Raw genomic sequence first — 56,873 nt, 5'->3', positions numbered from 1 at the left:
GAAATGGCCGGTGCCGCCATGTTCCTTGCCTCGCCGCTCGCGTCCTATGTGCAGGGCCACACTCTCATCGCTGATGGCGGTCTCACGCTGTAACGCGCAGCCCATAACAATTTAGGACACCCAAATCATGTTCTTTGATTACACCGAAAAAACACAAAACCTGATCGACAAGCTGCAAGCCTTTGTCGACGCCAATATCCTTCCTGTGGATCGCGAGGTCCATGCATGAAACGCCGATCCGGCCAATCGCAGGAAGCCTTGGCCCGGCTTGGAACCTCTTAAGGAAAAGGCCAACGCGGCTGGCCTATGGAACCTGTTCCTGCCCAAGGAATATGGCGAATACAGCCCCGGCCTGACAAACCTGGAGTATGCGCCGCTGGCAGAGATCATGGGCCGAAATATGTGGTCTGCCGAAGTCTTCAACTGCTCCGCGCCTGACACCGGCAATATGGAAGTCTTTGCCAAGTTCGGCACCGCCGCCCAGAAAAAGGAATGGCTGCTGCCGTTGCTCGCGGGGGAAATTCGGTCTGCATATCTGATGACCGAACCCGATCATGCCTGCTCTAATGCGACGAATGTCCGCACTGAAATCCGCAGTGACGGCAACGACTATGTCATCAACGGCAAGAAATGGTGGATTTCAGGCGTCATGGACCCGCGCTGCAAGGTCCTGCTGATGATGGGCCAGACCAATCCGGAAAACCCGCGCCACACGCAGCAATCAACCGTTATCATTCCGCGTGACGCGCCGGGTGTTAAGGTGATCCGCGCCCAGACAGTATTCGGCGATGTCCATTCGCCCGGCGGGCATTGCGAAGTGCATCTGAAGGATGTGCGCATCCCCAAAGAGAACATCATTCTTGGCGAGGGGCGGGGCTTTGAAATCGCACAGGGCCGCCTTGGGCCTGGCCGCATTCATCACTGCATGCCCTCCATCGGATCGGCGCAGCGTGCCTTGGAACTGATGTGTCAGCGCGTGACAGAGCGCAAGACCTTTGGCCGGATGCTTGCGGATCGTTCCAGCATCCGGATGGAAATCGCAAAGAGCTATTGCGACATCGAACAGGCGCGCCTGCTCACGTTGAAAGCAGCGGATGCGATTGACCGTCACGGGGCCAGGAACGCCAAGGATTTGATCGGCGCGATCAAAGTCGTGGCCCCGCAAATGGCACAAACCGTGGCGGATCGCGCGATTCAGATCTTCGGCGGCATGGGTGTGAGCGATGACGTGCCCTTGGCAGAAATCCTCGCCACACAACGATTTATCCGCCTTGCAGATGGTCCCGACGAAGTGCACGCATCCCAGCTCGGCAAGTTCAAGATCGCTCAATACGCAAAACCCGGTGCCGGTTGGAATAACATCTCTGAAACTTGACTGCTACGATTGTGAGTATGGTATTGCAGCTCTGCCCGTCCGCGCAGGGCGTCGGTCCTGCAAGGCCCTGACCCTAAGGGATTTCGCAGGGACTACCAACCTCCACCACCACCTCCGCCGCCGCCCGATCCGGCAGAACTGTTGCTATCGTCTGCACCGCTATGGAGCGATGCAGCAACAGCTTCTGCGAAACGTGATAGTCCGCTGATTGCGTCGTCATCATCGCCTACAAACCAGCTTGGTGCATAACTGGGTCCTGTGAGTGACTGGCCTGATATTAAATGAGCTCTGAACGCCTCGCGCCAAGGCTTTTCGATACCGAGAGCGATCGCGCTTGGCAGTAGGGTTTCGAAATGCGCTGGCGATAATTCCGGTGCGTCGCGGATGTTCATGCGGTCCATCTCTCCTACCGTGAGATAGAGGTGCAGCCCCGTGATGTGATCCCTTATCTTTGCCCCTGCACGTGTGGTTGATCCGATCAGCACAAGGAAGATCTGGTTGAACGTCACGCCACCCCAGACGACCAACAAAGCCTGAAACGCGATATTCATTCCTGTGTCTTCGTAGAGCATGGCGCAAAACAATAGCGCCCCGAAGACCCACATGCCCGCAAGGATGGCCAATCCCAAAAAATTCAGGAGCCGCTTCATCCAAGAGTACGGATTCCTGCGTGATTTCAGCAGCTTCCAGATGCCTGCATTAAGGAATAGGGGCGCGAGACTGGAAAAGAATACGAGCTTCATGGCCGTCTCATTTAGATCAATAGCCACGAGCCAGGCGAAGGCAGCGGCACCCGATATGATGATGCCCAGATGGAACAGAATTTTGTTCTGACGGTAAAAGCGCCCGTCGTTTTCAGCCTCGACGCCAATTTCGAAGTTGAGCAAAACTGCTTCGATATCATCTTCGTGTAGTGAGGCCAGGGACATCTCACCTTCATGCGCATGAAGCATGTCCAGGATAGCTATATGACCGGCAGGCAGCCCGTCTGATATGGGCAAGTCGGTCCGCCTGATGGTGACCAGATGATCAAGGCCGTCCAGAACAACGTAGCCCTTCACAGCGAGATCCAGAACCGTGGCAGTAAGCGCCGTTTTCCCTTCATCCCGCAAGGTTCCATCAACGATATAGCTCATCAATGCTGGCGAAATCCCCATTGGAAGATCCCACCGAGGGACGATTGTCCCTGCCTTGGGATCGCGCCCGAACCAAAGCCACGTAAACATCATATAAGCAAAAACGGCCGCAAAGCCGTAGATCAAGACGACCCATCCCAGATTGTCCCGCCACCACCAGTCTGACAGTTGCGCGGTGGTTGGAGGTGCAACAGCGCCCTTGGGGAACTGTACCATGATCGTCAGCCCTTCGAATGGATCAAGAGCGTGGGTGGTTTCAAACGTGGCACGGCGCCCGGATACTGTCGCGACCGCATCGGCCAACTTGCTGCCGCGGGAACCGGTAAAGGCTATCGGTTCAAAAGGCTGTGCGCCGCTCGACAGGATGACATGCGCAGATGCACTCAGGATCGGGAAACTCCACTCGTCGCCAGTGACGTTCCAGCGCAATCTGTCGCTCGCGTCTCCGAAGATAATCTGTCGGTCGGTCAAATAGCGGATCTGGTAGATGTGGTTGCCGGTCGAAACGAGCTGAAACTGATCACCGGTGCGAATCTTGGTGCCCAGATCGGTGTCAGTTGCCTCCCATGGTTCATCCTCCCCGCTGCGTGTGACCGAAAGGATCTCGAAGCTTACCTTGTATCGCGTGCCGTCCGGCGTAGTGACATATTGCGGGAAGTCGCGATAAATCCCGTGCTGGATATCTGTTCCATCGGCATTCACTTTGATCGTCTCGGTCACATCAAGCACACCATCCTCCCGCACGAGGATATCGGCGTTGAAAGATCGGATCACGTCGCCAGCTTGCGCCCCGTAGGCCCAGATAGAAAGTAATACAGCGGCAAGGACGCGCGCGATGTGTTTGGTCACAGCGTCAATATCCAACCGTTGGGAGTCTGCGATCCGCGGGCTCTTCGATCTCGAAGAAAGCACTTTGTTCGAAGCCGAAGCTTTTGGCGACCAGATTGGAGGGGAAGCTTTCGACCTTGATATTCAGATCTCGCGCCGCGCCATTGTAGTAGCGTCGGGCCATTTGGATCTCACTCTCGACAGTATCAAGGTTAGCTGCCAGATCGCGGAAGTTATTGCTTGCCTTTAAGTCCGGATAGGCTTCGGCCAAGGCAAACAGCTTTCCGATGGCCTGCCCCACCACGTTTTCGGCGCGTGCACGTTTTTGCACATCAGAAGGGTTCAGGATGGCCGCCGAATTACGGGCTGCAACGATCTCGTCAAAGGTGGCGCGTTCGTGCGCGGCGTATCCTTTTACGGTTTCGATCAGGTTGGGGATCAGATCTGCGCGTCGTTTCAACTGGACATCGATACCGGACCACCCCTCTCGAACGCGCTGACGGGCGCGCACAAGCGCGTTGTACAAAGAAATGAGCAAGACACCAGCAATCGCAACTACGGTAATAATAATCAGAAGCGTATTCAAAGGGTGGTTCCTATTCCAAGTGGAGCATTCAGGGTTGGGGCCAGTGGATCAGAACCGGCAATCGGGCAGGGCAGTCGCGTCAAAATCCCCTTCCACGGGCTCGTCGAAACTGGCGTCAATTCTGATCGGGTCGAAAGGGGCATAGTCTTGGGTGTCGGGGGCAAGCCGGACGACGTAGTGACAACTCGATCTGACGATGGTCGAACCCTCATTGGTTTCCATCTCTACAACGACGGGCACCGCCGAGACCTCTGTACCGACACCAGCGCTGGTGAATCCCAGTTCGAAGCGCAGCTTAATGCTGCGGATATCCTGAAATTTGTTGCGAAACGCATTGTAATCAGCGGCAAGCTGGTTCGCATCTTTTTCGGGAGTGCCTTTAAGGGTGTAACTGAAAGCGCGTGCCAGCTGCCCCGTGCCGATTGCGTTGTAGTAAGACTGGACGAGATCAAGCGCTGTTGATCTATTGTCGTAATACGTTGATGCGGCGGTCAGGTGTAGCGCGGGTTCCTTAGCTTGTGCCTGGGTGTACGGCAGCACCGCGCATAACCCTGCGCAAAGCAGTGGGCGGAACGCTTTTCGGATATGCATGGGAGCACCTTCTGAAGAAAATGTTTTCAGACGAGATGTTTATAAGTTGTTCGTTTGTCCACAATGGGCAAAAATTTTTAGCCCAGATATGAGTTGAGAGCGGCGCGGTCGATGCTGTTGTGCGCCCCTCTGAAAAGCGAAACTAGATAGATCATGATCCAGACTGCCGATACCGCACCTTCTTATGACGCAGCACAGCTTATTGCGCGCCCGATGTTCTGGGAGGCGCTGAAGGGAGAGGCAAGCGATCTGTTGAAGGTCCACGCCGTTGCTCCAGAGGTTGTGCATTACCTCGCCGATATACGGCACTGGATCTTGATCCATATGGCGATTGCCTTGCATTTCGAACGCAAGATTGACCCGGCCGCGCCGCCCTTAACGCCGAAAAAGCTTCTGACCGAACTGGCTGGCACAGGAATCGCCAGTCGCAATACTGTGCAGTCCTTCTTGCGAGAACTTTTGCGAATTAAGCTGACAGAACCGCCAAAAACCGGGACTTTGCGTCAGCATGCGACTGAAGTCTCCGCAAAAAGCGAAAAGCTTATGTTTGTCTACATCGACATCCACCTTCGCGCGCTCGATATGGTTGATGGGGGCGGGCGTAGTGCACTCTTTAACCGGAACCCGACGCTTTTACATAAGCTTCAACCCGCTTTCGCCCGAAAAATTTGTTTGAATCCTGCGTGGTACAATCCGCCGGCAATGGTCAACTGCTTTACCAATAGCGTCTCCGGCAGCAGCATCTTGCATGAAATGGTGCTGTCCACCCAATCCAACGAGCCGGATGGGGATGGCCGGTTCTGGCTCGGCACCGTGTCGACAGCGGGTTTGGCCGCACGCTACCACGTATCCGACGCTCATATTTCGCGCATACTGATAAAGGCACAGCAGGTCGGCGGTATCGGCTGGGAAAACGAAAGGCGACGCGGGGCGTGCTGGCTGTCAACGACACTGCGCGACGCTTATCTTTTGTGGCAGGCCGAAAAACTGGCTGCGTTATCGAGCGCGTTTAATCGGTGCGTCAGCGCAACCGCATAGGGGCAACTTTAAATCGCTCGATGACACTTAGCTGCATTGAGCCAGAAGTATGAGAGCTGGTGGCGTGTTTATATGCAAGGAAAGTTCAAGCCTTCTGCCAAGTTGTTAGGTTATGGGGAGCAACTGCGACTACCAGAGATGAACCCTCTTCGATTCCGAACAGCGGGGAAACCGAAGATACGAAGCCACCTTAGAGATGGGGCGCTACGTACCTCACAGCTGCGCCAGATAATTTCGCCAGTCCCCAAGCTGAGTGATGTCTGTACCATCTCCGACGGCTTCGGCCTCACAAATGAACCCTTTTACCTGCCGCCCGTCGGACAGATCGACAGTGCCGATACCAAGAGGGGCGGGAATGGCTTCCAGAAAGCCGCCGACCTTTTCAAAGGGAAGGGACCACAGTTCTACCGCAATGGAAGCACCTGATCCGGGGGTGCCTTTCACCAAGCCCGGCCTTGCAGGAGGGTCGCCGGCGAGCGCGTAGAAACGATAGCTGTCGGTCGTCGTCGCTGCGCCGTGATAGGTCGCGCCCCGCTGGGTCAATTGATGGTTCAACGGCAGCCCGTCCATATGGGCACCGCACACCGCGAGGATCAGACCGTCGGTCGCCGCAGCTTCAAGCGTGGGCGTGCCGTTGAATGGCCAACCCGTTGCGCCCAGGTTCCGCTTCCCTGCGGCCTCCAGTGCAAGACCTGAGGCGGCGATATCTGCATCTTTGCCCGCGGCTGCCAGCAATGTGACGCTGCCCGGACGGCCATCACTGCGCGCCGGCACGGGCACGGCGATACCGCACATATCCAGCAGGTTGACGAAGTTCGTATAGGTGCCGAAGTTCGAGTTCGGTCCGATGGGGTCAGCTTCTAGCTCGGCGACAGTGTGGAAGGTCGGGATGGTTGGCACGCAGAGCATATCCAAGCCCTCCAACGCGGTTTCAGCAATGCGCGACAGCTCTTTCAGACGGTACATGCCGCGAAACGCATCTGCGGCAGAAAGCGCTTCGGCCTTGCAAATGACCTGGCGCGTGACAGGCAGGATCGCCTCTGGGTCTGTATGCAAAAGATCTTCAATGACCGTATAACGCTCCGCGACCCACGCCCCTTCATAAAGCATATCAGCCACATCATAGAGCGGCGTGAAATCAATCTCGCGTATCTCGGCCCCTTGGCCGCGTAGCAGGTCCACCGCTGCGTTGAACGAAGCCTCTTGGACGGCGTCACCCGAAAAGCGGATGCTGTCACGGCTCGGAATGCCGATCACAGGGGCGGATTTTGGCGCAGCGAGGGGAGGGGCCGAGATGTGTCGTGCATAGGCATCGGCGGCATCATAGGCGCAGGCGACAGTGAAAGCCGTATAGGCGTCGGCGACGGTAAGTGCGAAGATCGAGACCGTCTCGACCGACCGGCACGCGGGCACGACACCAGTTGCAGATAAGGCACCGAGGGTTGGTTTCAGGCCTATAATATTGTTCAGCGCTGCTGGCACCCGCCCGGACCCTGCGGTATCGGTGCCAAGCGAGAAGGCGACAATACCATGGCCTACCGCCACGCCCGAGCCGCCTGAGGACCCACCGGGCACAATTTCAGGATCGATAGAATTGCGCGGCGCGCCATAAGGGGTGCGGACGCCCACAAGCCCTGTCGCAAATTGGTCAAGGTTGGTTTTCCCGATGAAAATTGCCCCCGCCTCGCGCAGTTTGGCGACGACGAAGGCGTCTTGCGTGGGGGTATAGGCATAGGCAGGGCATGCGGCGGTTGTCTCGTACCCCGCGACATCGATGTTGTCTTTCACCGCAAAAGGGACCCCCCACAGCGGTTTGGCAGGGTCGTATGGGCCAAGAGCCGCCGCCGCCGCTTGGGCGTCAGCCTCGCTTGCCATGGATAGAAAGATGCATGGGTCGTCCACTTCACGCAGTCGGGTATAGACTTGGGCGATGATTTGTTCAGGCGACACACCGCGCGCATAGGCCGCGTGAAGGTCTGGGATGGTCATCGCAATATCGGTCATAGGAGGCTCTTTTGTAGTTGCACTGGGGTCATCGTTGCGGGCCGTACCGCTGACGTGTCTCAGTCGTCCTCTGTTGCGCTGCGGAATTCAAATGCTAAGAATTCACAAAAGCGGTGCAAAAAATGCACCATCATGGGTTGGAAGGTCTTTTCTATGAAACATCTGCAAACTTTCCGCTTCATCGAGGCAGTGTCGCGCGCGGGCTCAATCCGGAAAGCGGCGGACGATATGAACATCACGGCCTCTGCCCTGAACCGTCGGATCCAGCGGTTCGAAGAAGAGTTTGGCGTCGAAATTTTTGAACGCCTGCCGCGTGGTGTGCGCTTGAACCCAGCCGGTGAGTTGCTGATGCAGCATTTCCTGATGCAGGAGTCCGACTTGCGGCGGGTGAGAAGCCAAGTGGCTGATCTGTCCGGCGAACGACGGGGCCATGTGACGGTGGCCTGCTCTCAGGCGCTGATCCCGTATTTTATGCCTGCGCACACCGCAGCTTACCGGCGTGACCATCCCGGGGTTTCTTTTTCTGTGCAAGTGCGTGATCGCGAAGACGCAGAGCGCGATCTGGCCGAGTTCAGAAGCGATCTGGCCTTGGTATTCGAGCCTGTCCATATGGTAGACCTCGATGTGCTGATGCGTATCCCTCAGGTCATCCATGCGATTATGCGCCATGATCACCCTTTGGCGTCAAAGCCCGACGTGCGGTTGCGTGATTGTCTGGACCAGCCGCATGTCATCCCGTCCCGCCGGTATGGGGTCCGGGCCATGCTGGATGATGCTGCGGCGCGGGGGTCGCGCCCGCTACGCCCCATTGCCACATCCGACAGTTTCGAGTTCATGCGCCACTATGTGCTGCATGAGGATGCCATCGCATTCCAGATCCCCATCGGTCTGGATATGGAGCATTGCGCCGAACTGACTTCGCGCCCGCTATCGTTACGTGACGTCGCGGCGGGTAGTCTGGTACTGTGTCAGTTACGCGGTCGGACCTTGCCCGTGGCGTCCGCCCGTTTCGGCTTGGCACTTTCCACCGCATTGGAACAGTTTTCCGACGTCTAGCAGGCGACTCTGGGGCGACCACACACCGAGCGATGCATTTTTTGCACCGCTTTGTGGAATAATGAGCAGACGTAATCACCGCTAAGATTTTGTAGTCATTGAATCACATCATATGCGCTCTCTCCTCCCAGGGCGGCGCATCATCATTGGAGATTTGAATGACACATGCACCGTTCCTGAACCGCCGTGGTTTCCTTGGTACTTCCGCCGCTTTGCTGGGCACTGCCGCAATCGGTGGTCTGGCCCGTCCCGCGATGGCGGCTGATCCTTTGACTGTGGGGTTCATCTACGTCGGTCCGAAAGATGATTTCGGCTATAACCAGGCGCATGCCGAAGGGGCAGCGGCGGTCAAGGCGATGTCTGGCGTGGTCGTGCTGGAAGAAGAGAACGTCCCGGAAAGCCAGGACGTGCAGAATTCCATGGAATCGATGATCAATTTTGACGGGGCCAAGCTGATCTTCCCCACGTCCTTCGGTTATTACAAACCCCATGTGCTTGAGACAGCGCCGAAACATCCTGACGTGCGCTTTCAACATTGCGGCGGCCTGTGGTCCAAAAATGACCCGTCGAACGCCGGTTCCTACTTTGGCTATATCGGCATGGGGCAGTATCTGAACGGCGTTGCCGCAGGTCATGCGACCAAGACCAAAAAGATCGGGTTTGTCGCGGCCAAGCCGATCCCTCAGGTGCTCAACAATATCAACTCCTTCCTATTGGGTGCGCGTTCGGTTGATCCCACGATCGTCTGTCAGGTGATCTTTACCGGTGAATGGTCGCTTGCCGTAAAAGAAGCCGAAGCGACCAATGCCTTAGCAGACCAAGGGTGTGATGTAGTCACCTGCCACGTCGATGGGCCGAAGGTGATCTGTGAAACCGCAGTCTCGCGCGACATTTTTGTTTGCGGTTACCACGCCGACCAGACACCGATTGCAGGGGACAAATACCTGACAGGGGCGGAATGGAACTGGGCCAATGTTTATACCGACATGGTGGCCAAGACCTTGGCAGGGGAACCGATCCCGAACTTCGTGCGCGGCGGGCTGGCGGACGGCTTCATCAAGATGAGCCCCCTTGGCCCCGCGGTCAGCGATGCGGCGCGTGCACAGTTTGAAGCCACGAAAGCAGAGATCGAGGCAGGCGGCTTTGCCGCGATCAAAGGGCCGCTGAAGGACAACAAAGGCAATGTGATCGCCGCCGAAGGGGAATCCTTTGTCGAAACCGATGTCGCGATCGAGAGCATGGACTACCTTGTCGAAGGCGTGATCGGGTCCACAAGCTAAGATGACTTTGGTTGCTCAAGCTGAAAAGCCCGCGGCCACTGCGGCGCGGCCCTTTATCGGGATCGCGCCGCGGGCCGAGGCTGTGGTGATCCCGATCTGTGCTTTGCTGGCCGGTTTCGCGTTATTTAGTGTCTTTTTGCTGTTGGTCGGGAAATCCCCGGTCGCGTTTTACCAGCTGGTCTGGAAGGCGGGATTCTCGTCTGCTTTCTCGTGGCAGAACACGCTGTCGCGCGTGGCACCTCTGGTGCTGGCGGCATTGTGCGTCGCACTTCCCGCACGACTGGGGCTTGTTGTTATCGGCGGCGAAGGTGCGATCGTCCTGGGCGGGCTTGCCGCCGCCGTTGCAGGCACCGCCGTTGCCGGGATGCCCGCCGCTTTCGGCATGGTCACAATGGCGATTGCCGCGATGATCTTCGGCGGTGTCTGGATCGGTGCCGTGGGCGCGCTGCGGATCAAACGGGGCGTGAACGAAACAATCGCTTCCCTGCTGATGGCCTATATCGCGATTGCGCTGTTGAACCACTTTGTCGAGGGTCCGTTCCGCGATCCGGCGTCGCTCAACAAACCCTCCACCGTGCCACTGACAGAGAGTTTGCGCGTCGGGGATATGCCGTTTTTGCCGTCGCATTGGGGCATTCTTGCGGGCGTGCTTGCCTGCCTCTTTGCATGGGTCTTGATTGAACGCACGACGCTGGGGTTTGCCGCGCGTATTGCGGGTGACAATGTGCGTGCCGCGCAGGTGCAAGGGTTACCCGTCGGGCGTCTGGTTATCGGTTTTACCGCACTTGGCGGTGCCTTTGCAGGGCTGGCGGGTTATTTCGAAGTGGCGGCGGTGCACGGCTCTGCAAACGCTTCGCTGATCGCGGGCTATGGCTATACCGGCATCCTGATCGCCTTTCTCGCGCGGCATAACCCGTTGGCGATCCTGCCGGTTGCGGTTCTGTTCGGCGGGTTCGAAGCCTCTAGCGGGTTGATCCAGCGGCGTATGGAGCTGCCCGATGCGACGATCCTTGTCTTTGAAGGCATCGTGTTCCTGGTGATCTTGCTGAGTGAGGCGCTGTACGGGCGGGTGCCAATCTTTACCGCTGCATATTGGGAGAAACGCTGATGGAACAGGTAGATGTCGGCCTTTGGGGCGTTCTCATCGCAATACTGGGCGGGGCCATCCGCGTCTCGACACCGTTCATATTTGTTTCGCTGGGGGAGCTGCTGACCGAACGTTCCGGCCGGTTCAACCTTGGCTTGGAAGGGACATTGGTCTTTGGTGCAATGAGCGGCTACGCCGTTGCTTACGAGACCAACAGTGCGTTTGTCGGCGTTTTGGCGGCGGCTGCGGCGGGGGCCTGCTTTGGGTTACTGCACGGGTGGATCTGCAAGTTCAAAGGGGTGAACGACATTGCTGTGGGCATCGCCATGATGCTGCTTGGCATGGGGCTCGCCTTCTTTTTCGGCAAACCTTACATCCAGCCGCAGGCACCTGATCTGCCTGCGATCAGCTTGGGCTGGTGGTCGGATATCCCGCAGCTTCGGGCGGCACTCGAGGTAAATGTGTTGTTCATTGTCGGCGGGCTGCTGGCGCTTGCCATTGCATGGATGCTGCGTACCACCCGCATGGGGCTGCGCTTGCGCGTGGTCGGGGACAGTACCGACGCGGCGCGTGCTATGGGGTTAAGTCCTGATCGCATCCGGCTGCTGGCAACCGGCGCAGGCGGGGCGTTGGCAGGCGTCGGCGGTGCCTATCTGTCGCTTTATTATCCCGGCAGCTGGACGGAAGGCATTTCCTCGGGCCAAGGCCTGATGGCCATTGCGCTGGTGATCTTTGCCCGTTGGAACCCGATCAACTGCTTTTGGGCGGCATTGCTCTTTGGCGGGGCGGGCGCACTTGGCCCGGCCTTGCAATCGGTGGGCATCACCGAAGGCTACTACCTTTTTGGTGCTGCACCCTACGCCCTGACACTGGGCCTTTTGATCCTCACCAGCGCGCCGGATCGCGCGGTACAAGGCGCACCGCTTGCGCTGACACTGACGAAATAAGGATAGAGATTATGAATGGTTTAGGTGGACTGAACAAATCTGACCAAGGTGTTGTGATTGGCATGGTTCAGTTGCAATTGCCGACTGTCGCGACCAAAGCCGAGCTGACAGCACAAACCGCCCGCGTGGTTGATCTGGTGGGCAAGGCGCGCCGCAATATGGCGACGATGGATCTGGTGGTATTCCCTGAATACATGTTGCATGGCCTGTCGATGAACACTGATCCCGAGATCATGTGTACGATGGATGGCCCCGAAGTCGCGGCGCTCAAGCAGGCCTGCGTCGACAATGACATCTGGGGCTGCTTTTCGATTATGGAGCTGAACCCCGGCGGCTACCCTTATAATACGGGCCTGATTATTGACCCGCAGGGCGAGGTGCAGCTGTACTACCGCAAGATGCATCCTTGGGTCCCCGTAGAACCGTGGGAGCCGGGCAATGGCGGCATTCCGGTCTGCACTGGCCCCAAAGGGGCCAAAATCGGGCTGATCATCTGCCACGACGGGATGTTCCCCGAAATGTCCCGTGAAGCGGCGTATAAAGGGGCCGAAATCATGATCCGCACGGCGGGCTATACCGCCCCGATGCGCGAGGCGTGGCGGTTTACCAATCAATCCAACAGCTTCTGCAACCTGATGATCACCGCGAACGTGTGTATGTGCGGCTCTGACGGGACGTTCGACAGCATGGGCGAGGCAATGATCATCGACCACGAAGGCACCGTCATCGCGCATGGCAAAACCGGGCGCGTGGACGAGATCATTACCGCCGAGGTTCGCCCCGATATCGTCCGCGAGGCACGCATTGGCTGGGGCGTGGAAAACAACCCCTATCAGTTCGGGCATCGCGGATATGTTGCCGTGAAAGGGGGCGCGCAGGATTGCCCCTATACGTATATGACCGATCTCGCCAAGGGGGCGTATCGCCTGCCATGGGAGGATGAGGTCAAGGTCACTGACGGCACAAGCTGTGGCTTCCCGCTGCCCAACCGTAGATTCAACGAGCAGGAGCCGCAGACGTGACCACCGTTCAAAGCCACCCCTACGCCTGGCCCTATAGCGGCGATCTGCGCCCAGAGAATACGGCATTGGTCATTATCGATATGCAGACCGATTTCTGCGGGGTCGGCGGGTATGTCGATCACATGGGCTACGATCTGTCCCTGACCCAGGCACCGATCGCTCCAATCAAGTCGCTGCTGGCGGACATGCGGGCCAAAGGCTACCACATCATCCATACCCGCGAAGGGCATCGCCCCGATATGGCGGATCTGCCCGCGAACAAGCGCTGGCGCAGTCAGCAGATTGGTGCCGGGATCGGCGACAGCGGCCCCTGCGGCAAGATCCTGATCCGTGGCGAGGCGGGGTGGGACATCATTCCGGAGCTCGCCCCGCTGGAGGGAGAGACAATCATCGACAAACCCGGCAAGGGCAGCTTCTATGCCACTGATCTGGAGCTGATCCTGCGCACAAGGCAGATCGACAATCTGATCCTCACCGGCATCACAACCGATGTCTGCGTTTCCACCACCATGAGAGAGGCGAATGATCGCGGGTTCGAATGTGTGGTCGTCGAGGATTGCTGCGGCGCAACCGACCCCGCAAACCATGCCGCGGCCATCAAGATGGTCACAATGCAGGGCGGCGTCTTTGGGGCCGTGACGACCAGCGCTGATCTGATTGCGGGGCTGCCGTCATGACAGTGCATGCGCGTACGTCTGGCGATGCCATCAGCGTCGAAGCCATCGGCATGACCATGCGTTTTGGCGACTTCACAGCGCTCGACGATGTCTCGCTCAAAATACCGGCGGGCAGCTTCCATGTGTTGTTGGGCGAAAACGGTGCTGGGAAATCGACGTTGGTGAAATGCCTCATGGGGTTTAACCGCGCAACACATGGCGAGATGATCGTGGACGGGGCGCAGGCCTTCATGACCGATCCGAAGGTCGCGCAATCGCTGGGGCTGGGAATGGTCTATCAGCACTTTACCCTCGTGCCCGCGCTGACCGGTGCAGAAAACCTCGTGATCAGCCGCACCGACACCCCAAGCGTTATCGACTGGGCACAAGAACATCAGTCGCTTCGGTCCTTCATGGCGACGATGCCGTTTAACGTGCCGCTTGACCGACCGGTGAGCCAGCTTGCCGCAGGCGAAAAGCAAAAGCTCGAGATCATCAAACAGCTCTACCTTGGCAATCGATTTCTGATCTTAGACGAGCCGACATCCGTGCTGACCCCTGCCGAGGCAGATGAGGTTCTCGGCCATATCCGTGCGATGACGGACGCGGGCGCGCTGACTGTGCTCATGATCTCGCACAAGTTCCGCGAGGTGACGGCATTTGCCGATCACGTCACGATCTTGCGCCACGGAAAATACGTCGCCGGCGGCGCAGTTTCCGAGATGAGCGTGGAAGACATGAGCGCCGCCATGATGGGCAAAGCGCCTGTACACAATCCGCGTGTTCGCGTTGATACGGCACGCAAGCCTGTGCTGCATCTCAACGGCATTCGGGCACAAGACCGCAGCGGGTTGAACAGCATCCAGATCGACGACGTTACCCTGCATTCCGGCGAGGTTCTGGGCATCGCTGGCATCTCGGGTAACGGCCAGATGGAGCTGATGGAAATCCTGACAGGTCAGCGTCGTCTTCAAGCCGGAGAGATACGGGCAAACGGCACCCTATACACCGCCACACGGGCAGAGGCGCGGCAGCATAAAATCCGCTACCTGCCCGAAGAACCCCTGCGCAATGCCTGCGCCCCCAAGATGAGCGTCGCCGATAATCTTGCGTTCAAGATGTTCGATGTCGGGCGCAACGGCCAGCCTGCCTTCTGGTGCAATCGCAAAGATATGGCGCGCAATGCCGATCGGCTGATTGCCGAGTTCAACGTCAAGACAACCTCTCCCGATGCCCGTATCGCTTCGCTGTCGGGCGGGAACGTGCAGAGAGCTGTTCTGGGCCGCGAGCTGACCGGCGAGGTGAATGCGCTGATCATATCAAACCCCTGTTTCGGGCTGGATTTTGGTGCGGTCTCCGCCATTCGCGATCGCATCATCGAAGCCCGCAACAACGGCACGGCAGTGCTGCTGATCAGCGAGGACCTTGACGAGATCATGGAGCTTTCTGACCGCATATTGGTCATGTCAGAAGGGCGCATTGCCTTTGAAACCACCGCCGCCGCGGCAGATCTGACAGAGATCGGGCAGCATATGGCAGGGCATGCCGCATGACACAGATCCCCGCCCGACCTTTCGATTTTCCGCTCGCCCGTGATCAAGTTGCGCTGATCATTATCGACATGCAGCGCGATTTTGTCGAACCGGGTGGCTTTGGTGCAAGCCTCGGCAACGATGTCCGCCCGCTGCAAGCAATCGTGCCCACGGTTGCGCGGCTGCTTGCAGGCTTTCGCGCCGCTGGCTTGCCGATCTTCCACACCCGCGAAGCGCACCGCCCCGATCTGTCCGATTGCCCACCCGCCAAACGTCTACGCGGTGCGCCTGCGCTGCGCATCGGGGACGCGGGACCCATGGGCCGTGTGTTGATCGCAGGCGCGCCCGGTTGCGAGATCATCCCCGCGCTGACCCCGCTGCCGGACGAGCCCGTAATCGACAAACCCGGCAAAGGTGCCTTCTACGCCACAGACCTCGGCGATCAGCTTGCCGAACGGGGGATCACTCAGCTTGTCTGCGCAGGTGTCACGACCGAGGTTTGCGTACAAACCACGATGCGCGAGGCCAATGATCGCGGGTTTGAATGCCTTTTGGCGACCGATGCCACCGAAAGCTATTTCCCAAGTTTCAAAGCTGCCGCGATAGAAATGATCGTCGCCCAAGGGGGTATCGTCGGCTGGGCAACCGATACGGATACAATTCTAGGAGCGATCAATGGCTGAGGGTCTGCCATCACCAAACGTGTTTCGGGGGCTCGTGCCCGACGGTTGGCAAAACATGACGTTCGAGCCCTTCCGCGACGGGGTCGAGATTTGCCACCTTGGCCGCGGTGGTCCGGACGTCGCCTTGCTGCGCTACGCCCCCGGTGCCTCTGTTCCCCGTCATCGCCATCAAGGGCTGGAGGTGATCATCGTCCTGTCCGGCAGCCAAAGTGATGACCATGGGCGGTATCGCGCCGGGGATGTCGTGCTGAACCCGAAAGGAAGCGAACATGAGGTCTGGTCCGAGGATGGATGTACCGTCCTGATCCAATGGGAACGCCCGGTGACGTTTGTCGACTGAGCGACAAACCTTATCCAGATCGCCATGCTGAGCGCGGAACTGTTGCTTTTGCAAAGTTGTCGGGTCAATTTTCATACGTGTCTTGGATTTAAATTTGGCCGTAAGCCGTGCCGTCGAAAAGCCGAGGGATTAGCGACAAATGCCTCCGGGTTCGTAAGTGGACCCATTCGTTCGGACAGATGTACGCCCAGTTTAACGTGTATCTGTCTAAGCCAGCAGCACCCACACTAAATTGGTCAAAATTAGAGGCCTGAGAATACAACTATCAGCCCGGCCGCGCAGAGCGCGATCGTCTGTATGGGTCGGCGCGCTCCGATCAGACCGGATGAGAGTAACGTCAGCCCCAAGGCCACGCGCGCCGCCGCCAAGAGAGCGGCCAGTGGAGCGTCCGAGAGCCGCAGCATGTCGGGGTTGGCGACCATGCCCAACGGAATGATATAAAGCCCAATGCCAAGTGCCATTGCGGTCAGCGCGACCTTCAACCAGTTCTCGCCGATCATCCCCGCTGCAATGAACACCGCCCCGCAGACGGGGGGCGTAATCGTCCACAAGAGCGCGAACCAGAAGACAAACAGATGTGCCTGAAGCGGCGAGAGACCCAGGCCAATAAGCGCAGGTCCGGCGACCGAGACACAAATCACATAGGCCGCTGTGGTCGGCACCTCCATCCCCAGGATCAGGCAGGCCAGCGCCGTCAGCAGCAGGGATGGCCACAAAAGGCCGCCTGACCCTTCAAGAATGAGCGAAGTGATTTTCACGCCAAGCCCGGTGATCGACAGCACGCCGATGATGATGGACGCGCAAAGGAGGATCGACGCGTCCCGCAGCGCAGGGCGATCGACCGCGGCGGCAAGGCGTTTGGGATAGCCAAGCTTCGTCATCGCGGGCAGGGTGAGCGCGCCGGTGGAGGCGACATTCGCCGAGGCCGACATGGAGCCGAACAGGGCTGACGACAACACCGAAACCTTGGCGGCACCGCCCTTCAGCCGACCCCCCCTTCTTTTAAGGAGACTGCCATGACAGCGCTCGCACAAGATGTCTCGAAACTCACGGATCGGTATCAGACGACCGTGCCGGCCGGTGTGCGCAAACAGCTCAAGCTGGGGAAAGGCGACCAGATTCGCTACTGCACCGAGCCGAGTGGCAGGGTCTATATCGAGCGCGTCCGCAGCGACGAGGACTATCCCGTGCTCGGAGCCTTTCTCGATTATGTCGAGGCCGATATCAAGGCGCATCCGGACCGTATTCGGGCGTTCGATGGGGCCTTGCATGGCCGTCTTGCAGCACTGGTCGGAGACGTTGACGTCAATCTCGATGCGCCGCTATCGCTCGAGGATGAATGACCGGCGATAGCGCGCCCGCCCAAGCGCCCCTTGTCGTAAACGGATGGTCCATTTATGCGCATCCGCTCTTTCTGGACCAGCTCGAAGGGCTGACCCTGGCGGTCGAGGCGCGGAAGTCACGCGATCCAAAGACCTGGCGCAAGAAAAACTCGACGAAACGGCTGGCCGCCATCTTCAAGCTGCTCACCGAGGCCCTACCGGCAGATCCGGGTGCCGCCGCCTTGCGGCAAGGCGGCACACCCGGCGATCCCCGCAAGCACTGGTTCCCGCGAAATACTTCCAGCAGTATCGATTGTTCTACCGCTTCAACAGCGATGCGAAGGTCATCGTGGTGGCTTGGGTGAACGAAGGCAAGACCCTGCGCGCTTATGGTAGCAAGACGGATGCCTATGCGACGTTCAAAGGGATGTTGGAAGATGGCAATCCACCTGACGATTTCGACGTGCTCTTGAAAGAAGCGGGGGCGGACAAGTGGTTCGAAACGTCTCTTGAAGCGGCACCAGATCGGTAAGTGGGGTCGAATGCCGGAGAGGGCAGAATCCCCCGCTAAGGCTGCCAGTAAGGGGGGCGTTCTGCCTTTTAATCTCCCGTCACCCTTGAGCCGAGTGAAATAGGCGACATTGGTGCGTCATTTGGCTGGTACGACGAGATTCTCAGAAGTCCCAGCGTATCCGTACACCTGCCGTTCGCTGCATCGTGTACGAACTGGTAACGTGCGGACCTCACTTTGACCTTTGCCCGTATCCCCATCTGTTTTGCAATCCCACCCAACGATCACGAGAGCGTCCAGTAGCCTTGGACGCTCAAAATGCTCATACAATCACGTGAGGCTTGGAGGGCCGTTAGGGCAGTCGATCAGATAGCCCCAACCGCCGTTTGCCAGCTTTTTGGCGACTTCGGTGGATTGACCTTCGGCCATCACCGTGCCGTCCGGCGCAATCACGCTCCAATTTGCGCGCAGCATGGCGATATCGCCATTAATGACCTCGCTGAACACCTCGCTTTTGACCTGAGGCCGGATGTCCAAGAACCCCTCAAAGGCCTTGCGCGCACCGTCCAACCCCGTCAAGGGCGGCTGGTCGGGTGGAAAGAAGATCTGGCAATCAGGATGGAACATCGAGATGATCCCATACAGATCACCCTCTTGCAGATAGGCGCTGACGCAATCCGCGATTTCGCGGGGCTGGTGGGCGATACGTTGTGTCATGTCATTGCTTTCGGATTAGGGTTGACTAGAAGTCGTAGGAGCCAGCTTCACGTAGATCATCACGAAGCCATGTTTCTTGAATGTGCAGCCAGGTCACCGGATCGGTGATTTTCATCAGTACGCTGGACAGACGCGCGTTGTTCTTTTCGGCTGAATTCGCGGCACCTGTCTGCCACTCGGTATATGTTGCCATCACCAGATCACCGAATTCATGCCGGATGGTGACGTCACGGATTTGGGCGCGGAAGCCCTTGTTTGCGCCATATCCGCGGTCGAATCCGCCTTTGAGCATGTCGCCCGTCATGATGCGTCCTACGGGCGGGATGAAGACCACATTCTCATCCAAACGCGACAGGAACCGTGGCTCCAGTTGGTCGCGCTCTACGGTTCCGTTGAACCACTCGGTAAAGAAGTCGTGCAAATCGACGATTTCCTTTGTGACAATCTGCAGTGTGGTCATCTCGAACTCCTTGGTCTTTCCTGAAATGTAGGAAGGCCGCGCCAGAACAGGCGCGGCAGTAACGGCCTAGGCCGGGCCGTTATTGTCCATGTCGAGGAACATCTTCCACGCGCCGGTTTTGTCGCGCTTATAGCCAAGCACCAAGCGGCCCTCGGGCGTCTTGACCTCGCCTGTGTCGCGCATCTTCATCGTTCCGTAGAAACGGCCCGATACGATGACAGTGTCGCCGTATTCCTGTAGGTCTTCGATATCATAACCAGAGGTGATTTCTGCGGCGGCGATACGCGGGTTGTACTTGTCGCGGATCGCCTGCGTGCCGGTTGTGACAGGCTGGCGTTCGTTCACCGTCATCACATCAGGATGACATGACGCCACCATCCGTTCGATGTCACCATTATCGAGGCCAGTGTTCCACTCAGCGATGGCGGCTTGGATTTCTTCAAGTACTGTCATTGTCTTGCTCCTTGGTCTGTTGATTGAAGGCCCGGTCATCGACCTGATCTTCGCGTTTTCATTTCCATGTTGCTGAGAATGTAGGCGGCTGGTATCGTAAGGATAACCCCACTTCAACCTGACACAGTGATCGGAAAAGCGAACAATGACCCGTAGCAGCTTTGGTGACATTCGTGTTTTTGTCGAAGTCGCGCGCCGCGGCGGCTTCCGTGCAGCTGCCGAGCATCTTCAGCAAGCCCCCGCCTCGGTGAGCGAGGCCATCCAACGGTTCGAGGACCGCCTGGGTGTGCGTCTGTTTGAACGATCATCACGCTCCGTCGTGCTGACACGTGCAGGCGAACAACTCTATCATAAGAGCCTGCCCGCCATTGTGGATCTGGAAGGTGCGCTGGATGACATCCACGCGCAGAAGGACGAGGTCTCAGGCACCTTGAGGCTTTCGGCTCCCTACAGCGCTGGCCCCTTCTTTCTGGATGATCTGGTCGCACGTTTCGCGACTGCATTTCCGACGGTCGATGTTGAAGTTATCTATGATGACAAAAAGGTCGATCTTTTGACGTCAGGCATCGACGCCGCGATCCGTTCAAACACGTTGCTTGGACCAGATACACATGCTGTCTCTGTTGGACCAGAACTGGAAATGACCATCGTCGGTTCGGCCGAGTACCTTGCGGGGAAGGGGACACCTGCGCATCCGCGCGATATCCTGAAGCACGATGCAATCTGCTATGCCTTTGGCTCGGGCGCTCATCTGGCCCCGTGGGGGTTCGACGGGCCGGAGGGCCTGTACACGATACAGCCCAAACCGCGCATGGTGGCGAACGATATGCGGTCGCTTCTGACCTATGCACAGCAAGGGCTTGGTCTTGCGTATCTGTACAGGGAAATAGCCCTGCCTCATCTGGAAAAAGGCGGCCTGACCGAAGTTCTAAGCGGCCATGTGGGGCAGCTTCCGCGCTATTCCTTGAATTACCGCAGCAAGCGGAACATGACGCGCCGGCTCAGAGCCTTCGTCGATATGGCAAAGGCGTAGCGCAAGTCAGGTCTTGGCGCTATCGGAACAAAGCTCCGGATCATCCGCGAGATGGTCAATAAGCGCCCGCACCCGCGTTGTAAGGCGCCTGTTCTGCGGGAAGAGCGCAGCAACGGCATAGGGCGAAACCCGATGCTCGGCGAAAAGCTCCACCAGATCACCGGACCTGAAGGCATCCGCCACCGTGTAGGCGGGGCAACGGGCAATTGCAGCGCCTGTTGCGGCAAGCCGGGCTGCAGCTGCGGGCGCGTTGATGCGGAAACGCCCGCGGACCGGAACAGCCTCTTCCTGGCCATTGATATCAAACCTCCAGATGGTCGGCTCGGTCATGTTCCCGTCAAGAATACACTCATGCGTGGCCAGCGCCCGCGGATGATCCGGCGTTCCAGTGCGCTCCAGATAGACGGGCGACGCACATACGACCAACGGCATCGGGCCCAGTTGCCGTACCTTGAGAGAGCTGTCGCGCATCGGGCCAATCCTGATGGCGAGGTCAAAGCCCTCCTCAATGATCGACACGCGGCGGTCAGAGAATTGCAAATTAAGGTCCACATTGGGGTGTTTCGCCCCGAACTTTGCCAGCGACGGCGTCAGCCGCAAAGCTCCGAATCCGGTGGGGGCCGAAATATGTATCGCCCCCCTGAGCGAGGTCTGATCGTGTCTGACCCTCTCCTCCAACTCGTCAAAGCCATCAAGAAGCGGCTCACATAGCGCAAGATATGTTGCACCAGCGTCCGTCAAAGAGACACTCCGCGTCGTGCGATTAAGCAACTGCACCCCGAGCGCGTTTTCCAAGTCAGCGACATATTTGCTGACCAAGCGCGCAGATCGCCCCATACGCTGCGCGGCAATCGTGAAAGAGGCGTTCTTGGCGACAAGCGCAAAGGCCCGCATCCGGTCGATTTTATCCATCTCATTGCGCCTTATCAGGGCTTAAATATACGCCAATTTAGACAATTATCGCTGGAATGCGCAACTGGTAGGGCTTGCACATATCTTGAAAAATGACTGGAGACATCGATGTCAAACGCCGTTCGCATTCACCATTTCGCAAAATCAGGTCACGCCCACCGAGCCTTGGTGTTTGCGAAACTCGCAGGGATCGCACATGAGGAAGTTCCCGTAGATCTGACAGGTGGTGAACATAAATCGCCTGAATTTCTGGCCATGAACCCGAACGGGCAGGTCCCCGTCTTGCAAGATGGCGATGTAACCGTATCGGACTCCAACGCAATCCTCGTCTACCTCGCACGGACATATGCGCCGGACTGGATGCCAAGCACGCCGATCGATGAGGCCAATGTTCAACGCTGGCTGACACTTGCGGCAGGCGAAGTGGCCTTCGGGTCCTGTGCCGCACGTCTGATCACCGTTTTCGGCGCGCCCTTGGACATAGATTTCGCCGATGCAACAGCGACCAAGGCAATGCAAAAACTGGAACATGGGCTAGAAGGTCGCGATTGGTTGGTTGGCGATCGCCCGACAATCGCCGATGTTGCGAATTATTCCTATACCGCCCATGCGCCCGAGGGGAACGTCTCGCTTGACCCCTACCCGAATGTCCGCGCTTGGCTCGCCCGTTTCGAAGCCCTGCCAGGGTTTCAGGCCATGCCAGCAACCGCTGTTGGCCTTGCGGCTGAATAGGGGGCGGCCATGACATCCGAAGCCCCGCGCCATCCGGGTCTAAGTGATCCGGGACTATAACCCTGACGCCGTAACACCAATAACCGCTGACGCCTTTCAGTCCTAAAGAAAGGCGTCAGCGCAAACACCGCAACAGGACCGCTTTTCAGACGAACGATTGGAACACGAAATGGCCCAGTTTCATAAATCCCATAAAGGCGAGCTGCGGCTTCAAGAGCGGCGCAATACGCCCAAGGAATTGATCTCATCCATTCCCCAGTACATCGCCCCTGACATGCCACAGCAGCACGCGGATTTCTTTGCTGAACTGCCTTATTTGCCGCTCGCGACACTGGATCACGACGGGCGGCCTTGGGTGAGCCTTCTGGTCACACGATCGGAGAGTGACCCGTCGGTAGACATCAAAATTTCCGATCAAAACACAATGGAGGTTGTTGCCGAAAGCAACCCATACGATCCCTTCGCGCGGGCATTAATACAGAATCCAATCTCTGGCCATGCACAGAAACTCTTTGCCGGCGTAGGGGTCGATTTCAGCAATCGCCGGCGCAACAAAATCGCCGGGCAAATTAGTGCGGCATCTGTTGAAAAGAGCGGAAAGATTAGCCTGCACTTGGCGTCTGACCAACATCTGGGAAACTGTCCCAAATATATTACCGTGCGTGAGTTGGCGTATGAAAAACGCAGTGCAGGCCTCGTGTATGACAGCTTTGAAACCCACACCGCCGCTTTGCCGGATGCCGCCAAAGCCGTTGTGGTCCAAGCCAGCACGGTGTTTTTGGCGACAAAGCACAGTGCAGATGAGGCCAGTTCTGGCATCAAGACCGACATGGGCGTCAATCACCGCGGCGGCGCACCGGGTTTTACCCGCATCTACGAAGACGCCAATGGTGACGACATCACGACGTATCTGGTTTTGCCCGACCATTCTGGCAATCGCTTCTACCAGTCTTTGGGAAATATCGAGACGGACCCACAAGTCGGACTCGTTTTCCCAGATTTCACGACAGGCAGTGTCCTTTACATTACGGGGAATGCCGAAAACTTGCTTGATGATGATGCAGAAGCACTTATTCCACGCGTGAGCCTGCTCACGCGTATCAAAGTGACAGGTGCCGTCTTTGTTAAAGACGGTCTAAACCTCAAGTTAACATCTCAAGAGCAGTTCTCGCCGTATAACCCGCCGGTCAAGCTCCTGCGTCGGGAAATGCAAGAAATGGGGCATGTACTGGTTGCTCACGAAACCGAAACCCCCATCACAGCCACACTCGCATCGACAGAAACGCTTTCTGAAAGCATCAAGACTTTCAATTTCGAGCTGTCACAGCCTGTCAGTACGCCATTGCCCGGCGGGTTCGGTATCTTCGACTTCTCAAACCTTTTGGACTCGGGATACAGGCATATGAACGAAGCCAATCCGCAGCTGGTCAACGAAGACTACGTGCGAACTTGGACGATTTCAAATACGCCCGTTTTCGACCCTGGCCGCAACGAGTTTGCTGCCACCAATAAGGTGAGCGTCACCGTCAAAAGGAAACCGGGCGGCTTGATGTCCAATGTTCTTCACGCCAACGCTTACAAACTTATCGAACAAAGGCTGCCGGTTGAGTTCAAAGGTTCTGGTGCAGGCTTTACATGCTTTACGCCGGGTACTCAGACTGCTCCTCCAAGTGTTTCATCCAAGATGCTCTGGATCGCGGGCGGTGTCGGCATTACACCATTTATGGCGATGTGGGACGGTATCCTCCAACTGGCGAACGCTCACCCGCAAACAACGACCGACATCGTCCTCCTGTTTTCTGGTCGTGGTGATGACATCAAAGTTCTGAAGCATTTTGTCCGGCAAGTTGGTCCTGCCCCAGCCAATGTGAAACTGCGCATTGTGGCGTTTCAAAGCATCGGCGATGATACATTGGTCGCAAAATCTGCACGGGAGGATCTGCGTCTGGCGTTTTCTGAGGATGCGCTGCAGATCAAAGAACGGCGCGCGCGGGTTGAAGATATCCAATCCATCTCCGCACTCGACAAGCGAGAGGTCTATATGTGCGGACCCGATGCGTTAGTGAGGTGGAGCGAAGCAACCCTCATCACACTAAACGTCGAAGAAGGGCGACGTCATCGCGAGTCCTTCGTCTTCTGAGTACAAAATTCATAAAGCCAACGACGATTTTGCCCGCAGTCACTGAATTTTGAACCAAATTTTCGCGGCGCTATGTACACATGGCTGGTCTATCCACCGCGCGGCAGCACTAGATTTTACACCGACGCAGCATTTCCCATGCTGCATGCGCGCCGAGCGACACCGTGCGCAGCTCACCGCGAAATCTTAGATACTTTAGTCAACTGTCGTTGCATTCCAACGGTACCTCAGAATGTATCCACTTCGGGCACCGGGATCAGCAAGGTGACACGGTCCGGGTTCATTTCTGCGATGATGATGGTCCCATCGCGCTGAACAGCCAATCCATGACCAAAGGTTGAAAAGGTGCGACAGCGACCGACCAACTCACCATTCGGAGTATAAGCGGACAGACGCGGGGTCTGGTCACTGACCAGCAATAGTCCCTCTGGCGTTAGCGCCAGCGCCATCGGCTTGTACAATCCCTCAATCTGACCCAGCCAAGTGCCATCCCCATCAAAACGCTGAACGCGGTTGTTCTCACGGTCCGCTACACAGAGCCTGCCTTGGCCGTCGAACAACAGGCTGTGCGGGGTCGAGAACGCGCCCGGTTCAGTTCCGGGGTGTCCAAAGGTCTTGAGGTGGCGCAGTTCCGGGTCAAAGATGTGAACCGCGCTATTCCCGTATCCGTCAGCGACATAATAGCGGCCGTCCGGACCTTGGGTGCAATCGCAGGGATGGTTGAAGGGGCGCCCCAAGCCCGGCCGCTCCGCGCAGTCCATCCGGGTGATCTCGTGCATCGTTTCATCGAGTAGCACGATCTTGTGGCCATCCATGTCCGTGGCGGCCAATTGGTTCGCAGAGGTGGCGCGCAGCCCGTGGCCGCATACGAACTGCGGCAGATCGGTGCTTTCGCCACTCATTGCACCGTTGGGCCCGACTATGACCAGCTCAGGCGCTTGCCGCCTGAGAACAACGATCCTGTCGCCCAAGACCGCGACATCGGAAAGGCCCGACAGCATTGGATCGCTGACATGGCGCACGCGGTAGCGTTGCGTGCCCAAGGCCACATAGGCGCAAGGTCGTTTCGTCGTCTCGCTCACAATGCGCCCTGCAATGTTTCGGCCATGGTGATGAGCATCGCATCCCGGCCTGCCGGAGCGGTCAACATTAGCCCCGTGCCGGGGTCGTCGGTGATGGGTATGCTGACCGAACAGCCGTCGATCACATTCGCAAGGCTGGTGTTGCGCAGCGCCAGCAGGTTGATCCGGTCATAGGTCGCGTCGTCGTTCAGATCATCCAGCTTCGGCGGCATGATGGCGACGCTTGGCAAGGCCACGGGCGTGTCGCCAAAGAGCCGGTCTGCCCGTGCGATCAGTGCTTCCCGCGCGGCTATCGTGCGGGCGAATTCGATGCCGGTGACGCCGTCCGCCCGGGCCATACGCGAGGCGACGCGCGGATCAAGCTCGGCACGTGTCTGGTCAAAATAGGCCCCGTGGTGGGCGCGGGACTCGACTGCCGAGAATTGCCAAACGGGTAGGGCGCGGTAGTCCTCGAAAAAATCGAGGGTCTGTCGTCGTACGCTGACGCCAGATGCCCGAAGCACCTCGAGCGCGGCTTCAAAGGCGTCGATGACTTCGGCATCCAACCCGTCCATGCCGAAGTTCTCTGGCACGATGACTGCACGCGGTGCAGAGGACGCGGGAAGCGGTCGGTCTCGTAGCACGTTCAACACCGGCCGCAGCAGGCCAACGTCTCGGGTTAGCACCCCGACACTATCCAGCGAATGCGACAGCGGCACCGCCCCCTCGCGAGAGATCGTTTGCGCTGTCGCTTTGAACCCGAATAACCCGCAAAAGGCCGCCGGAATACGTGCGGAGCCGCCGGTGTCTGTCCCAAGCGCGATGTCAGCCACACCTCGCGCCACGGCAGAGGCACCGCCCGAGGTCGATCCACCCGCGATACAGCCTTCTTTCAACGGGGTGAGGGGGGTGCCGTAATGTGGGTTCAGGCCAAGACCGGAATAGGCGAATTCCGTCATATTTGCGTGACCAACGAGCCCCGCACCTGCACCGCGCAGCCGCGCGACCGCTACAGCGTCCTTGATGGCGGGTGACGCGTCTTTACGGACCAGCGATCCCGCACGGGTGACTTGGCCCCGCACGTCGAACAGGTCTTTGACTGCTACGTTCAGCCCTGATAGCCGCCCTTCGCCTTCGACCGGATCATCGAAGGTGCGGGTGAAATCGGGCGAGGTTGCACGCGCGCGGGCCGCGTCGAGGAGAGATTGAGGGGTCTGTGTCATCAAATCAGCCTTTAAATCGTTTGCTCTACAAGCCATGTCGCGATGCCGGGGAAAGCCGTCAGCAGGATCACGGCCAGCACAAGGATCAAGAAGTAGGGGACGATCATACGAGTGATCTCGAAGATCGACTTGCCTGTCAGGTTCTGGATCACGAACAGGTTGAACCCCAGCGGCGGCGTGATCTGCGCCATTTCGACGACGATGATCAGATAGATCCCGAACCATACCGGATCGATCCCAACGGCAGCCACGGCGGGCATCACAACCGAGGTCGTGAGCACCACGATGGAGATTCCGTCTAGGAAACAGCCAAGCAACACGAAGAACACCGTCAGCACAGCAATCAACCCCGGTGCGCCCAACCCACTGGCGGAGATGATTTCGGCCAGTTGCCCGGGCAAGCCGGAGAAGCTCATGGCCGAAGTGAGAAAGGCCGCGCCAAGCAGGATCAGGCCGATCATGGCAGAGGTGCGGGTGGCCCCCAAAAGCGAGGCGATAAAACTGTCGCGGTTCAGTGACCGGCCAAAGGCCGCGATGATGAGCGCCCCGGCCACACCGATGGCGGCGGCTTCGGTCGCGGTGGCGACCCCGGCATAGATCGACCCGATGACCCCGATGATCAAACCGACCACCGGGAGCAACATCCGCAGGCGGTGCAGGCGCTCAGCGATCGGTAGGCGGGGTTCGGGGGCGGGCACGCCATCGGGGTTCATTTTGGACCAGATGGCGATATAGCCCGAGAACAACGCCATGAGCATCAGCCCCGGCACCACGCCCGCAATGAACAGACGGTTCACGGACACTTGGGCCGCGACGCCATAGACGATCATCACGATCGACGGCGGGATCAACAGGCCAAGCGTGCCCGATCCAGCCAAAGAGCCGATGGCGAGACGGTCGGCATAGCCGCGCGATTTCAGCTCGGGCAGGGAAATGCGGCCAACGGTGGCGGTGGTGGCTGCCGATGATCCCGACACAGCGGCAAAGATCCCGCAGCCCGCAACGTTGACATGCGCCAACCCACCGGGCAGCCGCCCGACCCAAGGGGCGAGACCGGAAAATAGGTCTTCGGCCAGACGGGTGCGGTAGAGAATTTCGCCCATCCAGATGAAGAGCGGCAGCGCCGTTAGCGTCCAGCTGGCGGAATGCGCCCACATCGTGGTGCCGAGGATCGCATCGACCGGCGTCGAGGTGAACATCATGAAGATCACGACGCCCGACGCCATCAGTGCCACGCCAACCCAGATGCCCAAGCCCAAAAGGACGAGCAGAGACACGACCAGAACGGCGGATTGCAGAAAAATATCCATGATTATTCGCCCCGACCTTGTTCGTTTGTATCGTCGCTCTCGACCGGTAGGCCGAGGATGAGGCGCAGCGTGCGCTCGGCAAAGGCTAGAGCAAAGAGCACCGACCCCAAAACCATCGCAGATTGAGGCCACCAAAGCGGAACGGCCACCACACCTTGGCTGACTTCGTTGTAGGTCCAGCTTTCGTGGACATAGCCAAAGATCGCCCAAGCGACCCAGCCCATCATCGCAGTGGCAAAGGCAGCGGCCAGAATGTCAGCGATATGTCCCAGACGATCCGGCATCAGCTGGCGTAGCGAGGTGACGCGGATATGATCGCCCCGTATCAGGGTCGCCGGCAGCGCAAGGAAAATCGAAGCGCTTAACCCCCATGCCGCGAAATCATCAGCCGACGGGATTTGACTTCCCATCAGGCGAAGGCCGATTTGCGACAGGATCAGGGCCGCGATCCCCAGAAGGGACAGCGCGGCCAAGACTCCGCAAAAGTTGAATAAATGGCGGGTTAGCAACATGGCGGGGGCTCCGGATTGGTGGGGCGGGCGGGGTAGGGACACCCCTAGCTGTTTGCATAAAGGCCCGGGCGTTTGACAGCCCGAGCCTGCTTGGATCAGTTCAACGCATCGACGATCTTTTGACCGTCTTCACCTGCCTGTTCCAGCCATTCTGCACGCATGGTCGCGGCAATCGTCTCGAAGTCGGCGGCCAGTCCTTCGGGGGTCGGCAGCACGTTCATGCCATTGTCAGCCATTGTATTTGTCGCTTCGGTAGTGGCCACTTCGGCCATCTCAAAGCCACGGGTTTCCGCCAGTTCAGCCGCTTCTTGCAGCGCGGTTTTCACCTCGTCAGACAGACCGTCGTAGACCCCTTTGTTCACGATCACCATGTTCTTGGGCAGGAAGGCCTGAACGTCATAGTAATGCGACACGAAATCCCACGCTTGGCTGTCCACACCCGTCGACGGCGAGGTGATCATACCGTTGATGACCCCGGTCGAGAAGGCTTGGCTGATCTCGGAGGTGGCGATGGTGGCGGGAACGGCACCCAAAAGCTCGGCCAGGCGCGCGGTCGATGGGTTATAGGCGCGGAATTTGACCCCGTCGAAGGAGGAGGCGTTGGTCACCTCTTGGTTCATGTAGACGCCTTGCGGTGGCCAAGGGGCAGCGAACAGCAGAACCAGTCCATCTTCGGCCAGTTTTTCTTCGTAGATGGGGCGGGAGGCTTCCCAAAGCGCGCGGGCCTCGTCAAATGTGGTCGCCAAAAGCGGCACGGCATCGGCAGAGTAAACGGCGTCTTCGTTGCCAAGGGCCGAGATCAGGACTTCGCCGATGGGAACGATGCCGCGCTGGACGCCGCGCTTCAGTTCGGGGCGCTTGAGCAGGACAGAGTTCGACACAACGTCGATTTCCAGCGCGCCATCCGACAGGCGGGCCACGTCATCGGCGAAGGCGCGGATGTTCTGCGTCAGATAGTTGCCGTCTGGTGCGTCCGCTGACATTTTCCACGTTTCAGCATGGGCCAGACCGGCCGTCAGGGCTGCGATCGCAGTTCCGATGAGAAGGTGTTTCATGTGAGGTATCTCCTGTTGGGGTGGTTTGTTGTTCTTGCCCTGCCGTTGTGGCAGGGCAGGGTGGTTCACTCAGTCTTCTAATGCGGGCAGGTCCTGCGCATCCAATGACCACATCAGGCGGAAGGTTTCGGCCTCGCGTACCGCGCCGCCCAATTGCTCGGTCAGTTGGCGCAGGGTCGCTTCGGCGATAGGCTCTGACGTCACATCTATCGCGATGCAAGGGGCCAGAACGCGCCCTTCGATGGTTTCGGACGGCAGCGGGGTCGAAAGGGTTTCGTCGGGGATCATATGATGCACGCGCAGCACGCCTTCCTCGGCCATCAACTTGCCAAGCACGGTGCTGACGGCGTCGGTATCCATTGCATTCGGCACCAGTTCGATCAGCACCAGTGCGCCGCCCCAGCCAAAGCCGCCCTCTTGCGCGACCTGCATCACCCGGCGGCGGGTGTTGGACATCCGACCGAAGTTGGTGATCGACCACTGGGTCTGTTTAGTAAAGGCTTTGCGGTAGGCGTCGGAGGTGAAATCGGCAAGGCTGCTGGCGCGGTAAAGCGCAAGGTATCGCCGGGCCGAGCCGGATACCGCACGATAGCGCCGCGCACCGGTGAAGCCCGGAATGCGAACGCGCTCCTCCATATGCTCTCTGTCATACCACTGGTTGAAATCTGCTTCATGATCTGGGTCGATATCGCTCCAGACGAAAAGCTGTGCCTGATCGGTTGTACGGATATTGCTCATTCTGCATCCTGATCTTGGACATAGCTTTCCCGTCACGTGGCGGGGCACGGCCCGCCTCCGTCGAGGTGCGGTCAAGCTCTGTCGATTGTTGTTGGGGCACCCTTGCCGAGATGGGGCCCAACGACAAACGGGATTATTCAGGGGGGGGTGATAGGGTTTTCCGATCAGGCCGGTTCACACCGCGTCAGGTTTGGCGCTGATGACGCTCTGCACAGTCCCGCGCAAGATCGGCGATTGCCTTGTAAGTGGCCACATCGGAACTGCGCCGCCAAATGCAATACAGCGGCAGCGGCGGCAGTTCCGCATCGACATCAAGCTCGTAAATACCTGGCCCGGCCAAATCACAGGCCAGTGGCATGGTCGCAATCCCAAGTCCGCGCTGTGTCAAACGGGCAATCGCGGCCATTGATGTGATACAATGTACGATCGAAGGCCGCAGGCCGCGATCGCTGAAAAGCGCGAGTACATTGGCATGGGGGCGCGAATTGCGGGTGAAGGTGATCAGCGGGCTGGTGACAACATCAGCGAGGGAGAGTTTTTCCTCGCGCATCCCCTCTGGCCCGAACCAGCCCATGGCCAGTGGCGGCAAGTCGGCGCAGACACAGGTTTGATCATGGCGGTCATCTGTCGTCAGCAACATATCCAAAGCACCGCGTTCAAAGGCGGCCGCGATGTTCGGCGTTGGCTCAACCGTCAGTTCAAGCTCTAGCCGGGGATAGCAGCGCGCCACCTCTTCGATCAGATCGCAAAGCCAAGTATGAACGACCGAAGATACCAGCCCCAGACGCACCCGCCCCACGGCGGTGGTCGGATCGGACAAGGTGGCGCGCAGATTGCGCTCCGTCGCGAGCATCTCTTGCGCTGTTTCAAGAATCATGGCCCCAGCCACGGTGATCCGGGTGGCGTGAAACTCACGGTCAAACAGGTCGACCTGGAGGTCCGTCTCCAGCGACGAAATCCGGCTGGAGACCGTCGCTTGGCTCACATTCAATTGCTCGGCCGCCGCTCGGAAACTGCCCAAGTTGGCGACTGTGACGAATGTCTCTAAAAAGCGCGTGTTCACGAAGAGCCTCTATTTCTTGTTTCGGTCGCGAAGGAAGAGGGTAATTCAGCCCGACGGTGAAGTCACCTGTCGTCAAAGAACGCTGGACCAATCAGGTGGTGAGCAACAATTGGGCGGTGAGGGCCCTTCGCTATAGCATGCATAGATGTCCGGTGTGCGGACCAAAGCTGCCTTTCGCTGCAAGTGCGTTAAATGCCCAAGACCGTCAAATAGCGCTTTCTTAAACCATAGTATTTAACGATGCTGCATCAGTTGCAGTTGCCACCTGGCAGAGGGTTTTGAGGGTGTTGAGTTGACCGATCAAATGGTCTCTGTCACGTGCATCGCTGCTGGCTGCTTTGGCGGAACGCTGAACAAAGTCAGAGAGACCAATGGCGGTCAGCCCCGAGCGCAATAATGCGGCTTCGTGAGGTGACAGGATCCTTTCAATCACAGCTCGGAATTTTTCAGCCGAGGCCTCCAATTCCCTCTGACCGATTGCGTTGAACCCTTCGATGATGTCTTGGGCATTCGGTGTGGCTTGAACCAGGTCGAAGCCAGCGACGGACATCCTGTTGAAGATAATGTCGAGTTGGTCGCCAAGAGCCTGGACGCCATCCAGTCCGGCCTCGATCTCGTCGATCGCCATATCTGTGTGGTAGCGGATCAGAGCCCTCAGAACGTCATCCTTGTTCTTGTAGGCATTGTAGAGCGTCTGGCGCGCCACCCCGGCCTCTTCAGCCAGGTCGCCCATGCTGGTGCGCTTGACGCCATAACGCGAGAACAGGCGCACCGCAGCGTCGAGGATATACTTATCTCTGTCGGTCATGCTGCGCATATTGACATTTGGACGAATAATGTCAATATAGACAATCATACGAAAAATGTCCATTCGACAGGGGGGCACGACATGCGACAGAACGTGAGTTTCAAAAGCCATGGAGAGGTCATTCGGGGACATCTCTACCTCCCCGAAAATTTCGACGCCGGTCAGAAATACCCCACGATCGCCGTTGCTGGCCCGATGGCGACCGTCAAGGAGCAATCACAGGGCGTCTTCGCCAACGCGCTGGCCGAACGGGGTCTGATCGCGCTCGCCTTCGATCACCGGACCTTCGGGGAAAGCGGCGGGCAGCCGCGTCAATACGAAGACCCGAATTCCAAGACCGAGGACATCCAGAACGCGATTTGCTTCCTATGCGCTCATGAAAACGTGGGGAGCGTGGGTGCATTGGGGATCTGCGCGGGCGCGTCCTACACTGCCGACGCCCTGCAAGGCGACCGGCGGGTCAAGGCCTTTGGCACAGTCAGCGGTCATTTCAGCCTGCGTGAGGCGTTGGTCTCGAACCCGCTTGCGACCGACGAACAGAAGCGTGTCATGTATGACAGGTCCAACACGGCGCGGCAGCGCTATTTCGAGACAGGTGAGGCCGAGCCGGATGACATGCTCATCCCTGACATGACCGAAGTGCCCCCAGCCGGGGCCGATCCGTTCCTGGCCGAGCAGTATGATTACTACTTTTGCCGGGTGGCCGCCGAATGGCCAAACTACAGCAACCACATGGTGCCGTTTTCGTATCAGCAACTCGCGCGCTCGCACGGGCTGGACTACGCCGGTCAGATCACCTGTCCGTATCTGGGCATCGTGGGTGAACAGGCCTTCACCAAACCGTTCACCGAACGCTTTATCGCAGCCAAAACGCAAGGCGCGGCCGAGATGGTGGTCCTTGAAGGCGGCAGCCATCTGCGCACCTACGACACGCCAGACCTCGTGGTGCAGGGCGCCGACGCGCTGAGCGCATTCTTCAAGAAAAGCCTCGGAAATTGAGACTGACATGCCCCTGATCAGCGACCGCACCCGCATCACGATCAACCTGTTCCGGCCGCAGCGCCGGACGCCCGATCCACGCCACGCAATTCCCCAAGCCGACCGTGATCTGACGGGCAAGACCATCGTTATGACCGGCGGCACAGACGGTATAGGTCGCGTAGCCGCCGGGATGCTATGTGACATGGGGGCGAACCTTGTCCTTCTGGGGCGCAGGCAGGCCGTGGGTGATCGCGTGATACGGGAACTGGCGGCGACAGGCGGCGCAGGAACCGTCAGTTTTCAGGTCTGCGATCTGGCCTCGATGGACAGCGTCAAAGCCTGTGCCGAACGGATACTCGCCGCGCATGATCGGATCGACGTTCTGATCAATGGCGCAGGGGTCAACGCAACCAGGCCGACCTTCACCGAGGATGGGTTCGAGATGAATTGGGCGGTAAACTATCTGGCGCCGATCCTGTTGACCCGGTTGCTGGCCGACCGGATCACTGCCTCGGCTCCGGCGCGTATCGTCTATCTGGTAACCAATCTGGCCTTTCTCGACCGGATCAACATGGACGAGATCGCCGCCAAGCCAGACTTCGCCACGAGCGAGGCTTATGTGGAATCCAAACTTTCGGGGTCGATGTTCATGATCGATCTGGCGCAAGAGCTTGAGAGCAAGGGCGTTACCGTGAATTACCTGCATCCCGGCAATATCCGGTCCAACCTGCTGCGAGACCTGACCGGAGCCGACCGGATCATGGGATACGTCATACGTGTCGCAGCCTCACCCACCGAGGTGGGGGCCGACAGGATTGTGCGCCTTGCGGCCTCTTCCGAATTTGACGGCATCACCGGGGCCTATCTTGTCGAAGACACTGTCCGCCCGGCGCATCCCGAAGCGCAGAATGCGTCGCAGAGGAAGCAGCTCTCCCGGATCACGGAACGAGCCCTGAAAAACTGGCTCCCGGCAGATGAGCCTGCGTCCGGAGAAGCGGTGCTGCTATGAAAAAGTGCGTCCTGATCTTTGGTGCCACTGGCACAGTGGGTGCCGGTGCCCTTCTCGAATGTCTGGATCATCCGGAAATCGGCGAGGTCCTCTGCATTGTCAGACGCCCGACAGGAAGATCGCACCCGAAGCTGCGAGAGATCATTCATCGTGATTTCCTGGACTTCGCGACGATTGCCAGTGACATGCACGACATCGACGGATGCTTCTGGGCGGTCGGAACACCCAGTTCCGGCGCTGATGAGCAAGCCTATATCCGGGTGGAGCATGATTACGTCGCCGCCGCTGCCCGAGCCTTGCACAAGCAAAGTCCGCAATGCTGCTTCGTCTTCGGGTCCGGCGCAGGTGCCGACGAAACCGAGACCTCTCGGCAGCTTTGGGCCCGTGTCAAAGGGCAGGCCGAAAACGCCGTTCTGGGTATGGGCTTCAAGCAGGCGCTGATCTTTCGGCCGGGTACGATCGCGCCCCGGCGGGGCATCAAACACAACGTTCCAGTGTACGGCCTGGCGGCCTGGCTGGCACCGCTGATGCGCCCGTTCGGGATGGCAACATCAACGGAAGAAATAGGACGCGCGTTCATCGCTGCGGTTCTGGGAAAGAACGCAGAACAGCCTGCAAGAATCCGCCTCGGCTCAGCCGAAATCAACACCCTGGCCAAACTGGCCTAACAAGACGCGATCAAGGATCGCAAAGGAGAAACACTATGGATACCCAAGAGAACAAGGCCCTTGCGAATAAGGTCATCCAAGCAATCGGCGCTGGCGACTGGACGTTCGTCGAAGAAGCCTTTGCTGAGGATGCAAAGGTCTGGGTGGCGGGATCAATGCCGATCTCTGGAAATCACGGCAAGGCGTTCGTTCTGGCCTCGGGAGGGCGAACCAAGGCGTTCTTTCCGGAGGGCATGAGTCTTACGCCCAAGGCACTGACAGCGGAAGGTGAGCGTGTTGCGGTTGAGGCCGTGTCATTGGGCAAGCATGTCAGCGGCAAGATCTATAACAACCATTTCCATATCCTGATGGTGATCCGGGACGGCAAGGTCCAGGAATGGAAGGAATACATGGATACAATGCCCGCCAACGACGTTTTCTTTGGCGGGCCAGATTGATCCGGCCCTTCCAGGGACCAAGCACTTGGCAGGCTTTCCTCCCAAAGGCGCGGGCTCATGAGGGCCGGATGGGCACCATGCCCGGCTCCGCAGCCCGTCCGCAAAAACAGATCCCGAACACGAGAACCTCCTCAGTTGACATCCATTGGCACCGAATGCCTGAAACTTAGGATAACAAGATGAACAGCAAAACAGTCCTCATCACCGGATGCAGCTCCGGCTTTGGCAAGCAGTCCGCGAAGCTGTTTCAATCCAAAGGCTGGAATGTCGTTGCAACGATGCGCTCTCCCGAGAAGGAGGCCGATCTGGGTGAGTTGGAAAACACGCTTCTGTGCCGGCTCGATGTGACCGATCCGCAGAGCATCAAGGAGGTCGTCGACAAGAGCCTTGATGCCTTCGGACGGATTGACGTTCTGGTCAACAACGCAGGGATATCCGGTGTTGGGGTTTTCGAGCAATGGGATGAGGGCTCAATCCACGGCCTTTTTGACACCAATGTGTTTGGCCTGATGCGCGTGACGAAAGCGGTCCTTCCCGTCATGCGGCGGCAGCGCGAGGGGACGATAATTAACATCTCGTCGCTCGCGGCCTTGATCGCTTTTCCGTTTGCTTCCGTATACAGCTCCGCGAAATTCGCCGTAGAGGGCCTGACCGAGGCTCTGGCGCTTGAATACGCGCCGTTCAACATCTCTGTGAAGGCCATTGCCCCCGGATCATACGAGACGAACCTCTATACGTCGATGGACGAAGGGATACTGGCAAACGGTGACGACCACATAAGGGCTTATTCGGCCAAACTCGCTACGAAAATGAACGATGCCGTGACCCAGATGGCTCGACAGGGTGGTGAGCCATCTGACCCGCGTGAGGTGGCCGAAAAAGTCTATGAATGCGCGACCGAAGATACGCCCACCCACAATGTTTGCGGCCGTGATGCGGAATCGTTTCTGCAGATGAAGAAGTCGCTGTCAGAACAGGAGATGTCCCAGTTCATCTCAGACCAGGTGGTGCCAAAAGACCTGTAGCAGCGCCGAGACGCGCCAACCAACGGGTGGCGTGCATCAACACTAAAAACTTTGGTCGCCAGAATTGAATTATCTCCCTTAAAGAATGGAACACCCCATGCCCCTCATTCCTACCCGTCGAGCGTTCCTGGCAGCAGGTATTGCCAGTACTGCAGCACTTGCATTGAAGCCCGGAAGCGCGCGAGCGCAGATTTCTACTCCGGCAGCGGACCCTGAGGACAGCACACTTCATCTGGTCGACCCGCAATATCGCGAGATGGCGCAGGCGATGCCCGCCATGCTTTTTACGCCGGACATCCTGCCGGATATCAGGGCGGCGCAAGATGCCACTACGGTTCCGGGGTCGGAGAATCCGGTATTCGAGAGCTTTGAGCTGCCTGACAGTCCCGCCAGCTTTTTCCTCTATCGGCCCGACACACTGCGCGCCACGCCAACGCCCGCCATCGTCTATATCCATGGCGGCGGCTATATCCTGGGCAGCGCGGTCAGCTATCATGCCTATTGCTATGATCTTGCGCAGAAATCTGGCGCCGTTGTGGCCAGTGTCGAATATCGGCTCGCCCCGGAAACACCGTTCCCCGGGCCGGTCGAAGACTGCTATGACGTCCTTTCTTATGTGTTTCGGACTGCGGCACGACTTGGCATCGACCCTGACCGAATCAGCATAATGGGCGCCAGTGCAGGCGGTGGTTTGACGGCGGCATTGGCGCTTCTGGCGCGCGACCGCGGACAGATCCCGGTGAAGGCGCAATTCCCAATCTATCCGATGCTGGACTATCGCACCGGTACCCAAGCCGCACCCGTAGACAACCCGACCACCGGGGAATTCGTCTGGGGCCGGGCCGCAAACCGTTTCGGCTGGACTTCTCTGCGCGGCGACTATGGGCTGGATGATGACCGGGTCGGGCATTTCTCACCCAGCCACGCCGCCACGCTGGAGGGATTGCCACCATGTTTCATGGTCGTGGGCGCGCTGGACCTGTTCATGGAAGAAAACGCGGCCTATGCACTCCGCCTCAGCCGTGATGGCGTCCCGGTCGATTTCACCATCTATCCTGGTGCGATCCACGGGTTCGACATCGTTCCTGGTACAGAGTTGACGCAGCGGTTCGATGCCAACCTGAAGCAGGCTTTTGACCGGCTGTTGTGACCAAAAGAACATCGCTTCAATGAAACAAGCCCGACGGACAAAAGCCAACCTGAGCGAGTGGGTAACACCGGGGGTCGCGAAGTCGAATGGTTAAGCCGATACCTCAAAGCGACATCCGGAAAAACGGTCATACATGCGTCGCGCAGCATCGGTCCCTTCGGGCTCGAAGCCGCCATCAGCTTCTACAACCAAATCCCCGAAAAACGGGGGGATTGCTGTATCTTGATACTAATCAAGCGCGTTTCAAAACTTTCGACGACGCCACTATTCATCAGCTTTTATAAATTAGGCTGGCTTGAGGCGATGTCTTGGCTGTTGCTGGCGTTCAGGACTGAACCTATCGTTTTTCCGATCGGCGCAGACTCGCAACAATTCAGGTCCGCAAATGTTTAGCCTGTTCCAATAACCAATTCTTGAAGAACGCCGGGGCGGACGATCCTGAAGTATTCTTGTCCAGACCAATTTCGTACCAGATACACCTTATCGCCCGTTGATCTACAGCGACAAGCTGGCCCGAAGATAACTCGCGCTCGCACAAGATATTATCTGCGAGGATAACGCCTTCACCATCTATTGCGGCATCAATGGCGAGTGAGAGGTCGGAATAAACCTTTCCAGTTTTCCAGCCAAGGCTTTGCGGTTCATGCGCCGCGTACCATTTGTGCCATGTCTCTTTGCCATTGTCGTGAATGAGGGTTGCGCTGCTCCAGTCCACAGAGGCATTTTGAGACGTGAGTTGGGCATTGAGGTGTGGGGACGCGGCGGGAAAGCCATCTATGGGAAACAGACGGTCTTTGGTAATCCCGCTCCCGGGCATTCTGGTTTCGAAGTGAATAGCGATATCCGCATGCCCTTCGCCGATCTGCGCGGGGCTCCACGCTGGCCTTAAATCTACTTCGATCCGCGGAAAAAGGCTGCAAAACTCTGTGATCCGCTTGCGCAGCCACAGGGACGCAATGGCGGGTTCTGCGCTGACTATGACGGCCCCAGAACGGGTTTTGCGCAACAGGGTTTCACTGGCGTCAGTAAGCGTTTGAAGGCCGCTCGCGACTTGGGGCAACAAGTCCCGCCCGTTTTCACTGAGCTCGACCCGGTTGCGATGCCTGATGAAAAGATCGGTTCCGAACCATGCCTCAAGATTTTTGATGTGCTGGCTGACAACGCTGTGGCTGACATTCAATTCACTGGCCGCTTTAGCGAAATTACAATGCCGTGCGGCGGCCTCAAAAACCCTAAGCGCATTCAGATGACGGAGCGTGTTCTTCATTAATCCAGCGTAGTTAAAACCTTCGCTGAGAGCAAGTTAAACGCGCTTTTGATTTGAGGCTGATGATGAGTAGCCTTCATTCAACGAATTGCTCCCTAACGCAGAACGGAAACCCGCATGGTCGCTGCCTTGTCCGCCGATAAATCCAATGTCTCGCTCAGCGTAACCGATCTGCACAAATCCTTCGGATCGCATGAGGTGCTCAAAGGTGTTTCCCTCAAGGCCTGTGAAGGCGATGTGATTTCTCTTCTTGGATCGTCCGGTTCTGGCAAGAGTACCTTCCTACGCTGCATCAATCTATTGGAAACGCCGACATCCGGTTTGATCACGGTCCATGGTGAAGACATCAAAATGTCAAAGGATCGCCACGGCGTGTCTCACCCAACTGATCCGCGACAGGTTGAACGCATCCGCGCCCGGCTGGCGATGGTCTTCCAATCCTTCAACCTGTGGTCGCACATGACTGTCTTGGAGAATGTTATTGCAGGACCGATCCATGTTCTAAAACAGTCGCGGGCCGAAGCGATTGAACACGCCAAAGAGGTGTTGGAACGCGTTGGCATGTATGAGCGCCGAAACTACTACCCCGCCCACATTTCAGGCGGTCAGCAACAACGTGCAGCCATCGCCCGCGCGCTGGCTATGAAACCCGAAGTGATGTTGTTCGATGAGCCGACCTCCGCACTTGATCCGGAGCTTGTGGGGGAGGTGCTGAGAGTGATCCGGTCGCTGGCCGAAGAAGGCCGCACGATGGTTGTTGTCACTCACGAAATGGCCTTTGCGCGAGATGTCTCGTCACAGGTCGTTTTTCTGCACCAAGGTCTGATCGAGGAGCAGGGTGCCCCCGCTCAGATGTTCAGTGACCCTGAAACCGTACGTTTCAAAGAATTCCTGTCGACCACGCGGCAGTAACCACAGGGCGCGCAAAGTGCCTTCATAAACATAATGAAACCAAGGGAGTACGAATATGACACTCAAAAACACATTACTTGCCACCGCAGTTGGGGCAGTTGCACTGGTGGCTGGCATGGCTACCGCGGACACTTTGCGCATCGGCGTTGAGGGCGCTTACCCTCCGTTCTCGCAAAAAGGGGCTGATGGCACTCTGTCAGGCTTTGACATCGATATGGCAATGGCCCTGTGCGCAGAGCTGGAGCGCGAATGTGAGCTGGTTGAGCAGGAGTGGGACGGCATGATCCCGGCACTGATCGCTGGGAAATACGACGCCATTGTTGCTTCTCTGTCGATCACCGAGGACCGCAAGAAGCGGGTAGATTTTTCGGAGAAATACTATTTCACCCCATCGCGGTTTATCGCCAAAGAGGGAGCCACCTTTGAGATGACTGAAGACGGCACAGAAGGCGTCAAGATTGGCGTTCTGCGAGGAACGACCCTGCAATGCCACGTCGAAAAAGCTTTCCCGAAGGCCGACCTGCGCCTCTACAACACACAAGAAGATGTGTTTGCTGACCTCGCAACAGGGCGGCTGGACCTTCAACTGAACAACACGCTGGGTGCATTGGACGGCTTTCTGAACACCCCTCAGGGGGATGGGTTTGCCTTTTATGGCGAGGATGTGGATGACCCTGAGTGTCTTGGCGAAGGCACAGGCATTGCGGTGCGCAAAGGCGACCCGCTTGCCGGCGAGTTGAGCGAGGCGATCGCCGCGATCCGGGCCGACGGCACCTACGCGACTATCAACGATAAATATTTCGACGTTGATATTTACGGTAAGTGATCAGCCAAGCCTAAAAGTCAGGGGGACCATCTGGTTTCCCTGACCTCCCTTCCATTTTTCTAACGGGTTCAGCGCATGGACGTGATCTTTGAATACAGACAGATCCTGATCGAAGGAACTTTGGTCACAGTCGCGCTTGCGGTCCTGTCGCTGCTTTTGTCCATCATCATGGGACTGATCGGTGCCTTTGCCAAACTGTCTGCGAAACCAAGCATCCGACGTGCGGGAAGTGTCTATACTCTTTTCGTACGCAGCGTGCCCGACCTTGTGTTGATGATGCTCATTTTTTTTGGCGGTCAAACACTGGTGAACCAGATTGGCAGTTCAACAGGGCTTTGGGGATACGTTGAAATCAACCAGTTCCTTGCTGGGGTGCTGACCCTCGGGTTCATTTTCGGGGCCTATATGTCGGAAACCTTTCGGGGAGCAATTCTTGCCATTCCGCGCGGCCAAATCGAGGCGGCAATGGCTGTGGGCATGAAACCGGGCCAGATCTTCCGCATCGTCACTTGGCCTCAAATGGTTCGCTTCGCCCTGCCCAGTTTTACCAATAACTGGTTAGTCTTGGTCAAATCCACAGCACTTGTTTCGGTGATCGGCCTTCATGATCTGGTTTGGAATGCCTTTTCGGCAGGTCGCTCCACCCACCAGCTTTTCAGCTTCATGATCGCGGTCATGGTTGTCTATCTGATCATCACCGGCATCTCGGACCTTGCGCTGCGAGCGATTGACCGGAAATACGCCGCCGGCGTGAGAAAGGCGTAAGACGATGGATTCCGAACGCAGCTTCTACGAATATCTCCAAAGCTTTAGCGAAACGCGATCACCGATTGATTTCGTGTTGATCTACGACAACTTGCCGCGGTTCTTTGATGGTGCATTGGTCACGCTTCAACTGACATTCCTCGCTCTTCTTGTGGGCGGGATGATCGCTGTACCACTGGCCATCGCGCGCGCTTATCGCAAGCCGTTCCTGAGCCCGGCAATCCGCGTCTATACCTATGTTTTCTGCGGCACGCCTCTCTTGGTGCAGGTCTATCTGTTCTATTTCGGTCTCGGGCAATTTACCGTCGTGCAGGAAAGCTTCCTATGGGAGCCGATCCTCAGCAAACCGTGGTGGTGCGTGATCATCGCCTTCACGCTGAACACCGCCGCCTATACCACCGAGTTTCTGCGCGGCGCGATTGAGGCGACACCCCACGGTGAAGTCGAAGCAGCCAAAGCTTGTGGCATGTCGCCCTTCACCCGGATGCGGTTGGTGGTTTTGCCCAATGCGTTCCGCCGCGCCCTGCCGGCCTATTCCAACGAAGTCATCTTTACGCTGCACGGGTCTGTCATCGCCAGCACTGTCACCTTGCAGGATCTGTTGGGCGTGGGGCGCTGGCTGAATGGCCGTTACTATCTGGCCTATGAGGGGTTTTTGACGGCGATGGTGTTCTACATGGCAATCGTCTTCCTGATCACCTTTGTTTTCCGAATGGCCGAAAAACGCTTCCTTGGGCACTTGCGGCCCCGTGAAACGCCCGCGCCCGGCAGCGCCAGAGTGGCGGCATGACCGGCGGGTCGCACTCCTCGATCCACAAAATCTCATATCACTTCCTGTAAGAGGCAAAACAATGACAACTTCAAAAAAACGAGACTTGATCGAAGGGCGCGCGGCGCTGATCGTCATCGACATCCAGAAATCCACCTTTGCGCCAATTCCCGACGACAAACGTGCCATCGCTCATATGCCGGACTACGCAGAGCGCATGGCACGTTCCAAAGTGGCGATCGACAAGGCGCGCGAGGTCGGCATTCCGGTGGTCTTCATTCAGGAAATTCACCGCGCCAACCTGATCGACATGGGCCGCGAAACCGATGGCGACGAGGACGTGCATTGCCTTGACAGCAACCCGCTGACTGCCTTTGCCGAAGAAGAGTTGGGTATGCGTCCGGATGATTATCGCATTTCCAAGCGCCGCTATTCCGCATTCTACGGCACCGATCTGGAAATCCTGTTGAAGGGCCTCAAGGCGGAGACTCTGATCCTTGTGGGCGGCTTGACCGATGTATGCGTACACTACACCTTTGTTGATGCGCATCAGGGTGATTACTTCTGCCGCGTGATCGAGGATTGCGTCGCAGGCTCAAGCCGCGAGGCGCATGATGCCTCACTTAAAGCAGTCGAGTACCTGCAACACGGCGCAGTGCGTTCGCTCGAAGAGGTGCTGGAGGCCATGCAATCCAATGTGGCAACCGATGCTGCCTGATAAAACGCTTATGGCGGTTGGCCTCGCGCTGGCCGCCTCAGCAGTCCTAAGCTTCATAGACAACTTCGTTGCCCCCGTCAGCCAAGAGGCCGGCCTGTGGCAGTTTCAGGTGTTTCGCACTATGTTCGCCGTGCCGTTATTGCTGGTGGCAGCGCGGATGTCGGGGCGTGTGATACGACCCGTCAACCTGCCACGGCTGGCGGGGCGCAGCCTTGCGGTGTCGGTCGGTTTATTGATCTACTTTGCCGCACTCGGAACCTTGCCTGTGTCACAAGCGGGGGCTGGTCTGTTCAGCGCGCCGCTTTGGGTGGTATTGTTGTCCGCCCTTTTGTTCCGCCACAGGATCGGTCCAGTCGGGGCCTTCGCCGTCGTCATCGGTTTCGCTGGCGCTTTGATGCTGCTGCAGCCCGACTTTGCGAACCTGACCCTGCTTTCCGTGATGCCTCTGGCCGCCGGGTTATTCTATGGTCTGGGCATGATGTTGACCCGTCACTGGTGCAGCGATGAAAGCGCAATTGCCTTGGCAATCGGGATATTTGTCACCATCGGCGCGGCTGGCCTGATCATGTTGGCAGTCGTAACGATCTGGCCCGGCGATGCCTTCATCACCGCGCCTTGGACTGCGCCGAGCGCTCGCTTCTTGTGGCTCACCTTGTTCCAAGCCGTGGGCGCTGTAATCGCGGTAACACTGATTGCCCAAGCCTACCGGATAGGAAACCCTGCCGTGGTCGCCGTATTCGAGTATTCGTTCCTAATTTTTGCCAGCCTCTGGGCGTTTCTGCTTTGGGGCACGGCAACCAATCCACTCGCCTGGGCGGGAATCGCTGTGATCCTGCTCTCTGGCATCGTGATGGCCCTCAGCCAGAAAGAAAAAGCAAATGCCCCCATCGCCGTCTGAACTCGCCTATGTCCCCTTTGTGTCTGTCGAAAACATGATGGGCCTTGTCCATCAGATCGGAATCGAAAAAGTCCTGTGCGACCTTGCCGATGCTATTGAGGCCGACTTCAAACGCTGGGAGCTATTCGACAAGACACCGCGCGTCGCCAGCCATTCCGCAGTGGGCGTAATCGAATTGATGCCGACATCTGACGGAGAGATGTACGGTTTCAAATACGTGAACGGCCATCCCAAGAACACCAAAGAGGGGTTGCAGACGGTCACCGCATTTGGCCTGCTGGCGGATGTGGACACAGGCTATCCGAAACTCCTGTCGGAAATGACCTTGCTGACCGCATTACGCACGGCAGCTTCATCGGCAATGGCCGCGCGCCACCTTGCACCCAAAGGCGCACGTATCATGGCGATGATCGGGAATGGAGCGCAGTCGGAATTCCAGTGCCTCGCGTTCAAGGCAATCTGCGGGATCGACACCGTGCGCCTTTATGATATCGACCCGTCGGCCACGGCGCGTTGTGCGGCCAACCTGAAACGGCACGGGTTGAAAGTAGTGTCCTGCACATCGGGCCAAGAGGCCATGGAGGGGGCAGAGATCATCACGACCTGCACTGCGGACAAGCAGAATGCCACGATCCTAACTGACAACATGGTCGGAAGCGGTGTCCATATCAACGCGATTGGTGGCGATTGTCCGGGAAAAACCGAATTGCACCGCGACATCCTGCTGCGTTCCGAAATATTCGTGGAATACCCGCCGCAAACCCGCATCGAAGGCGAAATCCAGCAGCTCGAGGACGACCACCCCGTGACCGAATTGTGGGAGGTGATTTCTGGAAAGGCCAAGGGCCGCACTGACGCAAAACAGATCACGCTGTTCGACAGCGTCGGCTTTGCGATCGAGGATTTCAGCGCATTGCGCTACGTGCTGACGGCGATCAAGGGCACGCCTTGGTTTTCCAACCTTGATATGGTCGCGGACCCCGACGACCCCCGCGACCTATTCGGCATGTTCGAACGCGCAAACCAATAAGCTTTGGCAGCAAAGGATCGGTGAATGGCTTGGTTTCTCCTTGTTCTCGCGGGCCTGTTCGAAGTGGGCTGGGCCGTCGGCTGAAATCCTTCACCGTTTTTCCCGACAATGTGCAGCACCAAAGGCCCTCCTTGCAGGGTGCGATGCTGATTTTTGACGATCAAACAGGAACGCCGCTGGCCGTCGTCGATAGTGGCTTGGTGACCTACTGGAAAACGGCCGCGGATTTTGTTTACTGCGCATCTCTTTTGGCGATCCCTAATAGTAAGGCACTTTTGATAGTGGGTTCGGGCATCGTGGCGGACAGTCTGGTAGGCGCATATTCTGCGCTTTTTCCGGGTTTGGAGCGCATTTTGATATGGGGCCGAAATCCGGGAAAAAGCCGCGTGCTGGCAGGGCTACACGCGCATCAGAAAGCCGCCGTTGAGACAATTGAGGTGTTGATTGTCACCGAGAACTGACCCGGCGGGGGTGCGGACAAAAATTTGGACTGTTTTCACGGCATAAGGCCGAGGCTTTTACGATATTCGATGGGGCTTCTGCCACCAAGGGACATCTTGATGCGCGTTTCGTTATACCAGCGGATGTAGGCGTCAACCTCGTCAACGAATTGGGCCACGGTGAAGGCCCGCCAATCGCGGGGATAGAAGAACTCAGTCTTGAGGCGTCCAAAGAAGCCTTCACAGGCGGCATTGTCTTGCGAGCTCGCCTTTCGCGACATCGACCGAACCAGCTTTGCCGCGTCTATACGTTCCAGCCAGCCAGGCCAGCGATAGTGGCCTCGGCGATCGCTATGGACTACGGGCCGCGCTTCGCTGTCAGCGATGGTTTCTACCGCTGCATCAAGCATGGTGTTCACAAGGTCGGCATCCGGTCTGGTCCCTATGGTCCAACTTAAGACGAGGCCGTCGAAGCAATCGATGATCGGGGAAAGATAGACTTTTCCAGCTCGGATGTGGAACTCTGTGATATCGGTCAGCCACTTCTCGTTTGGCGCTGCCGCCTGGAATTTTCGGTTGATGATATTCTCCGGCGCAGGGCTAATCTCACCCAGATATGAGCTGTAACGACGCCGCTTCGGCTTTGGGACGATCAGAGCTTCCTGTTTCATCAGGCGCCGCACCACTTTTTCGGAGATCGAGATGGATTCCCGCTTCATATATGCTTTGAGGCGACGGTAGCCGTAGCAGCGATGGTTGCTTTCGAAGGCCTCCTTCATGGCGTGTCGAATGGGAAGATACTTATCTTCCAGTTTCATGCGAGCGCGGTGGTAAAAGTAAGAGCTGCGCGCGAGACCCAGCCGAGCCAACAGGGCTGGTGTCTTATACCGTTTTTTTAGGGCGACGATCAGCATGGTCTTTTCCCGATTGCTCAGGTCCTGCAGATCGCCGCCAAGTTCCTTTTTTATCATTTCACTCGCAGTCTTGAGCAGGTCATGCTCAATCTGGATCTCGCGGATGTCGCGCTGCAGGGCTTCACGCTGACGTTCCAATTCTTCAAGCTCTGGATAAGGGGCACTCTTCTTGCGTTTCATCATGGCAGGAGCCTCCGGGCCAAGGATCTGAGTCTTCCAAGCATAGAGCGTCGGCCGACTAAGTCCGAACTTTTCGGCCAAGGCCTGGGCACTTTCTTGGCGATTATAGAGCCCGACCACAGCAGCCTGCTTCACGGCGTCAGAGTGATTTCCTGGGCCATATGTCGCATTGGAGACCGTTTTCGTGTCAGGAAACGCCTCGCGCACCCAAGCCGTCAGGGTGGCTCGGCCTGGATAGCCTAAAGCGCGCAGCGTCCATGAAACGCAGCGCCCATGGCTTGCATAATGCTCTAACGCCACCTGCTTTTGTGCCGCCGAGAATTTAGGCGGGCGCGGCGCTGAACGTATTTGCAAGTCCTGCCGACGTTCATACTCTCGATGCCAGCCTTTCAAGGCATTCTTCGTTGGATACCCCAACTCACGGATGGTGGCCCCCAAACGCTTGCCGAGCTTGATATAAAGCTCAACCGCGCGCATTCGATCTTCGTAGCTGTACATGAACTATCTCCAAGATAGTCCAACTTTTCGTCCGCACCCCCGTTCTTCCGTTTCGACATCTCTGATCTCCTTTTTGTCGAGTATCAGCAGACAGTAAATTGTAATTTACGTCAGTGTCCGCATTTCGGGGGGGGTATGTATGAACTGCCTTCCCCTGTAACCGTTTTGTTGATGCCCCTTTGACCCTGTTTCTATGTATTCGGTCTTTCAATGGGTCATTCGATTTGCCCCTGACCAGGATGGGAAGTCGCGCGTCCTGTGTCTCGTTAGCTCATGGGCACTCTGCGGTACACGACCGCGCCTGTTGCGTCTAATCCCGCAAGGCTACAAACGGTTTTGCCCAGATCAATTCCCAATACTTCGATACCCATCAGAATGCTCCTCTCTTTCCACCTATGCCCACAACAATAGCTGCGGTTTGGCGGGAAGGCAGTTCATCCCACTAGCTCAGTCCGCGATGCCCACCTTAGCCAAGGCGTAAGCGGATGTCGGCTCTAGCCAATTCATTTATCATAATCCTAATTATCAGATAAAGTATTGTAGCCGGGCACATTCTAAAATGGGTTGCGAAATTTCCCCTATCTTGCTGGAAAGCAAGGAGAATGGAAGATGGCGCATAAAGAGCTTAACCTGCGTGAACGACGCGCGATAGAAGACATGTTGAACGCCAAGATTGCTGTGCGCGAGATTTCAGCAGAGATCGGCAGGCATGTTTCCACGGTGTATCGCGAGATCAAGCGCAATCACTATTTCGACAAAGAGTTGCCGGAACTGAACGGATACTACGGCGTGGTTGCTCAAAAAGCGGCGACCGAAAGACGTGCGCGGCGGCGCAAACTGGTGCGCCTTGTCGGCTTGAGAAAAGCCGTAATCAAGCAGCTCGAGGAAGGTTGGTCACCAAAGTGACCTGCCCCCCGCTGGTCCCTCGCTCATGACGAGAGTCTGCGGGTTTGGTCTTGATAGTCGTCGGTTTCGTGCTGGGCAAGCGCGCCGGGCGCGGAGCCCTCAAATTGCTCAAGCGTCGGGCGCGCTTCGACCGGTGTTTTGTTCCCGAGCGATGAGTGTGGCCTGACGGTGTTGTAATCGTAACGCCAGAGCGCCAGCTTCCGACGGGCGTCGTCCAGGGTGTCAAATATCTCCTCGTTCAGCAGTTCGTCACGCAGGCTGCCGTTGAATGACTCGATAAAGGCGTTCTGCTGCGGCTTCCCTGGGTCGATATAGTGCCACGGAATTGCGTTCTGATCGGCCCACCTCAGAATGGCCCGGCTCGTGAACTCTGTCCCGTTGTCGCTGACTATGCATCCGGGTTTACCGTAGATCCGCACCAGCGCATCCAGCTCACGCGCAACACGCGCGCCGGAGATGCTGGTGTCAGCAATCAGGCACAGGTTTTCGCGGCTGCAATCGTCTATCACTGCCAGGATGCGGAATTTTCGGGATGGGCCGAAGCTGTCAGCCAGGAAGTCCAGAGACCAGCGCGCATTGGGATACGCAGCCACCGGCATCGGGGAGCGCGTTCCACGGGCCCGCTTGCGGCCGCGCCGCCGCTTCACTGACAACCCTTCTTCCCGGTAGAGCCGATACAGTTTCTTGTGGTTCATTCTCATGCCTTTGCGCTCAAGCAACACGCCAATCCGGCGGTAGCCGAACCGGCGCCGCTTTCCGGCGATCTCCTGCATCTCCTTGCGGATCTCAGGGCAGTCCGGCGGGCGTTCGCGCCGGATTGTCTTTGGGTCGACACCGACAAGCCGACAGGCCCGGCGCTGCGAGATGCCGTGATCCCGCAGCGCCCTGAGCGCCGCCTCTCGCCGCTTGGTCAGCGTCGTCAGTTCTTTCCCAGAAGATCCTTCAGAACCACATTGTCCAGCATCGTATCGGCCAGCAGCCGCTTCAGCTTGGCGTTCTCGTCCTCCAGCGCCTTCAGCCTCGAGGCCTCCGACACCTCCATGCCGCCATACTTGGACTTCAGCTTGTAGAATGTTGCCGGGCTGAGCCCGTGCCTGCGGCACACCTCCGCCGTCGGCATGCCTGCCTCTTGCTCCTTGATCATCCCAATAATCTGCGCCTCGGTAAAACGACTCTTCCGCATTCGTCTACTCCTTCAGGGTTGGGCAGACTCTACATCATGGTGAGGGATTTCGCGGGGGGCAGGTCAAAAGCTCCTCCATCAACAGCTCCAGACTCTTTGATTTGCTCGACTTTGGTGTCATAGTTTATCGTCTCCAGTTTGTTCTTGATGTTGCGGAATGCGGCCAAGTCGATGTCGCCTATGACGGAACCGATCAGATGGTTTCCGGCCAAAACCGAGAACCTCCTGCGCAGGCGGCGCAATCCGGCCACGAGCCTGTCGGCAAGTCGCGCAAAACGGCGAGGTTCGACGACCGATTTTGCGGCGTCAGGGTGGCAAGATGGGATGGCCAACGTTGGAGCTTCCACCCGTCGCGCCCAGTTGGGTTCAGGCTCTGCCCAAGCGCCACGCGAATATTCTGCGGTGTTCCACGCCGCGCGGCGACGCCAGCTTTCCGAAAGGCTAGATTGAGCGGACGATGGCGGTTCGCTTTCCGTGGGGGCGTCATCAACTTGATCAAAAAGGGTGCCACGCAATACAAAAGGATGTGGGTCTGTTTGAGAGACCAGAGTGATCGCTCCCCCCTGCCCCATGCTGAATTCGAAATCGGTCGCTGCGACCACGTCTCGAAAAATCTCCAGAAACCCGACGCGATCATGGACATGAGCACTCGCCGCGATGATTTTTGCAGCCTGTAGCAGAAACAGCTTCGGTGCCGTTTCCGGGTTGAACTTGACCCCATGACGCGTTGCCGCGGCCACTCTTTTTTCGGCCCAGTCCGGCCCCTTCACCCCTGCGGCACGGTCCAGCGCACGTGGGTTAGACCAGCCAAACTGTGCGACCAAAAAATCGCCCAAGGCGTCAAATGCATTGCGACTGCCGCGCATCGGGGGATGCGGATTGTAGCTCCGTAGCTCCCCCGTCTCTGTCCAGACAAAGCGCGGCATGGCGATGTTGATCTCCAAACGGCCCGTATGCGTATGTGTCCCGACATAGACCGGCGGGCGGCACCTTGATGGAACGCCGGCAAATGCCAGTTCAACGAATAGATCAATCGCCACCGCGATCGACCAACGCACCCTCTTATCGCCAGCGTTAAACTGCACCACGTCAACTTCTGTTGGATCAAATGACAAGAGCGCCACGCGATATGTGGCTTCGAACTTCAGCGCTGCAATCGCATTTTGCACCACGCTCGGAAACCCGAGCAGCAGCTCCGGAGCGGGTGTCCTTCTTTCCCGGACACGCTGCATGCCGACGTGCTTCAAGACCTCTGTGTCAAGGAGATAAGCTGCAGGCTGCGCCGGATCTGCAGACGCTTGATGAGGCGACCAACCGATCAGCATGGCGCGAACCGTGCGGAACCGCCGACCGGTGCCAACATCAGGATCACTCGCTCAATCTGTTGCAGCCGCATGAGTACAAGCATCATATCGATTTCGTTGTCTCCAGGCTGATCAGCAATCTGCTGGAGCATGTCGAGCACCTGCTCCAGCACCGAATTGGTCTTCATGACCTGCTCAGCTGATGCTCCAAGGCGGCGGCCCAGTCCAGCCTGACGCAGGTATTCTGACAGGCTCCGACCGGCTTCATCCGCGCGCTTTGTCAGCACGTCTTTTTCGCCTGCGGTGACATTCACTTTAAGCCGTTCTTGCCGTTTCACGTTGGTCGGGTTTGCCATCTCATCACATCTCAGTTGTGGGCCCACCGAGGGGGCCTTGATCTACGCCTTCCCTAAAACGTTATGTTTCGGCAAAACTGGTCTGCATAAAAAAGATGGTCGAGCCGTCTAAGAGATGTGGATAACCTTACATCGGCAGGGGCCTGACACCGCCGCTGCGGCTCCTTGTAACGTCGGGTTGGGCTGCGGCCGTACGATCAAAATGGATGATGAACATTCCGGACAACACACCGCTTGGCCTCATATCCCGGTAAAGTCGAGCACAGGCTTAAACCCTGCAAAGGCCTGTATTCCTAGACCGTTATCGCAGTTTTCGGAAGCGTTGGTCATTGCCGCAATGTCTGGTAATTTCTCCTGCGGGTACCCTTGGAACAGAGTTTGGCTTCAGTTCTATAAAGGGACCTGCGATTGGTTTGGCACCCGTTGCGATATTGGAGGTAGGTTGAGTTGGCCGATCACCTTCATTCTTAGCGCCTTCGCTTGAAAAGCACGGGTGTTCATTAAGTATTTGGCGGGAAAATATATAATCGGGGCATCTTCGGACAATACGTATCACGTCGCGATGTCGGATCGAGATCCTACGAAATGGTTCAGAAATTTTAATGTTTTGGCACCGTACCAGATAGTGTGGCAGCCATTGTCGAGAGCAGCCTCAGGCTAGGTTGTGACACCGTGATATGGTGGGCTGTCTCTCAACGACTGGAGATTGGTGCTGAATGCTGGCACCGGGTAAACCGCCGCTGTCGATCTGATATCGTAATAGCCACTCTCTCGCTTAGCGTGATTTCGTGATATCACATTATACTTATCAGCGCGTTCACGTCCAAACCCAAGTAAGAGGTGCGGCTTGTTCGGTGCTGTCCGTCGTCACGGATTTGGACCCTTAGGTGCTGGCGTCAGAAAGTGCCACCAACATCATGTATTATTGAAGTAATGGAGACAGCATTCTTGACTGCAGCGAATATCCGGATGTGCTTCGCTGGCGGGCGCTCACACGTGGCTCAGGTCCAGTAGAGCCGCCCGAAAAGTTATCCACATAAGAGACGGCCTTCAAAGCTATCCAACGCAAAACCAGCGCGTACCTGCTCCTTAGACACAACAATAAGGAGCCGGCACAAGATGCCGAATACGCCTATGCCACACGATACCAAGCCCAAACGTCGCCGCTCCAAAGCCGAGCGCAGGGAGAGCGCGGAAACCTCGCGTGCCTATGATGCGAGGAAACGCGAAGCGGGGTTTGTACGCTCAAATCTCTGGGTACCCAAAGACGACCTCGCAGACATTAAGTGGCTCGTCGAAACACGCACCTATAAGCTCTGTTTGCATTACGCGCAGACACGCGCTCAGCAGCATATCAGCGCGACACCGCCCGTCAGGAAGCGCAAACGCATCTCAAAGTCCGATCCCAGGCAGTTGGGGTTCGATTTTGGCTAAGGGTTGCTCTTTGTACCCCGCCTTGCTCACCATACGTACATCGTCTCCGTATGGTGACATTGGCGAAGTGAGATACCCACTGCGACGCCTGGTATGATCAACCGACGTTCTACCTAGGGCTCGTCAGCGTCAACTCGATCGGCGCTAACCTAGATACCGCAGTGAGCGGCCCTCTCCGAAACGGCTGGTCTGCATGCATGATATGGTTACTGCGATGCCTATCATCATCGCTACGTATACGGGCATAAATCTACCCTCGATTGTGCTTGACCGATCAGTTCAGCTTTGGCAAAGTCCAGAGCATGACCACTGCATGCCACATTACATTCTTTTTCCGAATATCGAGCTGAACTTAGCTTCGATTTTCGGGAGTGGCATGGTGCGCAACGGGACTTATACACCCTTTTAGATGCCAGATTAGCGTCAGCGCGGCGGTTCGAATCCGCCCATTCCTACCAAGTTCCATCGTCAATCATTTGTTGATTTCGGCTGAACGGTTGCAACGATCTGTCCGGCTCTGAGCACCATTTCGGCACTCCCAAATGCCCAGATTCTCATGTGGCTGTATCAAGTCGCGTTGCTTGCCATTCCTGCCCCGGTGATTTCTAAGTTTCCATGCCGGTAAAGAGACGTGCGTTCTCCGCGGCACCATTGACTTGTCTGCCCACCGCCGTCTACGCGATCACAGACCAAATTTCGATGGCGCAACTTCCATCGCTTACTTCGCATCCTGGAAGGCGTTATTTCACCACTGCGCCAGAAATGGTGTACGTGCGGTTTTGAGCCGCCTCGATCGTCAAAGCATTCTATTTACCCTAGGGCTGAAGGCTCCGGTGGCTGAAAGAACACCCGTGCAGGTGAAGAATTAACTTCCTGTCAGTGCTGACCTCAGAATTCAGGTCAGTGCTGATGTCAGAACTGACTATTTGAACCTTTTGCAGGGAAACTCCGTGCCAAGTGAATTAATGCCACAATGTGCGTCAAATCTATTCTGCTTCGGTCCGCAAGGAAAAATACGCAATATAATATTACCGAGGGGGGATAAGTCTTGCGCAATGCGGACGGAGTTTCAGCCACCTTCAGCAGATCAACGTATCGCGTTGTCGCAAGATTTCTTATTCGTTTTTCCGATTAATCCAGGCCGCGCAGCTCGGAATGTGTCAAGATTGGTAGGGGAGTGATCAATTATTGTTACTTCATCACAGCCCTGTAAGATGGTGGCGATCACCCACCGCGTAGCATAACCGAGCAAAACATCGCGGAACTAGCAGCAGCGCGGTTCATACTCCGATATCATTTAAGGGAAATGAATGACCCGTGACGCTGATATCATCCGCAGCAGAGCTGCCGTCCGTCGCGAAGTGGCACTGGCGGCGTGGCATGCGATCAAGGCGGAGCTCGAAGGGGTTGGCCTAGAACTGACTTTATTTGGATCGCTGGCAAAAGGGGGCTTCTCAGCTCATTCTGACATCGATGTTATTGTCCAGCTGGGGGATAGCGGCATTTCCAGATCTGCTGTCGATCGTATGGTCCGCAGCGTTTCGGGCGATATCCCGGTAGATCTATTTTTTGTAGAAGACCTGACGCAATCAGACTTAATGTCGCTCCTTAGTACCTGACACACAAATTGATCCGCTGTCCGGTGCAAGCATAACGCACATGAAGCTGCCAAGCTCAACGCTAAGGGGAGTTTGGCTGACACGGCGCGAACGGCCCTTTCCGAACATTCGTGGCCAACGGAGCGAAGGTCCGGATTGAGGCCATTTTGACAGGTGCTGCGTAAATTGCGAACTGGAGGATTGAGCGAGAAGCGCTGGTTTTTGTTTCGAATCCTTGGAATACTAAAGTCAAAAGAGACGGCCAGTGGCCGCCTCTACTGTTTCAATCACCAGACAATCACTCCGTACGACGCATGGCCTTATACATTTCTTCCGCAATCAGCCTGTGCCCTGTCAGATTCGGGTGCACAGCCCCAGTAATCTGTTTGTCGCCAGGCTGTGTCAAAGCTGTGTCATTACCTGTACGCACAGCGCGGGTCGGGACTTCGTAGATGTACGGATCCCATTCACTTGCGTTCCATGCTTTAGCAGGATCACCGCCAACACCGTTTGGCAGGTTTCGCCTTGAGCCTTGCTCAAAATCATACCCTAAAAAGGCGTCACGTGTTGAACAAACAAAGTTGATTCCAAGACCCGTGGCCGCTTCTGCAAGCTTCGGTCGCAGTACTTCAAACTCCCTCACTGCCAAAAACGCATCCCAATGCGTAAAATTGAACTGCCACTTTTCAATGTTGTTTTGTGCAGGAGTAAAACCAACAATCCTTGGTGTTGCGGACTTTAGGCCGTTCCAAGGCGAAGCAGAAGAATACTTCAGTGCAAGATCGCCAACGATCAATTCTTTGCGGATCGCGACCCCATCTTTGCCCGGAAGCCTTTTGAGAAAGGCGTTCATGTCCAATTCGGCGCAAGCGTCCTCCGAAGGAACAAGCTTTCTTACTGCGTCAGGGTACTGAGGCATCAGGATCTGGGCATTTTCTACGCCAAGTCGGTAGTTCAAGATATTGGTCAGCAGAGTAAGTCTTTGTTTGATACTGCCGTTTCCATTGCTGTTTCCGGTTACAATATCGCCTGCGTGATAGGCGCCTTTCTGGCCATCCTTGTTCTTGCAGTACTTGTGTAAAAATTTGACAGATTTGTTGCTGACGCGGTTGGCAGGACTGGGGCAAATATCAGGAAACAAAAGTTTCTCAGCCATGAGCTGAAAGCTCCAAATAGATGGAACGATGTAGTATTTAACGACGTCCCCGAAACCGAAATCATTTCCTCCGATCGATAAAAAAACGTGATCGGGTTTTCGAATGCTTTCGACAGGACAGCCTAGGAAGCCCGAGTCCGGATACGAGATTTTCCTGTTTCTTCGGTATGCTCCCAGCTTTCTGCTAAACTTGTCTCCTGGTTCAAGGTTGCTTGGTCTTTTAGAGTTATTTCCTTCGCCCCCCCGGCGATGGAAATCATTCAAATTGATCCCGGCCTTCTCTTCGCTGGTTACCGGAAAGTACTTTCCTTCATCCACGGCAGGCCTGCACAGGTCACGCATTGCGAAATTCAACTGGGAGTAGGAGACGTAATGGTCCGCTCCTGTCACCCATGCCTGATACTGTGGAACCAAAATCCCATCAAATATCTCGGCACCTGTGCATGCATAGTGCAGAAAGGACACGAAGCTATGCTTCTCTTGAGAGGCCAATCGGAATGCCAACAGACTTTGATGACTGAAGAAGCTCCTGTGGCAATTATCATCGATCCAGCGCTTTTCCTCAGAGCCGTAAGCTTCCATTTTGAACTTTAAGTTGTTCTTGTCACTAAGCCAGAGAAAGTCCCGCTCGCTATTGAATTTTATGTCGCTTTTCCAAACTCCGGGAAAATCTGGGTTACCTTCTCCTGAACCGTAACTGTCACCCAAACCGACAATCACAACATGTTTGGGATTAAGGTTATGTTCCCGCTGGAAATCACCCGATGTCACAAAGACTTTGGCGCCGCTCAGCGGAATACTAACGATCACGCCCTCACCGTTGCAGGGAGAGGTTTTCCTTAAGGTTTTATTGGTATTTTTGGTCTCATCCCCAAATGACACTGCCCACTCACATTCACCTTCCCTTTCCAAACTCAGGCGAACACCAATGGTCGTATCAACTTCATCTTCATGCTTCACAAACTTCAAAACAGCGTCGTCATGCACAGAATTGGTTTGATCCCAATGCATTCGGTTGCCTGAGTTCGCGCCTGCCAAAGCGGTTAGATAAGGCGATTGAAATCGAGGCGATGCTAAGCGCTTGTGCCATTCTTCATAGCTTTCAGATTCAAGCATCTTAAATCGGTCAAAGAAGGCAGCTCGCGCTTGCTCATCAGCCCCTTGCGTCACAAAAGGTGCAAATCTGTTCGCCACCTCCCATTCAACTTCTTGCGCATTCACGCTCCCAATGGAAGTTAATCCCGTCGACAACGCTAGCAAGATATTGAAAAAAGTACTTTTCAAATTGTATCTCCCATAAGCCTTCAGACAAAATGCGCCTCGAATTTTCAGCGGCGGACAATCCAATTACTCAAACAACTGTTTTCCACGCTCGTATGTGGGCGTTAGTCTCCCCGAAACTTTGGTTGCCACTAAAAGCAAAAAAACAGACTTGATCCAGTTCTCGCAGGCAGACCTACTCGCGATAGGTGAATTATCACCCACTTTGTAACCTCAAGTGAAGTCGCTTGTCTACGATGACGCCATTGGATTGAAAGACTGCTCACGCTAGCAATATACGTTACTCTGCATGTTCCACGTTCCGCGCTTTGCTTCCTGATTTCCCAACCTCTCGAAAGGCCTGCATCCACAAATTTTCATATTGATCGTGTCCGCTGTGATAGCAAAGCGGTAGTCGCGCGGAACAGGGGCAACGACAGCTTCGTCCGCTTAGCAGTCCTCTATCTCTCACGCAGTGAAAGTCCGCTCTCCGCCCTCCTGAGCGAGGGAGAGCACCTACACGAACGGCTCTGACCGATCATTGACCGAGGACCCGCTCCTCTGCAGTGCGGAACGCCAGATCGGACTTTCGCTGCAGGTGCAAAATCGAGCCTGCAGCGAACTGGCAGTGTGCGGGAGATAGCTGCCGCTGAAATCCATTCCTATTTTAGGATTAATTCCGCAATTGATGCCGCATTTTCCCTGAGTGCGGACTGGCTTTTGTCCCAAGCGGCGTGCTCTATTGCAAACCTGCTCCTTAACCATGCCAGTGTCAGCCGCCGTGTGGCCTCCAGAGCGTCGGGGTTTTCTGTTTCGGTTTCACGCGCGTCCCACCCCGCGATACCGCCCAGACCGTGTCCAACACCTTTGATCATCAGAAGGGCATCGGCCCCGGGGGCGTCATGGAAGGGGTCGGCGTGCCAATCGGGGCCGCGGGGCGTGAAGTGGGGATCGTCGTCGGCACCGCACACCACGAGG

General features: G+C 57.0%; 57 protein-coding genes and 1 pseudogene (2 of these 58 cut by a window edge). 34 read left to right on the top strand and 24 right to left on the bottom strand.

The features are described 5' to 3' along the window. On the top strand, positions 1 to 93 hold the 3' portion of the coding sequence (locus IV89_RS01110) for an SDR family oxidoreductase (RefSeq protein ID WP_037942173.1). Its footprint begins 642 nt before the window's first position; only the last 93 of its 735 coding nucleotides appear in the window; its start codon lies beyond the left edge, outside the window; its stop codon occupies positions 91 to 93. Between the two features lie 175 nt (positions 94 to 268). Continuing rightward, on the top strand, positions 269 to 1,375 hold the full coding sequence (locus tag IV89_RS01105; protein WP_235183709.1) for an acyl-CoA dehydrogenase family protein: 1,107 nt from the start codon (positions 269 to 271) through the stop codon (positions 1,373 to 1,375). Positions 1,376 to 1,467: 92 nt separating this feature from the next. On the opposite strand, the gene IV89_RS01100 is transcribed toward IV89_RS01105, so the two are convergent. Genes IV89_RS01100 through IV89_RS01090 form a run of 3 tightly spaced genes read right to left on the bottom strand, consistent with a single transcriptional unit; the run spans position 1,468 to position 4,516 of the window. Then, positions 1,468 to 3,360, bottom strand: coding sequence for a DUF2207 domain-containing protein (locus tag IV89_RS01100; RefSeq protein WP_160171648.1), 1,893 nt, complete (start codon positions 3,358 to 3,360; stop codon positions 1,468 to 1,470). Between the two features lie 4 nt (positions 3,361 to 3,364). Continuing rightward, positions 3,365 to 3,925, bottom strand: a complete 561-nt coding sequence (locus IV89_RS01095) for a LemA family protein (protein WP_037942170.1) — start codon at positions 3,923 to 3,925, stop codon at positions 3,365 to 3,367. A gap of 48 nt (positions 3,926 to 3,973) precedes the next feature. Continuing rightward, positions 3,974 to 4,516: a hypothetical protein gene (locus tag IV89_RS01090; protein ID WP_037942169.1), complete on the bottom strand. Its 543-nt coding sequence runs from the start codon at positions 4,514 to 4,516 to the stop codon at positions 3,974 to 3,976. Positions 4,517 to 4,669: 153 nt separating this feature from the next. Here IV89_RS01090 and IV89_RS01085 point away from each other — a divergent pair, with 153 nt between their 5' ends. Next, positions 4,670 to 5,554, top strand: coding sequence for a hypothetical protein (locus tag IV89_RS01085; protein ID WP_051843857.1), 885 nt, complete (start codon positions 4,670 to 4,672; stop codon positions 5,552 to 5,554). 213 nt (positions 5,555 to 5,767) lie between these two features. Here the strand turns inward: IV89_RS01085 and atzF are convergent, their stop codons facing one another. Further along, positions 5,768 to 7,558, bottom strand: coding sequence for an allophanate hydrolase (gene atzF / locus IV89_RS01080; protein ID WP_037942168.1), 1,791 nt, complete (start codon positions 7,556 to 7,558; stop codon positions 5,768 to 5,770). 153 nt (positions 7,559 to 7,711) lie between these two features. On the opposite strand from atzF, the gene IV89_RS01075 reads away from it, so the two are divergent. The 9 genes from IV89_RS01075 to IV89_RS01035 all read left to right on the top strand — a co-directional run bounded on the left by IV89_RS01075 (position 7,712) and on the right by IV89_RS01035 (position 16,161). Beyond that, positions 7,712 to 8,614 carry a LysR family transcriptional regulator gene (locus tag IV89_RS01075; RefSeq protein WP_037942258.1) on the top strand — a complete coding sequence of 301 codons (903 nt, stop codon included), beginning with the start codon at positions 7,712 to 7,714 and terminating at the stop codon, positions 8,612 to 8,614. Between the two features lie 158 nt (positions 8,615 to 8,772). Then, positions 8,773 to 9,894 (top strand): BMP family ABC transporter substrate-binding protein, encoded by a 1,122-nt coding sequence (locus tag IV89_RS01070; protein WP_037942167.1) that lies wholly within the window; start codon positions 8,773 to 8,775, stop codon positions 9,892 to 9,894. A gap of 1 nt (position 9,895) precedes the next feature. Next, positions 9,896 to 11,002: an ABC transporter permease gene (locus IV89_RS01065; protein WP_037942166.1), complete on the top strand. Its 1,107-nt coding sequence runs from the start codon at positions 9,896 to 9,898 to the stop codon at positions 11,000 to 11,002. After that, entirely contained in the window at positions 11,002 to 11,928 is a 927-nt protein-coding gene (locus IV89_RS01060) for an ABC transporter permease (RefSeq protein ID WP_037942164.1), read from the top strand. The genes IV89_RS01065 and IV89_RS01060 overlap by 1 nt, the downstream gene beginning before the upstream one ends. Before the next feature lie 11 nt (positions 11,929 to 11,939). Further along, the gene (locus IV89_RS01055; RefSeq protein ID WP_037942163.1) at positions 11,940 to 12,950 is read left to right on the top strand and encodes a formamidase; all 1,011 of its coding nucleotides are present in this window, start codon (positions 11,940 to 11,942) and stop codon (positions 12,948 to 12,950) included. Then, a complete protein-coding gene (locus IV89_RS01050; RefSeq protein WP_107277649.1) occupies positions 12,947 to 13,627 on the top strand; it encodes an isochorismatase family cysteine hydrolase in 681 nt (226 codons plus the stop codon). Before IV89_RS01055 ends, IV89_RS01050 begins: the two co-directional genes overlap by 4 nt. Further along, positions 13,624 to 15,159, top strand: a complete 1,536-nt coding sequence (locus IV89_RS01045) for an ABC transporter ATP-binding protein (protein WP_037942161.1) — start codon at positions 13,624 to 13,626, stop codon at positions 15,157 to 15,159. The genes IV89_RS01050 and IV89_RS01045 overlap by 4 nt, the downstream gene beginning before the upstream one ends. After that, the gene (locus IV89_RS01040; protein WP_037942159.1) at positions 15,156 to 15,821 is read left to right on the top strand and encodes an isochorismatase family cysteine hydrolase; all 666 of its coding nucleotides are present in this window, start codon (positions 15,156 to 15,158) and stop codon (positions 15,819 to 15,821) included. Before IV89_RS01045 ends, IV89_RS01040 begins: the two co-directional genes overlap by 4 nt. After that, positions 15,814 to 16,161, top strand: a complete 348-nt coding sequence (locus IV89_RS01035) for a cupin domain-containing protein (RefSeq protein WP_037942156.1) — start codon at positions 15,814 to 15,816, stop codon at positions 16,159 to 16,161. Before IV89_RS01040 ends, IV89_RS01035 begins: the two co-directional genes overlap by 8 nt. A gap of 242 nt (positions 16,162 to 16,403) precedes the next feature. Here IV89_RS01035 and IV89_RS01030 read toward each other — a convergent pair whose 3' ends face one another. Further along, complete coding sequence (locus IV89_RS01030) at positions 16,404 to 17,195, bottom strand: TRAP transporter large permease subunit (RefSeq protein WP_258182283.1); 792 nt, start codon at positions 17,193 to 17,195, stop codon at positions 16,404 to 16,406. On the opposite strand from IV89_RS01030, the gene IV89_RS01025 reads away from it, so the two are divergent. Beyond that, complete coding sequence (locus tag IV89_RS01025) at positions 17,178 to 17,504, top strand: type II toxin-antitoxin system PrlF family antitoxin (protein ID WP_037942154.1); 327 nt, start codon at positions 17,178 to 17,180, stop codon at positions 17,502 to 17,504. The genes IV89_RS01030 and IV89_RS01025 overlap by 18 nt on opposite strands. Continuing rightward, positions 17,501 to 18,015: pseudogene (locus IV89_RS01020) on the top strand (type II toxin-antitoxin system YhaV family toxin). The gene IV89_RS01025 and the pseudogene IV89_RS01020 overlap by 4 nt, the downstream one beginning before the upstream one ends. Positions 18,016 to 18,324: 309 nt before the next feature. Here IV89_RS01020 and IV89_RS01010 read toward each other — a convergent pair. The 3 genes from IV89_RS01010 to IV89_RS01000 form a co-directional block, all read right to left on the bottom strand. Continuing rightward, positions 18,325 to 18,711 carry a nuclear transport factor 2 family protein gene (locus IV89_RS01010; protein ID WP_037942153.1) on the bottom strand — a complete coding sequence of 129 codons (387 nt, stop codon included), beginning with the start codon at positions 18,709 to 18,711 and terminating at the stop codon, positions 18,325 to 18,327. Between the two features lie 25 nt (positions 18,712 to 18,736). After that, positions 18,737 to 19,171 carry a hypothetical protein gene (locus IV89_RS01005; protein WP_037942152.1) on the bottom strand — a complete coding sequence of 145 codons (435 nt, stop codon included), beginning with the start codon at positions 19,169 to 19,171 and terminating at the stop codon, positions 18,737 to 18,739. 66 nt (positions 19,172 to 19,237) lie between these two features. After that, positions 19,238 to 19,624, bottom strand: a complete 387-nt coding sequence (locus IV89_RS01000) for a DUF4440 domain-containing protein (RefSeq protein WP_037942151.1) — start codon at positions 19,622 to 19,624, stop codon at positions 19,238 to 19,240. 145 nt (positions 19,625 to 19,769) lie between these two features. Here IV89_RS01000 and IV89_RS00995 point away from each other — a divergent pair, with 145 nt between their 5' ends. Continuing rightward, positions 19,770 to 20,657: a LysR family transcriptional regulator gene (locus IV89_RS00995; protein WP_037942150.1), complete on the top strand. Its 888-nt coding sequence runs from the start codon at positions 19,770 to 19,772 to the stop codon at positions 20,655 to 20,657. A gap of 6 nt (positions 20,658 to 20,663) precedes the next feature. Here IV89_RS00995 and IV89_RS00990 read toward each other — a convergent pair whose 3' ends face one another. After that, positions 20,664 to 21,569 (bottom strand): LysR family transcriptional regulator, encoded by a 906-nt coding sequence (locus IV89_RS00990; protein WP_037942148.1) that lies wholly within the window; start codon positions 21,567 to 21,569, stop codon positions 20,664 to 20,666. A 108-nt stretch (positions 21,570 to 21,677) separates the two neighbouring features. On the opposite strand from IV89_RS00990, the gene IV89_RS00985 reads away from it, so the two are divergent. Continuing rightward, on the top strand, positions 21,678 to 22,301 hold the full coding sequence (locus tag IV89_RS00985; RefSeq protein WP_037942147.1) for a glutathione S-transferase: 624 nt from the start codon (positions 21,678 to 21,680) through the stop codon (positions 22,299 to 22,301). A 169-nt stretch (positions 22,302 to 22,470) separates the two neighbouring features. After that, complete coding sequence (locus tag IV89_RS00980) at positions 22,471 to 24,441, top strand: pyridoxamine 5'-phosphate oxidase family protein (protein WP_037942146.1); 1,971 nt, start codon at positions 22,471 to 22,473, stop codon at positions 24,439 to 24,441. Positions 24,442 to 24,668: 227 nt separating this feature from the next. Here the strand turns inward: IV89_RS00980 and IV89_RS00975 are convergent, their stop codons facing one another. The 8 genes from IV89_RS00975 to IV89_RS00940 form a co-directional block, all read right to left on the bottom strand. Beyond that, the gene (locus IV89_RS00975; protein WP_037942145.1) at positions 24,669 to 25,523 is read right to left on the bottom strand and encodes a hypothetical protein; all 855 of its coding nucleotides are present in this window, start codon (positions 25,521 to 25,523) and stop codon (positions 24,669 to 24,671) included. Continuing rightward, positions 25,520 to 26,725, bottom strand: a complete 1,206-nt coding sequence (locus IV89_RS00970; RefSeq protein ID WP_051843854.1) for an amidase family protein — start codon at positions 26,723 to 26,725, stop codon at positions 25,520 to 25,522. Before IV89_RS00970 ends, IV89_RS00975 begins: the two co-directional genes overlap by 4 nt. A gap of 11 nt (positions 26,726 to 26,736) precedes the next feature. Then, complete coding sequence (locus IV89_RS00965) at positions 26,737 to 28,035, bottom strand: TRAP transporter large permease subunit (RefSeq protein WP_037942143.1); 1,299 nt, start codon at positions 28,033 to 28,035, stop codon at positions 26,737 to 26,739. Positions 28,036 to 28,037: 2 nt separating this feature from the next. After that, positions 28,038 to 28,547, bottom strand: a complete 510-nt coding sequence (locus IV89_RS00960) for a TRAP transporter small permease (protein ID WP_051843852.1) — start codon at positions 28,545 to 28,547, stop codon at positions 28,038 to 28,040. 95 nt (positions 28,548 to 28,642) lie between these two features. Continuing rightward, positions 28,643 to 29,602 (bottom strand): TRAP transporter substrate-binding protein, encoded by a 960-nt coding sequence (locus IV89_RS00955; RefSeq protein WP_037942142.1) that lies wholly within the window; start codon positions 29,600 to 29,602, stop codon positions 28,643 to 28,645. A gap of 69 nt (positions 29,603 to 29,671) precedes the next feature. Further along, positions 29,672 to 30,340 (bottom strand): DUF4286 family protein, encoded by a 669-nt coding sequence (locus IV89_RS00950; protein WP_037942140.1) that lies wholly within the window; start codon positions 30,338 to 30,340, stop codon positions 29,672 to 29,674. Positions 30,341 to 30,524: 184 nt separating this feature from the next. Further along, entirely contained in the window at positions 30,525 to 31,403 is an 879-nt protein-coding gene (locus IV89_RS00945; protein WP_051843849.1) for a LysR family transcriptional regulator, read from the bottom strand. A 220-nt stretch (positions 31,404 to 31,623) separates the two neighbouring features. After that, positions 31,624 to 32,259: a TetR/AcrR family transcriptional regulator gene (locus IV89_RS00940; RefSeq protein ID WP_235183706.1), complete on the bottom strand. Its 636-nt coding sequence runs from the start codon at positions 32,257 to 32,259 to the stop codon at positions 31,624 to 31,626. A 33-nt stretch (positions 32,260 to 32,292) separates the two neighbouring features. Here IV89_RS00940 and IV89_RS00935 point away from each other — a divergent pair, with 33 nt between their 5' ends. The 6 genes from IV89_RS00935 (at position 32,293) to IV89_RS00910 (ending at position 37,481) form a co-directional block, all read left to right on the top strand. Then, entirely contained in the window at positions 32,293 to 33,210 is a 918-nt protein-coding gene (locus IV89_RS00935) for an alpha/beta hydrolase (protein WP_037942138.1), read from the top strand. A 7-nt stretch (positions 33,211 to 33,217) separates the two neighbouring features. Further along, on the top strand, positions 33,218 to 34,201 hold the full coding sequence (locus IV89_RS00930; RefSeq protein WP_051843848.1) for an SDR family NAD(P)-dependent oxidoreductase: 984 nt from the start codon (positions 33,218 to 33,220) through the stop codon (positions 34,199 to 34,201). Further along, positions 34,198 to 34,869 (top strand): hypothetical protein, encoded by a 672-nt coding sequence (locus IV89_RS00925; protein WP_037942137.1) that lies wholly within the window; start codon positions 34,198 to 34,200, stop codon positions 34,867 to 34,869. Before IV89_RS00930 ends, IV89_RS00925 begins: the two co-directional genes overlap by 4 nt. A 35-nt stretch (positions 34,870 to 34,904) precedes the next feature. Then, positions 34,905 to 35,306 (top strand): nuclear transport factor 2 family protein, encoded by a 402-nt coding sequence (locus IV89_RS00920; protein ID WP_037942136.1) that lies wholly within the window; start codon positions 34,905 to 34,907, stop codon positions 35,304 to 35,306. A 179-nt stretch (positions 35,307 to 35,485) separates the two neighbouring features. After that, complete coding sequence (locus IV89_RS00915; protein ID WP_037942134.1) at positions 35,486 to 36,331, top strand: SDR family oxidoreductase; 846 nt, start codon at positions 35,486 to 35,488, stop codon at positions 36,329 to 36,331. 97 nt (positions 36,332 to 36,428) lie between these two features. Further along, positions 36,429 to 37,481, top strand: coding sequence for an alpha/beta hydrolase (locus IV89_RS00910; protein ID WP_200875462.1), 1,053 nt, complete (start codon positions 36,429 to 36,431; stop codon positions 37,479 to 37,481). Positions 37,482 to 37,854: 373 nt separating this feature from the next. Here the strand turns inward: IV89_RS00910 and IV89_RS00905 are convergent, their stop codons facing one another. Continuing rightward, complete coding sequence (locus tag IV89_RS00905) at positions 37,855 to 38,748, bottom strand: LysR family transcriptional regulator (protein WP_037942131.1); 894 nt, start codon at positions 38,746 to 38,748, stop codon at positions 37,855 to 37,857. A 129-nt stretch (positions 38,749 to 38,877) separates the two neighbouring features. Here IV89_RS00905 and IV89_RS00900 point away from each other — a divergent pair, with 129 nt between their 5' ends. The 8 genes from IV89_RS00900 (at position 38,878) to IV89_RS00865 (ending at position 45,127) form a co-directional block, all read left to right on the top strand. After that, the gene (locus tag IV89_RS00900) at positions 38,878 to 39,660 is read left to right on the top strand and encodes an ATP-binding cassette domain-containing protein (RefSeq protein ID WP_037942244.1); all 783 of its coding nucleotides are present in this window, start codon (positions 38,878 to 38,880) and stop codon (positions 39,658 to 39,660) included. Between the two features lie 55 nt (positions 39,661 to 39,715). Continuing rightward, positions 39,716 to 40,486, top strand: coding sequence for a transporter substrate-binding domain-containing protein (locus IV89_RS00895; RefSeq protein ID WP_037942129.1), 771 nt, complete (start codon positions 39,716 to 39,718; stop codon positions 40,484 to 40,486). A 75-nt stretch (positions 40,487 to 40,561) separates the two neighbouring features. Next, on the top strand, positions 40,562 to 41,251 hold the full coding sequence (locus IV89_RS00890) for an ABC transporter permease subunit (protein ID WP_037942127.1): 690 nt from the start codon (positions 40,562 to 40,564) through the stop codon (positions 41,249 to 41,251). Positions 41,252 to 41,255: 4 nt separating this feature from the next. Continuing rightward, positions 41,256 to 42,041 (top strand): ABC transporter permease, encoded by a 786-nt coding sequence (locus tag IV89_RS00885; protein WP_107277647.1) that lies wholly within the window; start codon positions 41,256 to 41,258, stop codon positions 42,039 to 42,041. Positions 42,042 to 42,102: 61 nt separating this feature from the next. After that, on the top strand, positions 42,103 to 42,738 hold the full coding sequence (locus tag IV89_RS00880) for a cysteine hydrolase (RefSeq protein WP_037942125.1): 636 nt from the start codon (positions 42,103 to 42,105) through the stop codon (positions 42,736 to 42,738). After that, a complete protein-coding gene (locus IV89_RS00875; protein ID WP_051843844.1) occupies positions 42,728 to 43,636 on the top strand; it encodes a DMT family transporter in 909 nt (302 codons plus the stop codon). The genes IV89_RS00880 and IV89_RS00875 overlap by 11 nt, the downstream gene beginning before the upstream one ends. Next, complete coding sequence (locus IV89_RS00870) at positions 43,617 to 44,666, top strand: ornithine cyclodeaminase (RefSeq protein WP_037942122.1); 1,050 nt, start codon at positions 43,617 to 43,619, stop codon at positions 44,664 to 44,666. The genes IV89_RS00875 and IV89_RS00870 overlap by 20 nt, the downstream gene beginning before the upstream one ends. Before the next feature lie 20 nt (positions 44,667 to 44,686). After that, a complete protein-coding gene (locus IV89_RS00865) occupies positions 44,687 to 45,127 on the top strand; it encodes a hypothetical protein (protein ID WP_160171647.1) in 441 nt (146 codons plus the stop codon). Between the two features lie 35 nt (positions 45,128 to 45,162). Here IV89_RS00865 and IV89_RS00860 read toward each other — a convergent pair whose 3' ends face one another. Next, entirely contained in the window at positions 45,163 to 46,698 is a 1,536-nt protein-coding gene (locus tag IV89_RS00860; protein ID WP_240558213.1) for an IS3 family transposase, read from the bottom strand. 609 nt (positions 46,699 to 47,307) lie between these two features. Here IV89_RS00860 and IV89_RS00855 point away from each other — a divergent pair. Beyond that, positions 47,308 to 47,604 carry a helix-turn-helix domain-containing protein gene (locus IV89_RS00855; protein WP_037942312.1) on the top strand — a complete coding sequence of 99 codons (297 nt, stop codon included), beginning with the start codon at positions 47,308 to 47,310 and terminating at the stop codon, positions 47,602 to 47,604. A gap of 23 nt (positions 47,605 to 47,627) precedes the next feature. On the opposite strand, the gene IV89_RS00850 is transcribed toward IV89_RS00855, so the two are convergent. The 3 genes from IV89_RS00850 to IV89_RS00840 all read right to left on the bottom strand — a co-directional run bounded on the left by IV89_RS00850 (position 47,628) and on the right by IV89_RS00840 (position 50,447). Continuing rightward, positions 47,628 to 48,787 (bottom strand): IS3 family transposase gene (locus IV89_RS00850; protein WP_107277653.1). Its coding sequence is split into 2 segments (ribosomal slippage): positions 47,628 to 48,538 and positions 48,538 to 48,787, totalling 1,161 coding nucleotides; the frame shifts between segments, so codons are not numbered across the junction. Between the two features lie 29 nt (positions 48,788 to 48,816). Then, positions 48,817 to 50,112 carry a hypothetical protein gene (locus IV89_RS00845; RefSeq protein ID WP_037942272.1) on the bottom strand — a complete coding sequence of 432 codons (1,296 nt, stop codon included), beginning with the start codon at positions 50,110 to 50,112 and terminating at the stop codon, positions 48,817 to 48,819. Continuing rightward, entirely contained in the window at positions 50,106 to 50,447 is a 342-nt protein-coding gene (locus IV89_RS00840) for a hypothetical protein (RefSeq protein ID WP_037942274.1), read from the bottom strand. The genes IV89_RS00845 and IV89_RS00840 overlap by 7 nt, the downstream gene beginning before the upstream one ends. Positions 50,448 to 51,566: 1,119 nt before the next feature. On the opposite strand from IV89_RS00840, the gene IV89_RS00835 reads away from it, so the two are divergent. Then, positions 51,567 to 51,881, top strand: a complete 315-nt coding sequence (locus tag IV89_RS00835) for a hypothetical protein (protein ID WP_107277655.1) — start codon at positions 51,567 to 51,569, stop codon at positions 51,879 to 51,881. A gap of 1,310 nt (positions 51,882 to 53,191) precedes the next feature. Further along, complete coding sequence (locus IV89_RS00830) at positions 53,192 to 53,500, top strand: nucleotidyltransferase domain-containing protein (RefSeq protein ID WP_037942277.1); 309 nt, start codon at positions 53,192 to 53,194, stop codon at positions 53,498 to 53,500. A gap of 277 nt (positions 53,501 to 53,777) precedes the next feature. On the opposite strand, the gene IV89_RS00825 is transcribed toward IV89_RS00830, so the two are convergent. Together IV89_RS00825 and IV89_RS00820 are read right to left on the bottom strand one after the other, a co-directional pair. After that, positions 53,778 to 55,919, bottom strand: coding sequence for a hypothetical protein (locus IV89_RS00825; protein WP_146152943.1), 2,142 nt, complete (start codon positions 55,917 to 55,919; stop codon positions 53,778 to 53,780). Between the two features lie 638 nt (positions 55,920 to 56,557). Then, positions 56,558 to 56,873 carry the 3' portion of a dienelactone hydrolase gene (locus IV89_RS00820; RefSeq protein WP_037942279.1) on the bottom strand. Its footprint extends 623 nt past the window's final position, so the window shows 316 of its 939 coding nt (coding positions 624-939); the start codon falls outside the window, past its right edge — the gene reads right to left on this strand; its stop codon occupies positions 56,558 to 56,560.

This window comes from Sulfitobacter sp. CB2047 (assembly GCF_000735125.2).
In the GTDB taxonomy this organism is placed as follows: Bacteria; Pseudomonadota; Alphaproteobacteria; order Rhodobacterales; family Rhodobacteraceae; genus Sulfitobacter; species Sulfitobacter pontiacus.
The sequence above is the reverse complement of the archived record's forward strand: the minus strand, read 5'-3'. Positions and strand labels throughout refer to the sequence as shown.

Excerpts from the sequence above, each read along its gene's own strand:
- IV89_RS01090 (WP_037942169.1), bottom strand. The coding sequence starts at position 4,516 with ATGCATATCCGAAAAGCGTTCCGCCCACTGCTTTGCGCAGGGTTATGC.
- IV89_RS01085 (WP_051843857.1), top strand. The coding sequence starts at position 4,670 with ATGATCCAGACTGCCGATACCGCACCTTCTTATGACGCAGCACAGCTT.
- atzF (WP_037942168.1), bottom strand. The coding sequence starts at position 7,558 with ATGACCGATATTGCGATGACCATCCCAGACCTTCACGCGGCCTATGCG.
- IV89_RS01075 (WP_037942258.1), top strand. The coding sequence starts at position 7,712 with ATGAAACATCTGCAAACTTTCCGCTTCATCGAGGCAGTGTCGCGCGCG.
- IV89_RS01070 (WP_037942167.1), top strand. The coding sequence starts at position 8,773 with ATGACACATGCACCGTTCCTGAACCGCCGTGGTTTCCTTGGTACTTCC.
- IV89_RS01065 (WP_037942166.1), top strand. The coding sequence starts at position 9,896 with ATGACTTTGGTTGCTCAAGCTGAAAAGCCCGCGGCCACTGCGGCGCGG.
- IV89_RS01060 (WP_037942164.1), top strand. The coding sequence starts at position 11,002 with ATGGAACAGGTAGATGTCGGCCTTTGGGGCGTTCTCATCGCAATACTG.
- IV89_RS01055 (WP_037942163.1), top strand. The coding sequence starts at position 11,940 with ATGAATGGTTTAGGTGGACTGAACAAATCTGACCAAGGTGTTGTGATT.
- IV89_RS01045 (WP_037942161.1), top strand. The coding sequence starts at position 13,624 with ATGACAGTGCATGCGCGTACGTCTGGCGATGCCATCAGCGTCGAAGCC.
- IV89_RS01040 (WP_037942159.1), top strand. The coding sequence starts at position 15,156 with ATGACACAGATCCCCGCCCGACCTTTCGATTTTCCGCTCGCCCGTGAT.
- IV89_RS01035 (WP_037942156.1), top strand. The coding sequence starts at position 15,814 with ATGGCTGAGGGTCTGCCATCACCAAACGTGTTTCGGGGGCTCGTGCCC.
- IV89_RS01025 (WP_037942154.1), top strand. The coding sequence starts at position 17,178 with ATGACAGCGCTCGCACAAGATGTCTCGAAACTCACGGATCGGTATCAG.
- IV89_RS01010 (WP_037942153.1), bottom strand. The coding sequence starts at position 18,711 with ATGACACAACGTATCGCCCACCAGCCCCGCGAAATCGCGGATTGCGTC.
- IV89_RS01005 (WP_037942152.1), bottom strand. The coding sequence starts at position 19,171 with ATGACCACACTGCAGATTGTCACAAAGGAAATCGTCGATTTGCACGAC.
- IV89_RS01000 (WP_037942151.1), bottom strand. The coding sequence starts at position 19,624 with ATGACAGTACTTGAAGAAATCCAAGCCGCCATCGCTGAGTGGAACACT.
- IV89_RS00995 (WP_037942150.1), top strand. The coding sequence starts at position 19,770 with ATGACCCGTAGCAGCTTTGGTGACATTCGTGTTTTTGTCGAAGTCGCG.
- IV89_RS00990 (WP_037942148.1), bottom strand. The coding sequence starts at position 21,569 with ATGGATAAAATCGACCGGATGCGGGCCTTTGCGCTTGTCGCCAAGAAC.
- IV89_RS00985 (WP_037942147.1), top strand. The coding sequence starts at position 21,678 with ATGTCAAACGCCGTTCGCATTCACCATTTCGCAAAATCAGGTCACGCC.
- IV89_RS00980 (WP_037942146.1), top strand. The coding sequence starts at position 22,471 with ATGGCCCAGTTTCATAAATCCCATAAAGGCGAGCTGCGGCTTCAAGAG.
- IV89_RS00970 (WP_051843854.1), bottom strand. The coding sequence starts at position 26,725 with ATGACACAGACCCCTCAATCTCTCCTCGACGCGGCCCGCGCGCGTGCA.
- IV89_RS00965 (WP_037942143.1), bottom strand. The coding sequence starts at position 28,035 with ATGGATATTTTTCTGCAATCCGCCGTTCTGGTCGTGTCTCTGCTCGTC.
- IV89_RS00960 (WP_051843852.1), bottom strand. The coding sequence starts at position 28,547 with ATGTTGCTAACCCGCCATTTATTCAACTTTTGCGGAGTCTTGGCCGCG.
- IV89_RS00955 (WP_037942142.1), bottom strand. The coding sequence starts at position 29,602 with ATGAAACACCTTCTCATCGGAACTGCGATCGCAGCCCTGACGGCCGGT.
- IV89_RS00950 (WP_037942140.1), bottom strand. The coding sequence starts at position 30,340 with ATGAGCAATATCCGTACAACCGATCAGGCACAGCTTTTCGTCTGGAGC.
- IV89_RS00940 (WP_235183706.1), bottom strand. The coding sequence starts at position 32,259 with ATGATTGTCTATATTGACATTATTCGTCCAAATGTCAATATGCGCAGC.
- IV89_RS00935 (WP_037942138.1), top strand. The coding sequence starts at position 32,293 with ATGCGACAGAACGTGAGTTTCAAAAGCCATGGAGAGGTCATTCGGGGA.
- IV89_RS00930 (WP_051843848.1), top strand. The coding sequence starts at position 33,218 with ATGCCCCTGATCAGCGACCGCACCCGCATCACGATCAACCTGTTCCGG.
- IV89_RS00925 (WP_037942137.1), top strand. The coding sequence starts at position 34,198 with ATGAAAAAGTGCGTCCTGATCTTTGGTGCCACTGGCACAGTGGGTGCC.
- IV89_RS00920 (WP_037942136.1), top strand. The coding sequence starts at position 34,905 with ATGGATACCCAAGAGAACAAGGCCCTTGCGAATAAGGTCATCCAAGCA.
- IV89_RS00915 (WP_037942134.1), top strand. The coding sequence starts at position 35,486 with ATGAACAGCAAAACAGTCCTCATCACCGGATGCAGCTCCGGCTTTGGC.
- IV89_RS00910 (WP_200875462.1), top strand. The coding sequence starts at position 36,429 with ATGCCCCTCATTCCTACCCGTCGAGCGTTCCTGGCAGCAGGTATTGCC.
- IV89_RS00905 (WP_037942131.1), bottom strand. The coding sequence starts at position 38,748 with ATGAAGAACACGCTCCGTCATCTGAATGCGCTTAGGGTTTTTGAGGCC.
- IV89_RS00895 (WP_037942129.1), top strand. The coding sequence starts at position 39,716 with ATGACACTCAAAAACACATTACTTGCCACCGCAGTTGGGGCAGTTGCA.
- IV89_RS00890 (WP_037942127.1), top strand. The coding sequence starts at position 40,562 with ATGGACGTGATCTTTGAATACAGACAGATCCTGATCGAAGGAACTTTG.
- IV89_RS00885 (WP_107277647.1), top strand. The coding sequence starts at position 41,256 with ATGGATTCCGAACGCAGCTTCTACGAATATCTCCAAAGCTTTAGCGAA.
- IV89_RS00880 (WP_037942125.1), top strand. The coding sequence starts at position 42,103 with ATGACAACTTCAAAAAAACGAGACTTGATCGAAGGGCGCGCGGCGCTG.
- IV89_RS00875 (WP_051843844.1), top strand. The coding sequence starts at position 42,728 with ATGCTGCCTGATAAAACGCTTATGGCGGTTGGCCTCGCGCTGGCCGCC.
- IV89_RS00870 (WP_037942122.1), top strand. The coding sequence starts at position 43,617 with ATGCCCCCATCGCCGTCTGAACTCGCCTATGTCCCCTTTGTGTCTGTC.
- IV89_RS00860 (WP_240558213.1), bottom strand. The coding sequence starts at position 46,698 with ATGTACAGCTACGAAGATCGAATGCGCGCGGTTGAGCTTTATATCAAG.
- IV89_RS00855 (WP_037942312.1), top strand. The coding sequence starts at position 47,308 with ATGGCGCATAAAGAGCTTAACCTGCGTGAACGACGCGCGATAGAAGAC.
- IV89_RS00845 (WP_037942272.1), bottom strand. The coding sequence starts at position 50,112 with ATGCTGATCGGTTGGTCGCCTCATCAAGCGTCTGCAGATCCGGCGCAG.
- IV89_RS00840 (WP_037942274.1), bottom strand. The coding sequence starts at position 50,447 with ATGGCAAACCCGACCAACGTGAAACGGCAAGAACGGCTTAAAGTGAAT.
- IV89_RS00835 (WP_107277655.1), top strand. The coding sequence starts at position 51,567 with ATGCCGAATACGCCTATGCCACACGATACCAAGCCCAAACGTCGCCGC.
- IV89_RS00830 (WP_037942277.1), top strand. The coding sequence starts at position 53,192 with ATGACCCGTGACGCTGATATCATCCGCAGCAGAGCTGCCGTCCGTCGC.